Annotated in this window: 54 protein-coding genes and 3 pseudogenes (1 of these 57 running past the window's edge); 47 read left to right on the forward strand and 10 right to left on the reverse strand. The window is 45.0% G+C overall.

The window, feature by feature from the left end:
* The 3 genes and pseudogenes from FYJ39_RS02180 to FYJ39_RS02195 form a co-directional block, all read right to left on the reverse strand.
* Positions 1–157, reverse strand: a pseudogene (locus tag FYJ39_RS02180) (IS256 family transposase); the annotation flags it as partial.
* A gap of 518 nt (positions 158–675) precedes the next feature.
* Positions 676–1,944 (reverse strand): hypothetical protein, encoded by a 1,269-nt coding sequence (locus FYJ39_RS02185; protein WP_154470841.1) that lies wholly within the window; start codon positions 1,942–1,944, stop codon positions 676–678.
* Positions 1,945–2,457: 513 nt separating this feature from the next.
* The gene (locus FYJ39_RS02195) at positions 2,458–2,892 is read right to left on the reverse strand and encodes a hypothetical protein (RefSeq protein ID WP_207708687.1); all 435 of its coding nucleotides are present in this window, start codon (positions 2,890–2,892) and stop codon (positions 2,458–2,460) included.
* A 788-nt stretch (positions 2,893–3,680) separates the two neighbouring features.
* On the opposite strand from FYJ39_RS02195, the gene FYJ39_RS02200 reads away from it, so the two are divergent.
* Complete coding sequence (locus tag FYJ39_RS02200) at positions 3,681–4,127, forward strand: MarR family winged helix-turn-helix transcriptional regulator (protein ID WP_154470843.1); 447 nt, start codon at positions 3,681–3,683, stop codon at positions 4,125–4,127.
* Positions 4,124–5,185: an FUSC family protein gene (locus tag FYJ39_RS02205; RefSeq protein ID WP_154470844.1), complete on the forward strand. Its 1,062-nt coding sequence runs from the start codon at positions 4,124–4,126 to the stop codon at positions 5,183–5,185. The genes FYJ39_RS02200 and FYJ39_RS02205 overlap by 4 nt, the downstream gene beginning before the upstream one ends.
* Here FYJ39_RS02205 and FYJ39_RS02210 read toward each other — a convergent pair.
* The 4 genes and pseudogenes from FYJ39_RS02210 to FYJ39_RS02225 all read right to left on the reverse strand — a co-directional run.
* Positions 5,139–5,480, reverse strand: coding sequence for a hypothetical protein (locus FYJ39_RS02210; protein WP_178258639.1), 342 nt, complete (start codon positions 5,478–5,480; stop codon positions 5,139–5,141). The two genes, FYJ39_RS02205 and FYJ39_RS02210, sit on opposite strands and share 47 nt — an antisense overlap.
* A 114-nt stretch (positions 5,481–5,594) precedes the next feature.
* Positions 5,595–5,726 (reverse strand): hypothetical protein, encoded by a 132-nt coding sequence (locus FYJ39_RS20775; RefSeq protein WP_353847248.1) that lies wholly within the window; start codon positions 5,724–5,726, stop codon positions 5,595–5,597.
* Positions 5,723–6,291, reverse strand: a pseudogene (locus FYJ39_RS02220) (thiamine phosphate synthase). Before FYJ39_RS02220 ends, FYJ39_RS20775 begins: the two are co-directional and overlap by 4 nt.
* Positions 6,278–6,895 (reverse strand): annotated as a pseudogene (locus FYJ39_RS02225) (hydroxyethylthiazole kinase); the annotation flags it as partial. The pseudogenes FYJ39_RS02220 and FYJ39_RS02225, both read right to left, overlap by 14 nt.
* Positions 6,896–7,412: 517 nt before the next feature.
* Between FYJ39_RS02225 and FYJ39_RS02230 the strand changes: the two are divergent.
* Together FYJ39_RS02230 and FYJ39_RS02235 are read left to right on the forward strand one after the other, a co-directional pair.
* Complete coding sequence (locus tag FYJ39_RS02230; RefSeq protein ID WP_195840356.1) at positions 7,413–9,140, forward strand: DUF4037 domain-containing protein; 1,728 nt, start codon at positions 7,413–7,415, stop codon at positions 9,138–9,140.
* A gap of 12 nt (positions 9,141–9,152) precedes the next feature.
* Entirely contained in the window at positions 9,153–9,779 is a 627-nt protein-coding gene (locus FYJ39_RS02235) for a DUF4125 family protein (RefSeq protein WP_154470847.1), read from the forward strand.
* Positions 9,780–9,803: 24 nt separating this feature from the next.
* On the opposite strand, the gene FYJ39_RS02240 is transcribed toward FYJ39_RS02235, so the two are convergent.
* Complete coding sequence (locus FYJ39_RS02240; RefSeq protein ID WP_154470848.1) at positions 9,804–10,589, reverse strand: DUF305 domain-containing protein; 786 nt, start codon at positions 10,587–10,589, stop codon at positions 9,804–9,806.
* Positions 10,590–11,177: 588 nt separating this feature from the next.
* On the opposite strand from FYJ39_RS02240, the gene FYJ39_RS02245 reads away from it, so the two are divergent.
* The 5 genes from FYJ39_RS02245 to thiI all read left to right on the forward strand — a co-directional run bounded on the left by FYJ39_RS02245 (position 11,178) and on the right by thiI (position 16,285).
* Positions 11,178–11,933, forward strand: a complete 756-nt coding sequence (locus FYJ39_RS02245) for a sulfite exporter TauE/SafE family protein (protein ID WP_154470849.1) — start codon at positions 11,178–11,180, stop codon at positions 11,931–11,933.
* A gap of 48 nt (positions 11,934–11,981) precedes the next feature.
* Positions 11,982–12,938, forward strand: coding sequence for a 50S ribosomal protein L11 methyltransferase (gene prmA, locus FYJ39_RS02250; RefSeq protein ID WP_154470850.1), 957 nt, complete (start codon positions 11,982–11,984; stop codon positions 12,936–12,938).
* An 11-nt stretch (positions 12,939–12,949) separates the two neighbouring features.
* A complete protein-coding gene (locus FYJ39_RS02255) occupies positions 12,950–13,699 on the forward strand; it encodes a 16S rRNA (uracil(1498)-N(3))-methyltransferase (RefSeq protein ID WP_154470851.1) in 750 nt (249 codons plus the stop codon).
* Between the two features lie 145 nt (positions 13,700–13,844).
* Positions 13,845–14,999, forward strand: a complete 1,155-nt coding sequence (locus FYJ39_RS02260; protein ID WP_154470852.1) for a cysteine desulfurase family protein — start codon at positions 13,845–13,847, stop codon at positions 14,997–14,999.
* A 101-nt stretch (positions 15,000–15,100) separates the two neighbouring features.
* On the forward strand, positions 15,101–16,285 hold the full coding sequence (gene thiI, locus FYJ39_RS02265) for a tRNA uracil 4-sulfurtransferase ThiI (RefSeq protein ID WP_154470853.1): 1,185 nt from the start codon (positions 15,101–15,103) through the stop codon (positions 16,283–16,285).
* A 239-nt stretch (positions 16,286–16,524) separates the two neighbouring features.
* Here thiI and FYJ39_RS02270 read toward each other — a convergent pair whose 3' ends face one another.
* Positions 16,525–16,758, reverse strand: coding sequence for an HPr family phosphocarrier protein (locus tag FYJ39_RS02270; RefSeq protein ID WP_154470854.1), 234 nt, complete (start codon positions 16,756–16,758; stop codon positions 16,525–16,527).
* A 156-nt stretch (positions 16,759–16,914) separates the two neighbouring features.
* Between FYJ39_RS02270 and mtaB the strand changes: the two genes are divergently transcribed.
* The 33 genes from mtaB (at position 16,915) to FYJ39_RS02420 (ending at position 52,977) form a co-directional block, all read left to right on the forward strand.
* Positions 16,915–18,285, forward strand: coding sequence for a tRNA (N(6)-L-threonylcarbamoyladenosine(37)-C(2))-methylthiotransferase MtaB (gene mtaB / locus FYJ39_RS02275; RefSeq protein ID WP_154470855.1), 1,371 nt, complete (start codon positions 16,915–16,917; stop codon positions 18,283–18,285).
* A gap of 143 nt (positions 18,286–18,428) precedes the next feature.
* Complete coding sequence (locus tag FYJ39_RS02280) at positions 18,429–18,689, forward strand: IreB family regulatory phosphoprotein (RefSeq protein WP_154470856.1); 261 nt, start codon at positions 18,429–18,431, stop codon at positions 18,687–18,689.
* Positions 18,690–19,073: 384 nt separating this feature from the next.
* On the forward strand, positions 19,074–19,514 hold the full coding sequence (ruvX, locus tag FYJ39_RS02285) for a Holliday junction resolvase RuvX (protein WP_154470857.1): 441 nt from the start codon (positions 19,074–19,076) through the stop codon (positions 19,512–19,514).
* A gap of 56 nt (positions 19,515–19,570) precedes the next feature.
* A complete protein-coding gene (locus tag FYJ39_RS02290; protein WP_154470858.1) occupies positions 19,571–19,852 on the forward strand; it encodes a DUF1292 domain-containing protein in 282 nt (93 codons plus the stop codon).
* A gap of 141 nt (positions 19,853–19,993) precedes the next feature.
* Positions 19,994–21,883 (forward strand): ribonuclease J, encoded by a 1,890-nt coding sequence (locus FYJ39_RS02295; RefSeq protein ID WP_353847269.1) that lies wholly within the window; start codon positions 19,994–19,996, stop codon positions 21,881–21,883.
* 52 nt (positions 21,884–21,935) lie between these two features.
* Positions 21,936–22,577, forward strand: a complete 642-nt coding sequence (locus FYJ39_RS02300; RefSeq protein ID WP_235919719.1) for an endolytic transglycosylase MltG — start codon at positions 21,936–21,938, stop codon at positions 22,575–22,577.
* Complete coding sequence (locus FYJ39_RS02305) at positions 22,574–23,221, forward strand: O-methyltransferase (protein ID WP_154470859.1); 648 nt, start codon at positions 22,574–22,576, stop codon at positions 23,219–23,221. Before FYJ39_RS02300 ends, FYJ39_RS02305 begins: the two co-directional genes overlap by 4 nt.
* Before the next feature lie 21 nt (positions 23,222–23,242).
* On the forward strand, positions 23,243–24,502 hold the full coding sequence (locus FYJ39_RS02310; protein ID WP_154470860.1) for a peptidase U32 family protein: 1,260 nt from the start codon (positions 23,243–23,245) through the stop codon (positions 24,500–24,502).
* Between the two features lie 55 nt (positions 24,503–24,557).
* Positions 24,558–25,385 (forward strand): YdcF family protein, encoded by an 828-nt coding sequence (locus tag FYJ39_RS02315; protein ID WP_154470861.1) that lies wholly within the window; start codon positions 24,558–24,560, stop codon positions 25,383–25,385.
* Positions 25,386–25,534: 149 nt separating this feature from the next.
* Positions 25,535–28,507 carry an insulinase family protein gene (locus FYJ39_RS02320; protein WP_154470862.1) on the forward strand — a complete coding sequence of 991 codons (2,973 nt, stop codon included), beginning with the start codon at positions 25,535–25,537 and terminating at the stop codon, positions 28,505–28,507.
* Positions 28,508–28,582: 75 nt separating this feature from the next.
* On the forward strand, positions 28,583–29,494 hold the full coding sequence (gene era, locus FYJ39_RS02325) for a GTPase Era (protein ID WP_154470863.1): 912 nt from the start codon (positions 28,583–28,585) through the stop codon (positions 29,492–29,494).
* A 135-nt stretch (positions 29,495–29,629) separates the two neighbouring features.
* On the forward strand, positions 29,630–30,280 hold the full coding sequence (gene recO / locus FYJ39_RS02330) for a DNA repair protein RecO (RefSeq protein ID WP_154470864.1): 651 nt from the start codon (positions 29,630–29,632) through the stop codon (positions 30,278–30,280).
* Between the two features lie 366 nt (positions 30,281–30,646).
* The gene (locus FYJ39_RS02335; protein WP_154470865.1) at positions 30,647–33,172 is read left to right on the forward strand and encodes a ribonucleoside-diphosphate reductase subunit alpha; all 2,526 of its coding nucleotides are present in this window, start codon (positions 30,647–30,649) and stop codon (positions 33,170–33,172) included.
* 132 nt (positions 33,173–33,304) lie between these two features.
* The gene (locus FYJ39_RS02340) at positions 33,305–34,345 is read left to right on the forward strand and encodes a ribonucleotide-diphosphate reductase subunit beta (protein ID WP_154471115.1); all 1,041 of its coding nucleotides are present in this window, start codon (positions 33,305–33,307) and stop codon (positions 34,343–34,345) included.
* Between the two features lie 619 nt (positions 34,346–34,964).
* Positions 34,965–35,717, forward strand: coding sequence for a hypothetical protein (locus FYJ39_RS02345; RefSeq protein WP_154470866.1), 753 nt, complete (start codon positions 34,965–34,967; stop codon positions 35,715–35,717).
* A gap of 84 nt (positions 35,718–35,801) precedes the next feature.
* The gene (locus FYJ39_RS02350; RefSeq protein WP_154470867.1) at positions 35,802–37,931 is read left to right on the forward strand and encodes a right-handed parallel beta-helix repeat-containing protein; all 2,130 of its coding nucleotides are present in this window, start codon (positions 35,802–35,804) and stop codon (positions 37,929–37,931) included.
* 251 nt (positions 37,932–38,182) lie between these two features.
* Positions 38,183–38,833 (forward strand): hypothetical protein, encoded by a 651-nt coding sequence (locus tag FYJ39_RS02355; protein WP_195840357.1) that lies wholly within the window; start codon positions 38,183–38,185, stop codon positions 38,831–38,833.
* A 38-nt stretch (positions 38,834–38,871) separates the two neighbouring features.
* A complete protein-coding gene (locus tag FYJ39_RS02360) occupies positions 38,872–40,260 on the forward strand; it encodes a glycine--tRNA ligase (protein ID WP_154470869.1) in 1,389 nt (462 codons plus the stop codon).
* A 301-nt stretch (positions 40,261–40,561) separates the two neighbouring features.
* Entirely contained in the window at positions 40,562–42,082 is a 1,521-nt protein-coding gene (locus FYJ39_RS02365; protein ID WP_154470870.1) for a sensor histidine kinase, read from the forward strand.
* Positions 42,054–42,743 (forward strand): response regulator transcription factor, encoded by a 690-nt coding sequence (locus FYJ39_RS02370; RefSeq protein WP_154470871.1) that lies wholly within the window; start codon positions 42,054–42,056, stop codon positions 42,741–42,743. The genes FYJ39_RS02365 and FYJ39_RS02370 overlap by 29 nt, the downstream gene beginning before the upstream one ends.
* A gap of 599 nt (positions 42,744–43,342) precedes the next feature.
* Positions 43,343–45,970 (forward strand): pyruvate, phosphate dikinase, encoded by a 2,628-nt coding sequence (ppdK, locus tag FYJ39_RS02375; RefSeq protein WP_154470872.1) that lies wholly within the window; start codon positions 43,343–43,345, stop codon positions 45,968–45,970.
* Positions 45,971–46,206: 236 nt separating this feature from the next.
* Positions 46,207–46,422 (forward strand): DUF6075 family protein, encoded by a 216-nt coding sequence (locus tag FYJ39_RS02380; protein ID WP_353847266.1) that lies wholly within the window; start codon positions 46,207–46,209, stop codon positions 46,420–46,422.
* Positions 46,416–46,583, forward strand: coding sequence for a hypothetical protein (locus tag FYJ39_RS20685; RefSeq protein ID WP_207708688.1), 168 nt, complete (start codon positions 46,416–46,418; stop codon positions 46,581–46,583). Before FYJ39_RS02380 ends, FYJ39_RS20685 begins: the two co-directional genes overlap by 7 nt.
* A 16-nt stretch (positions 46,584–46,599) precedes the next feature.
* A complete protein-coding gene (locus FYJ39_RS02385) occupies positions 46,600–47,337 on the forward strand; it encodes a ParA family protein (RefSeq protein WP_154470873.1) in 738 nt (245 codons plus the stop codon).
* A 163-nt stretch (positions 47,338–47,500) separates the two neighbouring features.
* Positions 47,501–47,734, forward strand: coding sequence for a ParB/RepB/Spo0J family partition protein (locus FYJ39_RS21305; RefSeq protein WP_328597510.1), 234 nt, complete (start codon positions 47,501–47,503; stop codon positions 47,732–47,734).
* Between the two features lie 78 nt (positions 47,735–47,812).
* Complete coding sequence (locus tag FYJ39_RS21310; protein ID WP_328597511.1) at positions 47,813–48,184, forward strand: hypothetical protein; 372 nt, start codon at positions 47,813–47,815, stop codon at positions 48,182–48,184.
* A gap of 6 nt (positions 48,185–48,190) precedes the next feature.
* A complete protein-coding gene (locus FYJ39_RS20780; RefSeq protein WP_235919720.1) occupies positions 48,191–48,760 on the forward strand; it encodes a replication initiator protein A in 570 nt (189 codons plus the stop codon).
* 97 nt (positions 48,761–48,857) lie between these two features.
* Positions 48,858–49,232, forward strand: a complete 375-nt coding sequence (locus tag FYJ39_RS20785; protein WP_407923820.1) for a DUF6017 domain-containing protein — start codon at positions 48,858–48,860, stop codon at positions 49,230–49,232.
* A 138-nt stretch (positions 49,233–49,370) separates the two neighbouring features.
* Complete coding sequence (locus FYJ39_RS02400; protein ID WP_154470874.1) at positions 49,371–49,883, forward strand: GntR family transcriptional regulator; 513 nt, start codon at positions 49,371–49,373, stop codon at positions 49,881–49,883.
* On the forward strand, positions 49,880–50,626 hold the full coding sequence (locus tag FYJ39_RS02405; protein ID WP_154470875.1) for a GntR family transcriptional regulator: 747 nt from the start codon (positions 49,880–49,882) through the stop codon (positions 50,624–50,626). The genes FYJ39_RS02400 and FYJ39_RS02405 overlap by 4 nt, the downstream gene beginning before the upstream one ends.
* Positions 50,627–50,856: 230 nt before the next feature.
* Positions 50,857–51,642: a PTS mannose/fructose/sorbose/N-acetylgalactosamine transporter subunit IIC gene (locus FYJ39_RS02410; protein ID WP_154470876.1), complete on the forward strand. Its 786-nt coding sequence runs from the start codon at positions 50,857–50,859 to the stop codon at positions 51,640–51,642.
* Between the two features lie 3 nt (positions 51,643–51,645).
* Positions 51,646–52,482, forward strand: coding sequence for a PTS system mannose/fructose/sorbose family transporter subunit IID (locus FYJ39_RS02415; protein ID WP_154470877.1), 837 nt, complete (start codon positions 51,646–51,648; stop codon positions 52,480–52,482).
* A gap of 12 nt (positions 52,483–52,494) precedes the next feature.
* Positions 52,495–52,977, forward strand: a complete 483-nt coding sequence (locus FYJ39_RS02420; protein ID WP_154470878.1) for a PTS system mannose/fructose/N-acetylgalactosamine-transporter subunit IIB — start codon at positions 52,495–52,497, stop codon at positions 52,975–52,977.
* Positions 52,978–53,147: 170 nt separating this feature from the next.
* On the opposite strand, the gene FYJ39_RS02425 is transcribed toward FYJ39_RS02420, so the two are convergent.
* On the reverse strand, positions 53,148–54,470 hold the full coding sequence (locus tag FYJ39_RS02425; protein WP_154470879.1) for a transposase: 1,323 nt from the start codon (positions 54,468–54,470) through the stop codon (positions 53,148–53,150).
* Positions 54,471–54,631: 161 nt separating this feature from the next.
* On the opposite strand from FYJ39_RS02425, the gene FYJ39_RS02430 reads away from it, so the two are divergent.
* The 5 genes from FYJ39_RS02430 to ptsP form a co-directional block, all read left to right on the forward strand.
* Entirely contained in the window at positions 54,632–55,726 is a 1,095-nt protein-coding gene (locus FYJ39_RS02430) for an SIS domain-containing protein (RefSeq protein WP_154470880.1), read from the forward strand.
* A gap of 11 nt (positions 55,727–55,737) precedes the next feature.
* On the forward strand, positions 55,738–56,169 hold the full coding sequence (agaF, locus tag FYJ39_RS02435; protein WP_154470881.1) for a PTS galactosamine/N-acetylgalactosamine transporter subunit IIA: 432 nt from the start codon (positions 55,738–55,740) through the stop codon (positions 56,167–56,169).
* Between the two features lie 28 nt (positions 56,170–56,197).
* Positions 56,198–56,839 carry an HAD family hydrolase gene (locus FYJ39_RS02440; RefSeq protein WP_154470882.1) on the forward strand — a complete coding sequence of 214 codons (642 nt, stop codon included), beginning with the start codon at positions 56,198–56,200 and terminating at the stop codon, positions 56,837–56,839.
* A 169-nt stretch (positions 56,840–57,008) separates the two neighbouring features.
* Positions 57,009–57,266: an HPr family phosphocarrier protein gene (locus tag FYJ39_RS02445; RefSeq protein WP_154470883.1), complete on the forward strand. Its 258-nt coding sequence runs from the start codon at positions 57,009–57,011 to the stop codon at positions 57,264–57,266.
* 16 nt (positions 57,267–57,282) lie between these two features.
* Positions 57,283–57,671, forward strand: the 5' portion of a protein-coding gene (gene ptsP / locus FYJ39_RS02450) for a phosphoenolpyruvate--protein phosphotransferase (protein WP_287847230.1). It continues 1,225 nt past the right edge of the window; only the first 389 of its 1,614 coding nucleotides appear in the window; the start codon lies at positions 57,283–57,285; its stop codon lies off the right edge, out of view.

The raw sequence follows: 57,671 nt of genomic DNA on the forward strand, positions 1-57,671 counted from the left end.
CCATCATCTCTTTGATTGTGCCGCCAAGCAGATCCTTGAGAGCATCCTGAATATCCTCTGCGGACTGGATATCATACTCCTGAAGGAGCTGCTGGATGATGTTCCTTTTCCCATCTGTCATTTGTACTTTGTGTACGGGTTTCTTTTCTCTTGCCATAATAAAAGGCCTCCTATGATTTTTATTTTACCATAGAAGACCTTATAAAACCTTATTTACAGAAAAACTTTCACATACACGGCAGCCCCGCTTGACATACCCAGAATCCGTATTATAATACAAACAAAGGGCAAGGCCCAGAAAGATGGCTTTGCCCTTCGTAACTATCAACTTATCTTATTTCAGTTTTTTGAGTTTACACAAACATTGAAACGGTCTCTACAGCAAGGGCTGAAAGCCCCAAAAGGAGCTTTCAGCCCAGCTAATATCATAGAAGATCGTATTTACAGACTTTTCTTCACACACTCGCATCCTCCACTCCTATATTCATAACCTATAACTAAAATTGTAAATTTACTTTTTCAAGCAATTCTTTATATGCTGTTGTTTTATGAACTTTACTCAAAGGTTCGCTGCAGTTTGCTATGTATTCTAGCGTATTATTTAGAAAATCATTTTTACATATTGTCTGTAAATAAGAACACATTTTTTTATATCTTCTTGTAGCTTTAGCCATATCAATGTCCATTAATAAAGTGGAATCTTCCATAAGATTTAACAATATTAAGATTTAACAATATTGATATGGCTCTGTTGTCAAAATTTTTAATAAACTTCTTGTAATATCTCTCAGCTCCTTCGTCAACACCTTCTCTATACCCTAACCCATTCCCTGTATAACAAATGGCTATAGTCCTAACCCAATCATTTAATACGCTATTTGGAATATTGCCAGAAGGAGGAAGCATAGTATCTAATTGTCTAGCCCAAGGTTCTTCGTTATAAAAATTGTTTGCACTGTTATGAGTGCTTAACAGGTTTGCTAAAGTTTCTCTAAGTTCTTGAGATATACTATCTTCATCTTTGTATGATAGACCATCTACGAGTGTTAGAAAAGCATTGGCCTTGTCTTTGCGTGCCACATCCCCATTTTTACGAAAATATCCATATTTATCTCCTATAGAGTGCTTTTTGTTTTCACTACTTAGGTTCCAAACATATTTAGCAATGGATTTAATATTACTAGATATAGTTTGAGTTATTTGGGGATCGGTGAACATACCAAATAAGGTAGATAATAAATCTTCTACCATTATTTGTGGTAAATCTTTAACATTTTCACCAATATAATGTAAATCAGATTCAGGTATTTCTGTGGTACGAATATTATATAATAGCTGTTTTAGTTTAACGGCTTCTTCATTTGGGGTTGCATTAATAGCATATTTTATACAGTTGTTGAGCCAACTAAGCAAATCATATGCACTTATTTGATTTTCTGTGGGATGTGCCGCACTAGAATGATTTCGCATATAATTTATAAATTTGAATACCTCAAATACGTGGTCACTTATTAATCCCATTCTATTACATGCAGTAAGAAGGTCAAAATCTCCGACACTAGCTAATTCATCTTCTGTTTTCATATTTTTATAACGAGTATTTAGCTGTTCACAAACTTTATAAAAATAATCCAAATCGAATGATATTATCATCTGTCTAAGACTTTTAATAGTCTCATTCCATAAATACGTCACCGCACCATCAAATAATCCAGCAGCAACAGAAGATAGAAAGCGTGTTAGATATACTGCCATTTGTCTATTTTCAACGGGTATTTTTTTGATTTCGTTTTCTATAGAATTTATTACTATTTGTCTTTCTTCAATAGGAGATAAAACGCCATCAATTGGTAGTCCCAGATTTGTCAAGTATTCTGTAAAAGGTTGATTGAAGTCACTAATAGAAGTTTCAATATTATTTTTAATTACAGATAATTCGTTCATTATTACCCCTCCAATTTTTCTTTGGCTTATATTTTCCACAATCATCACAGGTTTCCGGCCAGTTCAATTTCCACTCCCAATATTCCTCTCTGGTAATCTCCCCAACTTTCAGCTCATTTTTCCTAACCAGCTATTCCCGTATAAAATCATCCACAACGCCATACTTAAACCACAAACCTACAGGCGGGTGAGCAGGCCAGTCATCACTCTCATTATAATGTACAGCGGTATCATCCGAAGCGTTACATTTCCCCGGATTCCTTACAAGCTGAAAAAGGTTGATTTGCACCCGGATTATCTTCATCCAGCCAGAAGAAAGTCTGCCCTTTTCCCTTATTATAATGGATAATCTGAAAATAGCAAATAGAAGCATTAATATTTTTTGCGAAATGAATACTTGGCATTAATATATAAGCGAACATAGGATGTAGATATGATATTAGGAAATGGAAATGAATATATAAAAAATTCCTTTAAATCATGAACGATCAGGTTTAAAGAAATTTGTATTAATTATTTATTTATGGCAAATACAAGCGTACTTCCAAATCCAACAAATTTCAATGGCTCATTACTATCTGTACTATGTAAAAAAGCCACCGATCCTGTAACTGTGCTTCTCTTTTTAAACGATAAATTGTAAATGTTATCCGGTAAAAGAGTGGTTAATTGCTCAGCATTGCTGCCTCCATTAGAAAGATAGAAAAACAATTTAGCTGCGTCTAAAGCAGCATTGCTTTCTTCGAACACCAGCATATCTGCCTCACCGGATTCAGATGTGATATTAAATGTTATGACAATATATTCCACTCCCGGTTCTGGTGCTGGCAAATTGGGATTATTTGTTGATAAAGCCGTATAGGCAGTTTCTCCTCGCTGAATATTGTTTAATTGGAGGATTATCTGCACTGGAGTAGCTATGCCATCTAACATCTTATAGCCGTTCAAAATCTGTGTACTGTTCATCCCTGTTTGGCCGGAGCTTTTGTCGATTGGAATGCTCTCTTCATGTTTTCATAATTAATTTACCACACTGATGGTAACGCTTTGAGTATAGCGGTATCGGGGCTTACATTTTGGGAACCTTCCGATATTGTGTATAAATCTGGTAAAGCGATTTCTTTTAAGGATTGTAAATCGATGTTTAGGGTATATAAGTTAGTAGTTGGAAATTGACTCACTTCGATGTTACAACAGTGCCACTTTTATGTTGTGTGTAGAAAAATAGCAGGAATTGGTGTTTATTGTAAAAAAGGAGAGGAATATATTAAGGAAAAGATGACAGAAGTACGATTGAAAAGATTGCTGCGCCAGCTGCGCGCAGAGCAAATACAGAATTCACTTTTAGAAGAATGCTTGATTTTAAGGGAAAGCCCTCATGAAATATTGCAATATAGTGATCGCTTTTAATCCAAAATCATTGAACAGACATTAAATATTTTAAGCCCGAATAAGAAATTTGTGATAGAAACCCACTTAGTTAATTATCAAACATGGACAGAAACCACCAAACTTTTCACCGAAGAAAATGGTGAACGGTCTGAGAAAACCTTAAAGCGGATCCAGAGCAGAGCATTAAAGAAAATGGTAGATCCATAAAACGGTTGGTAAACTCGCATTGTAATCCTATACAAAATTGAGGAAACGCAGGAATTATGTGCTTGACAAAAAGCTGGTAATGCAGTATTATCTCATATAGTTCATAAAGTAAACTATATGTCATAGGAGAAGCCCACATGGAACAGGAAGCCTGGATTCAAACCATGAAAAATCTGGAATCCATTCGTCTCTTTAGCAGCCTCTTGATCAGGAAAACCAGAAAAGGGGCTCTGGCCTCGGCGCAGGAGGTGGACGCACTGTTTCGAATTGCGCTGAAAAGTGGTTCTACGCCGTTGGAGCTCAGCCGGGAGATGGGAATTAGCAAGACCATTGTCAGCCGGCTTATAGAGCAGCTGACTTTAAAAATGCTGATAACCAAGCATTACGATCGGCAGGACAGGCGGAGCTGCTCTCTCAGGATTACGAAGGAGGGCAGACAGGAGCTGGACAATTTGTGCCGCTATTATCTGGAACCGGTTTGCAGGCTGGAGAGGGAGATGGATGAGGAGTCCCTTCGGATGCTTTTCAGCCTTATCCACAGAGCGAATCAAATTATGACAAAGAAAAAGGAGGAGGTTTTTTGACTTTATATCAGGAATTACAGCTGAATGCAGCGGGCTCCAAAGCCCTTATAAGAAATGCAAAGACAAAGAAGGAGAAGCAGCGGCACCTGTTTATTTATGTTATGAAGGTTTTTATAACCTTGGCCTTTTGTATGGCTGTGGTGACAGCCTATTCAATCATATTCGGACCGAAGAACAGCATTGCCGGAGTGGTTATCCTGTTGTCCCTTTTAGTGCTGAGAGCAGCTGATTTTGGAATTAAAACTACCCATGGAATCGGAGTGATTGGGCTGATTTTCGGTATTCTGGCAGCAGGACCCAGGCTTTCCAATATGCTTCCCTCAAGCTGGGCCTTTATCGTGAATGGGATCTGTATGTTCAGCATTCTTATACTTAGCTGCCACAATATAATTATGTCAAACCACTTCACCTTTGTGCTGGGATATCTTCTGCTTTTGGGCTATGATGTTACCGGCAAGGACTATCTGATGAGAGTAGCAGCCCTAGCAAGCGGCGCTTTGATTTCTGCCATGATTTTCTATAAAAATCAGAAAAACAGAGTTCATAAGCGCTGCTTTTCCCATCTGTTTTCAGAGTTTCATCTCCAGGGAGCCCGCTCTCAGTGGTACATAAAATTTGCGCTGGGCGTCTCTTCGGTATTGCTGATAGCTTCCCTGCTGGGGCTTCCAAGAGCAATGTGGGCCGGAATTGCAACTATGTCCACCTTGCTTCCCTTTGAGAAGGATTCTGTCTATCGAATCAAACGGCGACTTCCCTTTAATGTTGTGGGAGGATTGTTGTTTTTAGGGCTATATTATATCCTTCCGGAAGGCATCTATGCTAATTTGGGTTTGGTAGGAGGCATAGGCGTGGGCTTTTCAGCGGGATATTCCTGTCAGACCATGTTCAATACCTTCGGAGCTCTGGTGGCAGGCGCCAATCTTTTTGGGCCGGCAGGAGCAGTGGCTTTAAGGATTGTCTGCAACGGACTGGGGGCTAGTTACAGCTATATCTTTGATAAAGGCTTTCGTTTCATTTTTGGCTGGCTTTCCTGCCGGCTGTGCCCTGACGCCAATTAAGAACCCAGCCTGCTGCGAGACAGAGCATGGTGGTGAACACCATATCAGGAAGCGTATTTCCAAGAGGCGTATCGATCCTCATAAGAATCCGGTAGGCTGCAAAGCCGATTGCCCATATAATTAGGTTACTGGCATTGACAGATTCCCGTCCATGCCCCTTTTTTAGAAGAAAGAAATCTGCTATTTGAATGGCAATCATAGGGGCAAACACAGAGCCGATGAAATACAGAAAGCTGGTAATGTTATCCATAGGATACAGAATGGCTCCAGCAATGCCAGCCAGCGTTACTGCCACAGCTACCCATTTCTCATTGAGTCTGGGGGGGGGGGGAGGATGCGCTGGAAACACCTGCGGAATAGGCATCCAGGAAGGTGGTTGTAACTGTGGAGAATACTACAATCAACAGCCCTAATACACCCAGTCCAGCTTTGGCTCTGGCTGTATGCCCAGTGATTCTAGATATAATTCCCCTGTATGCTCCCAGGCAGGCATGGAATCCAGAAGGATTCCGTCCATGTCAAATATGGCTCCCTCTATCATGTTCTAATGATTTCCTTTAACTTGTCCTTTAAAATCCTGGCACCCTTTTCAATATTCTTTGCGGCAAATATTGCACTGACCACAGCTGCACCTGCAATGCCTGAGCCCTTAAGCTCCCCTGCATTTTCCTGGGAAATGCCTCCGATGGCAATGACAGGTATGGAAACTGCCTGACAGATCGCCTTTAAGGTGTCAAGGCTTACCTCTGCTGCGTCTGGCTTCGTGTTGGTACTGAAAACAGCTCCTACCCCCAGGTAATCAGCTTCCTGCGAACCAGGCCGGCCTCCATATCCTGCTGCCCCACATGGACTCCGTCTGCGCCTGAGGCAAGGGCAATGTCCACACGGTCGTTAATAACAAAGGGAACCTGGTATCGGGCGCACAATTCCTTGATAGCCTTGGCCTCCCTTAGGAAGGCAGACTCCATAAGTTCCTTTTCTCTTAGCTGAATAAAGGTCGCTCCGACCTTTAAGGCTTTTTCTACCTGGCTGTACAGGGTTTTTCCATCCATCCAGCTCCGGTCTGTAACTGCACATAGCAGAAGCTCTTTTTTATCGAACTTCATAGTTTGCGCCTTTCTCCAGAGTATCGCCGTCCATGTGGTAGATGGCGTCAATCATCCGGTTCCGGTAGGTAGAATTGCCGTCACTTGGAGCCATACTGCGCCAGCCGATCTCCCCGGCCAGTCCCATAGCGCAGACGGCGGCGGCTGTAGCTTTCAGCGTCTGGCCTGGATTGGCGGTGATAAAGGCAGCGATAACTGCGGAAAGCTGGCAGCCGGTTCCTGTGATTTTCCCCATCTCTGCCCGGCCGTTCCGTATTATATAGCAGGTGGCAGCATCGCTTACAAGGTCAATGGCTCCTGTAATAGCGATAACAGACCTGGATTTGGCAGCAAATTCCTTGACAAATGCAATAGAGCTGTCCAGGGCTTCCTCTGTAACTGCATCCGTCCCATCTGCATCTACACCCCTGGTACTTCCGCTGCCGTAGGCCAGTATTTTGATTTCTGAGATATTTCCCTTGATTACGTCGAATTTCACTTCCTTCATTAAGTTCAGAGCCGTTTCTGTGCGGAGCCTGCTGGCCCCTGCCCCCACCGGATCTAGAACCACCTTGTGTCCAAGCTCATTGGCTTTTTTTCCTGCCAGAAGTATGGATGGAATGGTGGAGCGGCTTTTCTGACATTGTCAATTATTTGCTTCATCATGCGTCTCCTCTGTTATTAAGCTTTGATTTTGTAATACCAATGTGAGCCCTCCTAGGAAGATACATGTATAGCCATGCTGCAACAGGCGAACCCTATTTGGACAGCTTGTCTGTTTCGTCCGGAGCTTTGATGCTGATGTAAGTTTCCTAAAAGATAAAAGCCGACGGCACCACAAATAGGTACCACCGGCATATACACGGAAATGAAGTATCGTATATTTCCCTACGTTAGCATTACCTAAATCAGGTTATCGGTCGGAGCAGCGTCAGCTCCCTCTCAGCCCACTGCTGTGAGCTCCCTGTTTTCTGTTTTATTGTATCACAATTTGCGTAGATTGCAAGAGAGAAATAATAAGAGGCTGCAGACTGTTCTTAAGATGCTCAGAAAACGCACATAGGATTGCGCATGAAAAGAGGTAATGTTATAATTAGTAAAGGCGGCAGGGGGGCGTAGCGTACGTAAAGGAGATGGAAATTATGTTTGATTTGGATAGCTATCTGAAAGAATTGGATTTATTTTATGGGTCAGGAAGGATAGCGGAAGTGGAAGGGTATTTGAAGAAGGGACTGAAAGACGCGGCGTCGTCAGGAGATGACGGGGCTGTATTCGGTATCCTGAATGAACTAATGGGATATTACCGAGGCTCCAGCCGCTATGAGGAATGCATTATCTGTATGAAGGAAGCGTTTAAAATGGCGGATTCCATGGGGATTGTTGGCTCTCTTAGCTATGGCACGCTGCTGCTTAATGGGGCTACCGGTTATCGGGCAGCGGGCAGATACCAGGAGGCGGAGCGGCTTTACAAGGAGGCATATGAGGTATTGCTGCGGTGGATTCCAAAAACAGATTACCGTATGGCAGCTCTGCACAATAATCTAAGCCTGCTTTATGGGGAAACGGGACGTTTGGAGAAGGCAAAGGATGAGCTGGTTCGGGCTATGCATATAATAAAGGAGATTGATGGGGCAGGTGCAGAGGTTGCGATTACCCATACGAATCTGGGCAATATCTGCTTTCAGCTAAAACAGATTCAGGAAGGTACGGAACATATGAAGGAAGCGGTCAGGCGGTTTGAAGCTGAGCCGGATCAGAAGGATTCCCATTATGCGTCGGCTCTTGCTGGTTTAGGGGAGGCTTATTTTCATAGCGGAAACCTTGAGGAATCTATAAAATATTATGAAAAGGCCTTAAAGGAGATAGAAGGAACCTATGGGGAGAATGATTATTACCGCGTGACATTGGGAAATCTGGAAACTGTGAAGGATCTCCAAAAACGAAGATGCTCTGTCAGAATACAGAGAATAAGCGGTTTGGACATAGCGCGGGAATATTTTACCGCATATGGAAAGCCGATGCTTCAGAATAAATATAGGGAATATGCGGAGCGGATAGCGGCTGGACTGGTGGGGGAGGGATCAGAATGTCTGGGGTTTGATGATGCCTATTCTTCTGACCACGACTATGGGCCGGGGTTTTGCCTTTGGCTTGAGAAACGGGATTATGAAGCGATAGGAGCGCAGCTTTCCGAGGATTACAAGAGCCTTCCTGGAGAATTTATGGGCTTTCCGGCAAGAAATGCTACGGATTACGGTCAGAATCGGGTGGGGGTATTTGAAATAGGGGACTTTTATCAGCGGTTGGCGGGCTGTAGGAACGCTCCGGCTTTAGAAAGCCAGTGGCTGAATATTCCTCAGGAGGCCCTTTGTGCGGCGACAAACGGAGAAGTGTTTGTGGATAGGTTGGGAGAGTTTACAAAACGGAGAGAAGCGTTCCTGTCCTGCCCTGAGAGGGTACGTTTAAAATGGCTGGCTGAGGCCCTTGGAAGAACGGCCCAGGCCGGACAGTATAATTACGGCCGATCCAGGCTGAGGGGGGATAAGGGCGCCATGTATTTTTCTCTATCGGAGTTTATCAAGGGCGCTGTGGAAATAGCCTACCTGCTAAATAACATTTATATGCCCTTTTATAAATGGCGCATGCGGGGAATGGAAGCCTTCACCTGCCTTTTGGAATTAAAGCCGGCCTTAACGGAGCTGATGGAGCTGGAGCCTGGAGATGCATCGATGGAGGAACGGATGGAGGCCATATGCAGGATGCTTGTAAAGGAGCTGAACCGGCAGGGAATCAGTAGCAGCAGGGACAGCTTTTTGGAATCACAGCAGCAGGAAATATGCAAGATTATAAGAGAGATGAACAGGAAATAAGGAGGCAACTGAATGGAAGAAAAAGAAATGGAGATCGAAGCAATCATAAGACTGGAATGGAAGCAATTTCAGGGAGTCCATAATGAGGGGGGAAGGGCCTCTTGCCAGGATGACCCTAAAACCTTTGAAATTATGAGGAAAAGCCAGTTCCTTACATGGGATTTAGAGGCGCTTGAAAGCTATCATGAGGATTTAAAAAAGGCGGAGGAGCAGAAGTGGAACCTGATGACAGAAAAGTATGCCCGTATGATGGAGAGCACGGTTCCAGAGCAGTTTGCCGGCTTTGCGAAGACGCTTCCGGCGCGGGGAAAAGAGCGGATAAAGCTCCAAGAGGCGATCATTTCCCAGGAGATGAAATGGGCGGAGGAGTTTTTGGAACGGTATCCGAAGATAGGGGCAAGAGGAAGGAAGATTCGCACACAGGAGGATACGCCTTGGGATACATCAATGGAAACTTACCTGAGGGGGGAGCTGGGAACCTATTCAGACCGGACTCTGGATCTTTACTATAAAATGATATGCCGCTTAAAAAAGGAGGGGAAAAATCTTACGGAATTGAATCTTTTCTACATGGCAAAGCTTTCTGGTTATCAATCGTTGGAGCAGGCTGAGGCTGCCCTCACAGAAGGGATGCCATGACCTTGCATTACCGGGCTTTGCGGCTTATTGGATCAGCTTTTCCATCTGGGAAATTTCCTTTTCCTGGAGTTCAATGATAGTTTGAGCCAGTTCCCTCACTTCCTTCTGATCCGTATAATCCAGAATATCCTTAGCCATATCCACAGCCATTTGATGATGCATCATCATTCCCTCTGCAAAGGCCTGATCCAAATGTTCCGCTCCATCAGGGTTGATGTGATGAGACATAGAATCGTCAGAGAACATCTCGCTGTATTTTTCAAGATAAGCGTCCTCGTTGGCATCGTCCTTAGGTCCGTTTTTTTCATATTCGCTTACCATACCCTTCATCTGCGTTAGCTCGTCCTTTTGAGTTTTAATGATATTTTGGGCCAGCGTTTTTAATTCTTCTGAAGCTCCACCATAGTTCAAATAGCTTTCCGACATCTTAATGGCAGCCTCATGATGGGGAATCATCCCCTTTAAGAAGTCTACGGCGGCGCTGCCTGACCGCTCTCTGATCAGCATTTCTTCCTTCATTGTCATCATAATAGAAGCCTGTTCTGTCAGATAGCGGTTTAAAGCATCTGTCCCCTCTGCCACAGAGCCCTGGGAATTGCCGGGATCGGTTTCATTGCCCTTGGAGGCTTTGCCAGATTCTGCATTTCCGGAGCCAGCCGTCAGGGGACTGCCGGATGTCTCTTGAACCAGCGAGGATGGCTCAGTCCCGGATTTACCGCCTTTTTTGTTGCTGGCGATGCCGGCGATCAGTAAAATAATAACCAGTGCAGCAATGATTCCGATTAACCACATACGTGCTTGTTTGCTCATAATCTCATTCTCCTCACTTTAATATTTGGTAAATAAAGTAAGATTAGTATTTGTCAAAATCCGCAAATTATTCCTGTTCGTTAAGAAACTGGAGAGATAAGTGGTTCTTGAATACAGCCTTTGGCATCCGGGGGCATTTTTGGAGCTTCCTGAGCCGCAGTTAAAAGGCAGGAGAAAAAATGCTCCGAAGGCTGTCAGATCAGAGCCAACAAACGCTAAAAAGAGGAGCCGCAATGGATTTTTCATTTTACGGCTCCCTTTTTGAAAGACTGTCTGTTGTACCTTAAAGATCCGGTTATCATTTGTGGATCAAAGAAAATCATTTGTAGCTTCCTTAAGCTGCCTGTACCGAATGATCCGGGTGTGTGATGGAGCTGTAATGCAATCAGGAAGTTTCCCGCAGCGAAATCTGCTGCAAAGCTTGTGCCAGACCTTTGGCTCCTGGCAGCTTACTTTCATCCGTTCATAAGGTTAATGCGCAGCGTCTGAGTTTTATTGCAAAAAAAAATTGCCGCTTATTGCCAGTCCCTATAATCTATGTTAATATAAAGATTGTTTTGCGCGTTTTACGGAAATGAGGATAAAATCATGCTACAATATTTGATTGTCTGTCCGCTGGTGTTTGCGGCAGGGCTGGTAGATTCCATTGCAGGAGGAGGAGGTCTTATTTCTCTGCCTGCCTACCTGATTGCAGGGGTTCCGGCCCATATAGCGCTGGGAACCAATAAAATGAGCTCATCTATGGGAACTGCCGTATCCGCGGCCCGTTTAGCCATGAACGGCTATCTGAAAGGGAAAATGCTCATGGCTGCATGCTCCGCTGCTGCCGCGCTTACAGGCTCAGCGCTGGGAGCCCATCTGGCCCTGTTGGTGCCTGAGAGCGTCATTAAGAATATGATGCTTGCGGTGCTGCCGGTTGCAGCCTTTTACGTGCTCCGCAGCAGGGATATGGGAGATAATGAAAGAACAGGAAGGATTCCTGAAAAGCAGGTCTTTGCTATCTCTCTGGCAGCCGCTTTTTTTATCGGCGGATATGATGGCTTTTACGGGCCGGGAACAGGCACCTTTCTAATTCTTCTGCTTACAGGCGCAGCTGCATTGGATATACGCAGCGCTTCCGCCCAGACCAAGGTGATCAACCTTGCCTCTAATATAGCGGCTCTTGTAACCTTTATAGCAACTGGAAATGTTCTTTATCCCCTGGGCCTGGCAGCCGGCCTCTGCTCAATCGCGGGCCATTATATAGGGGCGGGTCTGGTGGTTCAGGATGGAAAAAAGGTAGTTCGTCCTGTGGTTTTAGCAGTGCTGGCCATTCTGTTTGTAACGATTATAAGCGGCAGATGATAGAAAAGAGGGAATAGTCGTCCCAGGCTGTGGATAGGAGAAAAATATATGAAGTGGAAAAAATTTACATTAACAACTACAACAGAGGCGGTGGATCTGATCGGCAGCATGCTGGATGATATGGGGATTCAGGGGATTGAGATTCAGGACAATGTTCCTTTGACAGAGAGGGAGACTAAGGGGATGTTTATTGATATTCTCCCGGAGCTTCCTCCAGATGAGGGAATTGCCAGAATAAACTTTTATCTGGAGGAGGATGCGGATGTGTCCAAAATGTTGGAAAAGGTTAAGGAGGGGCTGGACGGTCTGAGCCTTTACACAGACCTGGGAGCCAGAACCATTTCTTCTTCTGAAACGGAGGATAAGGATTGGATTAATAACTGGAAGCAATATTTCAAGCCCTTTACAGTGGACGATATTCTAATAAAGCCTACCTGGGAGCCTATTCCTGAGGAGCATAAGGACAAGCTGCTGGTACAGATTGATCCGGGAACTGCTTTTGGAACCGGAATGCACGAGACCACACAGCTTTGCATCCGACAACTAAAGAGGTGGATGGATCAGGAGACCTTGGTATTAGATGTAGGAACTGGAAGCGGCATTTTGGGAATTACGGCCCTTAAGCTGGGGGCGAAAGAGGTCTGGGGTACCGATTTGGATGAGAATGCCATTACAGCGGTTGGGGAGAATCTGGAGGCCAACGGAATTTCTACAGGCAGGTTTCACGTGCTCCAGGGGAATATCATTGATGATCCTTCTGTAAAGGCCTGGGCTGGATATGAAAAATATGACGTAGTGGTTGCCAATATTCTTGCGGATGTAATTATTAAGCTGGTGGATGTGGCTCCGGTTCATCTGAAGCGGGGAGGACTTTTCATAGCTTCTGGTATAATTAATATGAAGGAAGAGGCGGTAAAGACTGCATTTGAAGGCTGTAGCCAGTTAGAGATTTTGGAGATTACCAGACAGGGAGAATGGGTGTCTGTGACAGCCAGAAGAAAATAAGGGGAAAAAGAATGCATCATTTTTTTGTAACGCCGGATCAGATCGTAGAGGGCCGTATCAGAATTGTGGGGCCGGATGTGCACCATATGAGGAATGCTCTGCGGATTCGTGAGGGTGAGAAGGTGCTGATCAGTGATGGAGCAGGGCAGGATTACCTGTGCAGGGTTTTGCGCTTGGAACGGGATGAGGCCCTGACGGCCGTCGAGTCAGCCTGCAAAGAATCCAGGGAGCTGCCTGCCAGAATCTGGCTCTTTCAGGGACTGCCTAAATCTGATAAAATGGAATGGATTATTCAAAAGGCGGTGGAGCTGGGAGCGGCTGGAATTGTGCCTGTGGCTACAAAGCATGTGGTCGTGAAGCTGGATGCCAGAAAGGAGGAGTCCAGGCTAAGGCGGTGGCAGGCGATTGCGGAAGGCGCGGCCAAGCAGTCCAAACGGAGCGTGGTGCCGAAGGTATTGGGAATTATGACTCTGAAAGAGGCATTTGCTTATACAGAGAAGGAAGGCTTTCACCTGCGAGTGATTCCCTATGAGCTTACGGAAGGGATGGAGTCCACCAAAAAGGCATTGAGTCAGGTAGAGCCGGGAAGAAAGATGGCTGTGTTTATAGGGCCTGAGGGAGGCTTTGATGAAAGTGAGATTGAGCTGGCGATGGATATGGGCGTGGAGCCTGTAAGCCTGGGGCGGCGGATTCTCAGAACGGAGACGGCAGGGCTTGTGGCATTGTCGGCTCTGATGCTGCGGCTGGAGGGGGGAATATAAACTGGACTGCTGCCGGGAAACCCGCAATCAACGTTAAAGGATTGGGGGAAGGGCTGCTGCCCTGGTATCGTATGGCTTCTGCCGTATAAAGAGGCTTCACAAACATATCAGGCGGCTTTGCTAAGTAACGTGTAAGGAGTAATAAATGGAAGTATATTTTGATAATTCTGCTACCACCCGTGTGCTGGACAGCGTAAAGGATGTTGTTGTGAAGGTGATGACAGAAGATTATGGGAACCCTTCGTCCAGGCATAGAAAAGGCATGGAGGCAGAGGGATATGTGCGCCAGGCAGCGGCAGAGATTGCCAGGACGTTGAGGGTGAAGGACAGGGAGATACTGTTTACCTCCGGCGGTACAGAGTCCAACAATATGGCCCTGATTGGCTGCGCCATGGCCAATCACAGGGCAGGAAAACATATTATCAGCACAGGCATTGAGCATGCCTCTGTGTACAATCCCCTGGCGTTTTTGGAGCGGCAGGGCTTTGAGGTAACATATCTTTCTGTGGATAGGGAGGGTCATATTTCCTTAGAGGAGCTTAAGAAGGCTGTCCGCCCGGATACCATTTTAGTATCTGTGATGTATGTAAACAATGAAGTGGGGGCCATTGAGCCGGTGGAGGAAATTGCCGCCCTGGTTCATAAGGAGAACCCGGCGATTCTATTCCATGTGGACGCCATACAGGCCTATGGAAAGCTGGTTATCCGGCCTAAGAAGCAGGGGATTGATTTGCTGTCAGTCAGCGCCCATAAGATTCATGGCCCAAAGGGAGCAGGCTTTCTATATATTGATGAGCGTGTAAAAATCAATCCCCTCCTCTATGGAGGAGGCCAGCAGAGGGATATGCGTTCCGGCACGGAAAATGTTCCGGGCATTGCAGGGCTGGGTGTGGCGGCAAAGGAAATGTATAGGGATCATGAGGAAAAGATAGCCTATATAGCGGATCTTAAAAATTACCTCATTGAAAAGCTGGAAGCCCTGGAGGGGGTTACTGTTAACAGCCTCAGGGGAATGGAAAGCGCTCCTCATATAGTGAGCGCAAGCTTTGAGGGGATTCGCGGCGAGGTTCTTCTTCATGCTCTGGAGGATAAGGGGATCTATGTGTCCTCAGGCTCTGCCTGCTCCTCCAACCATCCTGCCATCAGCGGAACCCTAAGGGCTATGGGCGTAAAGAAGGAGCTTTTGGATTCCACGCTGAGGTTCAGCCTGGGTGTTTTTAATAAAAAAGAGGAAGTGGATTATTGTGCAGAAGCTCTGAAAGGACTTCTGCCGGCTCTTCGGCGGTATCGCAGAGGCTAAAGGCTCCCTGGATACCCATCCGGACAGAGCTTTTCCAAATGTAGGATAAAGGCAGCAGGTAAAAGAGCCTGGATGCCAGATAGGAAGAAAAGAGGTAAAGCATGCAGTATCAGTCATTTTTAATTAAGTACGCGGAAATCGGCACGAAGGGCAAGAACCGCTATATGTTTGAGGACGCCTTGATGAAGCAGATTCGCTATGCCTTAAAGGATGTAGAGGGGAGCTTTGAGGTAACAAAGGAGTCGGGACGCATCTATGTAAAGGCAGATGGCGCTTACGATTATGATGATACAATAGAGGCCTTAAAGCGTGTGTTTGGAATTGCAGATATCTGCCCTATGGTTCAGTTTGATGACAAGGATTACGAGAATCTGAAAAAACGTGTGGTAGAGTACATGGATCAGATGTATCCTGACAAGAATCTCACCTTTAAGGTGGTTACCAGGAGAGGTGACAAGCAATATCCAGTAAATTCCGAACAGATGAACCGGGATCTGGGAGAGGCTGTTTTGGAGGCCTTCCCCCAGATGAAAGTGGATGTCCATAATCCAAGCGTGCTGCTGCGGGTGGAGGTGCGCCAGAAGGTAAATCTCTTTTCTGTGATCATTCCCGGACCTGGGGGCATGCCGGTGGGAACCAACGGAAGGGCTATGCTGCTTCTTTCCGGCGGCATTGACAGTCCGGTAGCAGGCTATATGATTGCAAAAAGAGGCGTTAAGATTGACGCGGTGTATTTTCATGCGCCGCCCTATACCAGCGACAGGGCTAAGCAGAAGGTAGTGGATTTGGCCAATCTGGTGGCCAGATATGCAGGGCCAATAACGCTCCATGTGGTGAATTTTACGGATATACAGCTTTATATCTATGATAAATGCCCCCATGAAGAGCTTACAATCCTTATGCGCCGGTATATGATGCGGATAGCTCAAACCATCGCGAAGCGCACAGGCTCTATTGGACTGATTACAGGAGAGAGCATCGGCCAGGTGGCTTCTCAGACCCTCCAGTCTCTGGCTGCTACTAATGAGGTATGCACCATGCCTGTGTTTCGCCCGGTCATTGGCTTTGACAAGCAGGAGATTGTGGATGTATCAGAAAAAATCGGAACATATGAAACCTCTATCCTGCCTTATGAAGACTGCTGCACCATTTTCGTGGCAAAGCATCCGGTGACAAAGCCTAATATCAATGTAATCCACAGCTCAGAGCGCCATCTGTCTGAGAAGATAGACGCTCTGGTGGAGACGGCTCTTGTGACCGTAGAGGAAATTCTGTGCCAGGGATAAGCTCAGGAACTACCTCTAAGCCGAGGGCGTTCCAAAAGCCACGAATGACTTTTGGGACTCCCAATTACCAGGGAGGCTTGTCAGAGCGTTACAAATCGAGACAGAGGGGGCCGGATGAACCACATACCCTCTGTCTGCCAGAGGTAAATCAGCAGGTACGCTTTGGTAGATACAAAAAATATAAAAAGCTGCCTGCAATCACTGGCAGACAGCTAAATGGCTATAAGTATGAATCTGTATTAATCAATCATATATGGAGACAGGGCTGCTAAAACTTCATCCACGTCCTGGTTTGCATGGATATTCAGGTCAATAGGTTTGGACAGATCCAGACTGAAGATTCCCATGATGGACTTGGCGTCAATAACATATCTGCCGGAAACTAAATCAAAATCATAATCAAACTTTGACAAATCATTTACAAATGATTTTACCTTGTCAATAGAATTTAACGAAATACGAACTGTTTTCATACGAAGAACCCTCCTTGTGATGTGTGTTAAAGCGGAGTAGCCATCAGCAGACTCCATGGCTTTAATACTACAGACAGGAAGGGCAAAAGTCAATAGTGAGATTGCATGAAAAACACAGTAGGAAACTGTGACACATTGTGAACAGGAGGTTATGCCATGCCGAAAGCAGCCCTTCATAATCTGGGATGCAAAGTAAATGCATATGAAACTGAGTCTATGCAGCAGCAGCTTGAAGCCAGAGGCTATGAGATTGTGCCGTTTGATCAACAGGCTGACGTATATATTATAAACACCTGCTCTGTTACCAACATTGCAGATCGCAAATCCCGGCAGATGCTTCACCGGGCAAAAAAGCTGAACCCGCAGGCTGTGGTGGTGGCGGCGGGCTGCTACGTTCAGGTTGCTGCCGATTCCTTAAAAAAGGACGATGCAGTTGATATAATCATCGGAAATAATAAAAAGGGAGAGCTGGCCGATATTCTGGATTCATATCTGAAAGAGGGGGGAAGGCAGGAGGCGGATCTCCATCTGATGGATATAGCCCATGAGCGGGAGTACGAAGCGCTCCGTTTGAGCCGGATGTCAGGCTATACGAGGGCTTTTATCAAGGTTCAGGACGGTTGTAATCAGTTTTGCAGCTATTGTATCATCCCCTATGCCAGAGGCCGGGTACGAAGCAGGCAGCCGGAGTCTGTAATCCGGGAAGTGAAGGAATTGGTGTCCAGAGGATACAAAGAGGTGGTTATAACCGGAATCCACTTAAGCTCCTACGGTATGGAGCATAAGCAGGAGGGCCCGGTTCAGGGAGGAAACTGGGACCATGGCCCTCTGCTGGATCTGATAAAGAGAATGAACGGGATACAGGAACTGGAGCGTATTCGCTTAGGCTCCCTGGAGCCAAGAATCATCACGGAGAAATTTGCCGGGGAGATGGCTGCCATGCCAAAGCTCTGCCCACATTTTCATCTGTCCCTCCAGAGCGGCTGCGATGAGACCTTGAGGCGGATGAACCGACGTTATACTACAGAGGATTACTTAAGACGGTGCGGGATTTTAAGAAGCTGCTTTCAGGAGCCCGCCATTACTACAGATGTAATTGTTGGCTTTCCAGGTGAGACGGATCAGGAGTTTGAGCAGACTAGGGAGTTTTTGGAACAGGTTCGTTTCTATGAGCTGCATGTCTTTAAATATTCTAAGAGAGCAGGAACCAGGGCGGCTGTAATGCCGGATCAGGTGCCGGAGCCGGTAAAGAGAGAGCGGAGTGATAGTTTGCTTCGTCTGGGGGAAGAGATGTCAAGGGAGTACCGCAGCCGTTTTGCAGGCAGGGAGATTTCCGTGCTGTTTGAGGAAGCGGAGGAGATTAAGGGCAGACGATATATGACCGGTTTTACGCCTCAATATGTGAAGGCGGCGCTTTTGCTTGGGTCTGATGCTTCAGAAAAGGCGCTGTCAGGGCAAATATGCAGGGTCAGAGCTGGAAGGCTTTTGGATGATCAGCTTCTGGCGGTTGAGCTTGAGGGAAAATAGGAACAGAAGAAGGGAAGGACAAGATGATTGTGCGACATTTTGCAAATATGGTATAATTATGATCAAAAATTAAGAAAATAGTCTATTGCCCAATGGGCAAAGATAAGGTAGAATAAAAAGGAATACTTAAAGGACGTGATGACATGGGCAATATAACTGAAACACAATATTTTCAAGCTGTTCAGGATAAGAAGATGGAAGTCAGTGAGGTTCTGGAGCAGGTATATATTGCCTTGACCGAGAAAGGATATAACCCTATTAACCAGATTGTGGGCTATATCATGTCTGGGGACCCGACTTATATTACCAGCCATAAGGGCGCCAGAAGCCTGATTATGAAGGTTGAACGTGATGAGATTCTGGAGGAGCTGATGGCCGTGTATATTGACGCTTGTTTCCGATAGATTGAAGCATGTGTAAAAAGCCGGTGTTCTGTCTGGACACAGGTGTTTTTGGGCATGTTTTTCGGGACAGGCAGTGTGCAGGCTTCGTGAGAAAAGGAAGATCCGCCGGATCTTCGGGCAATGTACGGATATGAGAGGGACGCATCAGTTGGTGGATAGCCAGCTGGTTTTGTCGTGCGTTCGTTTATTTGTGCATGCAGCGGGCCATGGGCGAGCTTCTGAGGTGGCAAATGTCTGGCAGCTTTTTGCCGCTTAAGGGTTTATGCTCTTTTAAGCTAGTAGGGGATATTTGACATGATCTGCAGCAGACGTGATTTGCAGTATATGTAAGGGAATGCCGGATTGTGTATTTTTGAAGATAGAGACAGTTGGAGGGAACTGGATATGAGGATCATGGGGCTTGATTACGGATCGAAAACAGTAGGGGTCGCAGTCTGCGATTCTTTAGGTATTACAGCACAGTCGGTGGAGACCATAACCAGGAAGGATGAACATAAGCTTCGCCGTACTCTGGCGAGAATTGAAGCTTTAATCGAAGAATATGCGATTGAACGAATTGTTCTTGGGTATCCTAAGAATATGAACAACACAATCGGAGAGCGGTGCAAAAAGACAGAGGAGTTAAAGGCGGTTCTGGAACGGCGCACCGGACTTCCTGTTATTTTGTGGGATGAGAGGCTGACTACAGTGTCTGCAGAGCGGATTCTTATGGAGAGCGGCGTACGCAGGGAGCGCAGGAAGGAGCACGTAGATCAAATTGCGGCTGTCATCATACTTCAGGGTTATCTGGACTCTCTGAGCCTGAGAGCGGAAGATGAATACTAAGGAACGGCCCGGTGCGGTGTGTTGGAATAAAAAGGGCCGGAGCACAGGAGAGAACCATGGGAGAGAAGAAGGACAATTTAATAACAATGATAACAGATTCAGGGGAATCTGTGAATTTTTATGTACTGGAAGAAACAAGAATAAATGCCAGGGGATACCTGCTTGTGACAGACGCTCCTGAAGGTCAGGACGGTGAATGTTATATACTTCGGGATGTGTCCGGCTGTCAGGATGCCGAGGCTGTATATGAGTTTGTAGAAGATGATCAGGAATTGGACAGTCTGATGGGTATCTTTGAGGAGCTTTTAAGCGATGCAGACGTAGAACTTAAAAAATAGAAAATTGGAGGAACAAAATTGAATTTAGAAGAAAAACAGAATACAACAGAGGCAAAAGCGAAGACGCCAGGAGAGCAGCAGCCGGCAAAACAGATTCAGAGAAGGAGGCCAGCTCCCAGAAGGGCAGTATCTAAGGAGCAGATGCAGAAGGAGCAGGCTGGGAAGAGCCAGAATGTCCAGGGGGAGGGAGGCAGACGCAGGCTTTCTTCTGGCGCCAGACAGAACCAAGGACAGTCCAGGGGCCGCAGCGAACAGAAAGCAGGACGGGCTATTGACGCGGAGAACGCCAGGAGCACAGGCGTATCTAGGCAGACAGAGGCAAAGCGTTCTAAAGAAGCGTCTCTGACTGCTCCGGTTAGGCGGCCTGGTAAAAAGGATGGAAAAGGAAAGCTGAAGATTATTCCTTTGGGCGGCCTGGAACAGATAGGAATGAATATCACGGCCTTTGAATATGAGGACAGCATTATTGTTGTGGATTGCGGTCTGGCATTTCCGGGGGATGACATGCTGGGGATCGATCTGGTTATTCCAGATGTGACCTACCTAAAGCAGAATTTTGACAAGGTAAAGGGCTTTGTTATTACTCATGGGCATGAGGATCACATTGGCGCTCTTCCTTATATTCTTCAGCAGCTGAATGTGCCGGTATACGGAACGAAGCTTACCATCGCTTTGATTGAGCATAAGCTGAAGGAACATAATTTGATGAAGAATACCAAGCGAAAGGTGATGAAGCACGGTCAGTCCGTGAGCCTTGGAAGCTTTCGGGTAGAGTTTATCAAGACCAATCACAGCATTCAGGACGCAGCGGCCCTGGCTATTTTTTCTCCAGTAGGAACAGTTATTCACACAGGAGATTTTAAGATTGACTATACGCCGGTATTCGGAGACTCCATTGATTTGCAGCGGTTTGCGGAGCTGGGTAAAAAGGGAGTGCTGGCTCTTTTGGCAGATAGTACCAATGCTACCCGTCCCGGCTTTACCATGTCGGAGCGGACGGTAGGCAAAACCTTTGACTCTATTTTCTCAGAGCATGTAAACCAGAGAATTATAGTGGCTACCTTTGCCTCCAATGTGGATCGCGTGCAGCAGATTGTAAATACCGCTTACAAGTATGGCCGGAAGGTGGTTGTGGAAGGCCGCAGTATGGTAACGGTTATGGAGATTGCCAGTGAGCACGGATATATTAAGGTGCCTGAGGGAACATTGATTGATATAGAGAATCTAAAGAACTATCCGCCTGAAAAAACGGTTCTGATTACCACAGGAAGCCAGGGGGAGTCAATGGCGGCTTTATCGCGTATGGCAGCCAGCATTCACAAAAAAGTTTCCATCATGCCTGGGGATGTGGTAATCCTAAGCTCCACCCCTATACCAGGTAATGAGAAAGCGGTTTCCAATGTAGTAAACGAACTTTCCATGAAAGGCGCTCAGGTTATCTGTCAGGATACCCATGTATCGGGACATGCCTGCCAGGAGGATTTGAAGTTGATATACTCTTTGATTCATCCCAAATTTGCTATACCGGTGCATGGGGAGTACCGCCACCGCATGGCTCAGAAGGAACTGGCTGAATTTATGGGTGTACCAAAGGACAATGCCATTCTTGTAAGCTCCGGTGATGTGGTGGCTCTGGATGAGGACAGCTGTGAAGTCATTGACCATGTAGCCTGCGGAGGAATCCTTGTGGATGGCCTTGGCGTAGGGGATGTAGGCAATATTGTACTGCGGGATAGACAAAACCTGGCTCAGAATGGTATTATAGTAGTTGTTCTTACGTTGGAAAAGCACAGCAACCAGCTGCTTGCAGGACCGGATATTGTATCCAGAGGCTTTGTGTATGTGCGTGAATCTGAGGATCTTCTGGAGGAGGCTCATGGGGTTGTATCAGACGCGCTTCAAGACTGCCTGGATCGTCATGTCAGCGACTGGGGAAAGATTAAGAACATTATGAAAGACAGCCTGAGTGACTTTTTGTGGAAGCGAATGAAGCGCAACCCGGTGATTCTGCCGATTATTATGGAAGTGTAGCCTTAGAAACCGTGTTCCCAATGAAAAGCGGCCGACAGGACAAGAGGATTGGATGATGAGTAACAGAACGAAAGAAATTAATAAAATTACAACAACCATTATCAGTGTTTCAGTGAAGCTGATTGTATATGCGCTGATTGTCCTGCTGCTGTATGAAGCAGTGGCCAAAGGCTATGCCTTTGGCCATGAAGTGTTTTATGCGGAGGCCGTGGAGGAAGCGCCGGGCAGAGATGTGACGATTGAGATTGATAAGGAGGAGACGGTTTCGGAGGCAGCTGGACTGCTGTCTAAAAAAGGCCTTATTAAGAACGAGTTCGCTTTTATCTTCCAGGGGAAATTCTATGATTATGATACGGTATATCCAGGCACCTACGTGCTGAATACCTCCATGACCTCCAAAGAGATCCTCCAGGTGCTGAATGAAAAGCCGAAAGGGGAAGCAAGCCCTGTCCAGTCCGGCAGCGCTAAGGCAAAAACCACAGCCGAGTCTTTCTCTGCTGCAGCGGAGCCTAAGTCTGACTTAGAGGCGGAAAGCGCTAAAGCAGCCTCGGAGAAAACGCAGGATCTTCCCAAGGCTTCAACCCAGGCTTTCCAGAGCTTTGAGGAAAATGAGAATGGAGCTTATTACGGGGATGAGGATCAGGAGATGGAAGGCGGCTGGATTGAGGAAGCGCCAGAGGATGAACCGCAATGATTGTAAATGACAGAATTACAGACTATCTTCACTCTCTGGAGTCCAGTCAGGGCGAGCTTCTGGATTCGATAGAAAAAGAGGCGGTAGATGGCTATGTACCTATAATCCGCAGAGAGACGGCTTCCCTTTTGAGGACGCTGACTGCGTCCTTAAAACCAGAGCGTATTCTGGAAATTGGCACTGCCGTAGGATATTCGGCGCTGCTGATGTGTCAGGTTATGCCTGAAGCCTGCCATATTACCACCATAGAAAAGTATGAAAAGAGGATTCCTGTAGCTAGGGAGAATATTTGCAAAGCCGGGGAGGAAGGGCGAATTACCCTTTTGGAAGGGGATGCTAACGAGCTTTTAAAGGAATTGGAGGGAGAGGCCTTTGATTTGGTGTTTATGGATGCTGCCAAGGGGCAGTATCTTCATTGGCTCCCTTTGATTTTAAAACTGATGCCTGTGGGAGGCGTCCTGATATCCGACAACGTGCTCCAGAACGGAGATATTGTGGAATCACGGTTTGCGGTGAAGCGGAGGAACCGCACCATTCACAGCCGTATGCGCCAGTATCTTTATACCTTAAAGCATATGGAGGAGCTGGAGACTGCTGTTATCCCGATTGGAGACGGGATTACTATCAGTACGAAAATAAAGTAATCAGGGATAGAGAGGATTGCAATGAGAAAGACAGAATTATTGATACCGGCAGGAAGTCTGGAGGTTCTTAAGACAGCAGTTATATATGGGGCGGATGCGGTATATATAGGAGGAGAAGCCTTTGGCCTCAGGGCTAAGGCCCACAATTTTTCCGGAAAAGAGATGAAAGAAGGGATTGCCTTTGCTCATGAGCGCGGTGTCAAGGTTTATGTGACAGCCAATATTCTGGCTCACAACGATGACCTGCCGGGGGTAGAGGCTTATTTTGAAGAGATGAAGCTGATAAGCCCGGATGCTCTGATTATATCAGATCCGGGCGTATTTTCCATTGCCAGACGGGTGCTTCCTGATATGGAGATACATATCAGCACCCAGGCAAACAACACCAACTACGGAACCTTTCTGTTCTGGCGACAGCTGGGAGCAAAGCGGGTAGTGACAGCCAGGGAGCTGTCCCTAAGAGAGATTAAGGAAATACGCGCCAATATACCGGAGGATATGGAAATTGAAAGCTTTATTCATGGCGCGATGTGCATTTCCTATTCAGGTAGGTGTCTTCTTAGCAATTATTTTGTGGGAAGAGATGCCAACAGGGGGGCGTGTACCCATCCCTGCCGTTGGAAATACTCCATTGTGGAGGAGACACGTCCGGGAGAATATATGCCGGTATATGAAAATGAGCGGGGAACATATATTTTTAATTCCAGGGATTTGTGCATGATTGAGCATATTCCTGAAATGATAGACGCCGGAATCGATAGCTTTAAGATTGAGGGAAGGATGAAAACGGCCCTTTATGTGGCTACTGTGGCCCGCACCTACCGCAGGGCGCTCGATGATTATAAGAAGGATCCTGTCCTCTATGCAGCCAATCTGGAATGGTATAAGGAAGAAATTGGGAAATGCACCTATAGGGAGTTTACCACAGGCTTTTACTTCGGCCCTCCCACAGAGGAGGCTCAGATTTATGACAATAACACCTATGTTAAAAATTATACGTACCTGGGGACTGTAAAGGAGGGCGACGGGAAGGGACGCTGCAGAATTCAGCAGAAGAATAAGTTCGCGCTGGGGGAGACCATTGAGGTGATGAAGCCAGACGGAAGAAATCTGGAGGCAGTTGTTACGAAGATCCAGGATCTGGAGGGAAATTCTCAGGAGAGCGCTCCTCATCCAAAGCAGGAACTGTGGGTGTCTCTTGGTGTGGATGTAAAGGCCGGTGATATATTACGTAAAAAGGAAGATGGGGAAACCGGGCAGGCCCTCGTGTGCCGGATATGATGAATACGGTACATAGAGGCTGCTCTGGGGTTGGCCGGACAGGAGGCGGCTGGGGATGCTTGATATCATACTGATTGGATTGGCGGCACTTTGCGCCGGATATTTTGTGGTCATCACGGTCTATGGAGGCATTGGGACGTCTTTTGCCTTTATTTGGCTGTTTCTTGCTGCCCTTTGCCTATTTTTGACCTATGGAAAATGGTATTATGCCAGAAATACGGAAAGGATTCCCCGGTGGATTCCTGTGGCTGTAGTTACTACCTGTGTGGCTGGAATGGCTGTATTTGCGGTTGTATGCATCCAGGTATTTCTGGGAGCTGCCACCTTAAACCGGCCAGGCCTGGATTATGTAATCGTACTGGGAGCCAGGGTCAATGAAAATACGGCTAGCAATTCCCTCAAGAAGCGTTTGGATAAGGCGATAGAGTATGTTCAGGAGAATCCTGACACCATTCTGGTGGTGTCAGGCGGAAATGGAGGGGATGGGCAGGAAAGCGAGGCTAAGGTAATGTATGATTACTTGATCTACAATGGCATCAGATCAGAGCAGCTTCTGATGGAGGATCGTTCTGTGAGCACTGTGGAGAATATCGCTTTCAGCCGGGTGGTGATTGAAAACCACAGGAGACAGGAGAAGGAAAAGAGGATGCCTCTTATGGAGAGGGCTGATTCTGCGTCCTATACCATTGCTCCGGATAGGCCGCTGGAGGTGGGAGTGTTAACCAGCAATTACCATATTTACAGGGCCAGACTTATAGCTGAAAAGTGGGGGATTGAAAATGTTTACGGTATATCCACCTCCTCAGATCCCATACTGTTTGTTCATTTCTGTGTGAGGGAGTGCGCTTCTATTATAAAGGATCGACTGATGGGGAATATGTGATGGCTGCAAATAAGCCTGCAGCTTAAGTACAGCCATAAAGCTTCGGGAGCATAAACGCTGGGAATGAATGTTTGGGCGGGAGCTGAGGAAGAATAAGAAAAAGCGCTTAGCTGCGCGAAATAAATAGTCAGAATTGAGAGGTATAAGGGATGACAGATAAGGGTAATCTGGAAAACGTTAAAAAATTAACTGCCTACCGTGTGACAGAGGAAGCTTTTTTAAAGGAGATGGATTCCAGGGCTGTAGTGCTGGAACATGTGCGAAGCGGGGCAAAGGTATTTCTTTTGTCCAATGAGGACGAAAACAAGGTGTTTTCCATCGGGTTTCGTACTCCGCCTGAGGACAGCACGGGGCTGCCCCATATTCTGGAGCACAGCGTGCTCTGCGGATCTGAAAAATTCCCGGTAAAGGACCCCTTTGTGGAGCTGGCGAAGGGCTCTTTAAATACTTTTTTAAATGCCATGACTTATCCTGATAAGACCGTATATCCGGTAGCTAGCTGCAATGATAAGGATTTCCAGAACCTGATGGATGTATATTTAGACGGTGTGCTTCATCCTGCCATTTACCAGGAGCCGAAGATATTTTATCAGGAGGGCTGGCACTATGAGCTGGAATCGTTGGAAGATGAGCTGACGATTAACGGAGTGGTGTATAATGAGATGAAGGGAGCGTTTTCCTCGCCGGAAAGCGTTTTGGATCGGTATACGAGAGCTGTACTTTTTCCAGATAGCTGTTATTCCAATGAATCAGGAGGAGATCCGGCGCAGATTCCAAACCTGACCTACGAGCAATTTATCGAATTTCACAAGAATTATTACCATCCGGCTAACAGCTATATCTATCTTTACGGAAACATGGATATGGCGGAAAAGCTTTCCTGGATGGACGATGCATATCTAAGTAAGTATGATAGAGCGGATTGCAGGGTGGATTCCTCCATTAAGCTTCAGAAGGCATTTGAGGAACCTGTAAACCGGGAGATCACCTATTCCGTCACAGAGGAGGAAGGGCTGGAGGACAGAACCTACCTTTCGGTGAATACGGTTGTGGGAACTGTGCTGGACCCAAAGCTGTACGTAGCGTTTCGGATTTTAGAGTACACGCTCATAAGCGCTCCGGGTGCGCCATTAAAGCAGGCCCTTATTGATGCGAAGATCGGCCAGGATATTCTGGGAGGTGATGAGAGCGGTATTTTACAGCCCTATTTTTCGGTAGTTGCAAAAAACGCCAACAGGGAACAGAGGGGGGAATTTCTGGCAGTAGTAAAGGGAACGCTGAGAAAGCTGGCAGATCAGGGGATCGGAAGAAAGAGCCTTCTAGCAGGCCTGAATTACTATGAGTTTCAGTACAGGGAGGCAGACTATGGTTCAGCTCCAAAGGGACTGATGTATGGCTTATGGTGTATGGACAGCTGGCTTTATGGGGGGGATCCTATGCTTCATCTCCGGTATATGCCTACCTTTGAGTTCCTTAAGAATGCTGTGGATGAAGGGTATTTTGAGAAATTGATTCAGAAATATCTGCTGGATAATCCGCATGAGGCAGTCATTACTGTCAGTCCGAAGATAAACCAGACGGCTGAGGAAGATAGGAAGCTGGCGGCTAAGCTTAAGGTCTACAAGGAAGCCTTAAGCCTTAAGGAGCAGGAAGCATTGGCTGCTCAAACAAAAGCCCTGAGGGAATATCAGGAGACTCCTTCTTCCGGCCAGGAGCTTGAAACGATTCCCATGCTTCAGCGGGAGGATATTGGCAGGGAGGTTGCCGGCTTCTCCTATAAGATTAAAATAGAGGACGGAGTCAGAGTAATTCACAGCAATCTTTTTACTTCTGGGATTGGGTATCTCAGCGTGTTGTTCAATACAGACCGGATTTTGCCGGAGGATTTGCCCTATGTAGGGCTTTTAAAGACGGTTTTGGGGTATGTGGACACGGAGCATTACAGCTACAGTGACCTTACCAGTGAGATTCATCTGAATAGCGGAGGGATTAGCTTTGGGATTCGCTCTTATCCTAAAATGGACAATCCAGACTCCTTTACAGGTGGGTTTGAGGCAAGCGCAAAGGTACTCTACGGGAAGCTGGAATTTGCCTTCTCTATGTTTACAGAAATTCTGACCCGCTCCAAGCTTGAAAATGAGAAGCGGTTAGGTGAGCTTCTGGATGAAAACCGTTCAAAGGCCAGAATGAAGCTGGAGAACTCCTCCCACGGGGCAGCGGTAGGAAGGGCAGCTTCCTATTATTCTTCGATGGCTGCCTTTAATGACTGTCTTGGAGGTATTGGATATTATCAGTTTCTGGAGGATGTAAGTCTTAAGTATGCTAGAGATCCGAAATATAGAAAGGCTCTCATCAGGAAACTCAGAAGTACGGCTGAGAAGCTGTTTACAGAGGACAATCTTGTGGTGGCATATACGGCTGATGAGGAAGGCTATAGTTATCTTCCAGTAGAGCTTAAAACCTTTAAAAGCAGTTTGTTTAAAGGAGATGGAACGAAGTATCCTTATGCTTTTGAACGTAAGAACCGCAATGAAGGCTTTAAAACTTCATCTCAGGTAAATTATGTTGCACGCTGCGGCACCTTTGCGGGTAAGCAAGGAAAGGATGGGAAGGAGTTAACATACACGGGCGCTTTGAAGGTGCTTTCGGTTATTTTAAATTACGATTACCTTTGGACGAACCTTCGTGTAAAGGGAGGCGCCTACGGATGCATGAGCAGCTTTGGTCAGAACGGCTCCGGCTATTTGGTATCCTACCGTGATCCTAATCTGGCGGCCACCAATGGAATCTATGAGGGGATTCCCGAATATCTGAGAAATTTTATAATCAGCCAAAGGGATATGACGAAATATGTAATCGGAACCATCAGCAATGTGGATACCCCTCTCACCCCATTCCTGAAGGGAATGAGAAATGTGTCGGCTTATCTGTCAGGAATGACAGAGGAGATGGTTCAAAAGGAACGGAACGAAATACTGGAGGTAACTCAGGAGGATATACGGGCATTGGCGGATATTGTCCAGGCCATATTGGATACGAATGCTCTTTGCGTTATTGGAAATGAAGGGCAGATCAAGGAGGAAAGCCAGATGTTTAAAGAGGTGAAGCCTCTGTTTCATTAATAGCGCAAAAGCAGCGTTACGGAAGCCTTGCCCCAGGCATTTTGTCTTTGGGCCGGGCTTGAGAAGGAGGGTTAGATGGAAGAAAATATACAGAAGAAATCAGGCTTTGCAGCCTTAATAGGACGGCCTAATGTGGGAAAGTCCACGTTGATGAATCATTTAATCGGTCAGAAGATTGCAATTACATCGGATAAGCCCCAGACTACCAGGAACCGGATTCAGACGGTATATACAGACCAGAGGGGACAGATTGTATTTTTAGATACGCCGGGGATTCACAAGGCCAAGAACAAATTGGGCGAATATATGGTGAGCGTGGCAGAGCATACCTTGAAAGAGGTTGATGTAATATTGTGGCTGGTAGAGCCTACCACCTTTATCGGAGCAGGCGAGCGCCATATTGTGGAGCAGCTGAACAAGGTGAAGACGCCGGTGATTCTGGTAATCAATAAAATTGATACAGTAAAGAACCAGAATGAAATTCTTCTTTTTATTGATGCATATAAGGATATGTGCAGGTTTGCGGAGATTGTGCCGCTGTCTGCCCTTAAAAATATTAATACGTCTTTGCTGACGGATCTGATCTTCAAATACCTCACCTGGGGTCCGCAGTTTTATGATGAGGATACGGTGACAGACCAGCCCATGCGGCAGATTGCGGCAGAATTAATACGTGAAAAGGCGCTCCGGCTGCTGAATGACGAAATTCCCCACGGCATTGCGGTGACCATAGAGAAGATGAAGGAGAGGCCAAACGGCATCATCGACATTGAGGCCAGCCTTGTGTGTGAAAGGGAGTCCCATAAGGGGATTATCATTGGTAAAGGCGGAGCCATGCTTAAGCGTATTGGTACTGAAGCCAGAAGGTCCATTGAGCATATGATGGACGGGAAGGTAAATTTGCAGCTATGGGTAAAGGTGCGGAAAGAATGGCGGGATAGTGAGCTGTATATGAAAAACTATGGGTATAACAGCAAGGATATATAAGTTTTAAGTGGGAAATATATGGAAGGATTTTGGTAAGCCACATATATTTCTGTTGTATTTACAACTTATTTAAAGTAAATACAACAGAATGTTTGGGAATGACAGTGGAAAATGATGAAGGGAGGGGAGAATGGCATGAGAGACACAGTAACCTTGACAGGTATGGTTCTTATATCTGCTCCTTCTGGAGATTTTGATCGGCGTCTGGTACTGCTTACAAGAGAGAGGGGGAGGATCACTGCCTTCTCTCATGGCTCCAGAAAGCCGGGCAATTCTCTGATGGCGGCCAGCCGTCCGTTTTCTTTTGGAAGCTTTACTCTTTATGAGGGAAAATCCGCCTACAACCTTCAATCGGTTCAGATTATGAATTATTTTGACGAGCTGTCAGGGGATGTGGAGCGTGCCTGCTATGGCTCATACTTTCTAGAGATGGCAGATTACTTTGCTCAGGAGAATATGGATGAGACAGAGCTTTTAAAGCTGGTGTACCAGTCTCTGAGGGCGCTGATGAACAGAGCTATACCTAATAAGCTGGTTCGCAGAATCTTCGAACTGAAGGCAATGGTCATAAATGGGGAATATACGGAGCTGCCTCCTGTGGAAGTATCCGATTCCTGCCGGTATGGCTGGGAATATGTAGTGTGTTCGCCTGTGGAGTCCCTTTATAAGTTTATACTGAAAGAGGAAGTGCTCAGGGAGTTTGAGAGAGCAGTGGAACACAGCAGAAGAACATATATACGCCACGAGTTCAGGTCGTTGGAGATATTAGATATGATGGTATCCTAAAGCTTGGATGATGGCCCAAGCTGCTCTGCGATGTGGAGCTGACCGTGAGATTGTGCCATTTGACTAAGCAAAAACAGGCTGTATACAGGAAAGATATAGATGTTAAATTCAAAATAACCACAAGATATAGTAAATCTTATTGACATTAAGAATAAAGTTAGGCATAATGATAGCAGTTAAGAAGAAATTAGCGCAGCAAGAAGCAACTGCTGACAGAAGCCGCGGATTGCGGATGACCAGGATGTAAGGTCATGAAGCTCCGCGGGTTTTTGCTGTAAAAGGCTTATGATAAAAGCCTGGATAAAAGGATAATCAGGCAAGACGGCAGTAAGAGGCATATGGAGTGCGGCAGGATGGAGAAAAAGGATGAAAATAAATAGGATTATTAAGCGTTCCGGCAATACGGAAGCATATCACCCGGAAAAGATTGTGAATGCAATGAAAAAGAGCTTTTTGTCCTGTGGGACAAGGGTAAATGACGAGGTGCTTTATGGCTTGCTGCAGGCTGTGGAGAAGCAGCTGGACGGAGTGGAAAGCAGGACGGTTGAAGCGATTCAGGATCAGGTGGAGACGGCTCTGATGGAAAAGGGCTACTATAAGGAAGCTAAGGCTTATATTCTGTACCGCCAGAAACGGGCTGAGCTTCGCGGGGTGAGAATGGCCTTGGCAGACGGAATCGGCGCGGAGGGCTTTCGCTCTGTGCTGGCGAAAATCCAGAGGGACTTTCCTCAGGAGGAATATGCGCTGTCAGTTTTGCAGGTGAAATTTGCAGGATTCATGAAAAAGGGCATGCATACGGATGAAAAGCTGGCCGCTCTGATCAAAGCAGCGACGGAGCTGACCAGTCAGGAAGCTCCTAAGTGGGAGAATATTGCAGCCAGGCTTTTGTCTTTCCGTTTTCACAGGAATCTGAATAAGGAGTTAAGGAAGCGCGGCATCCATAATTTATATGAGAAAATCAGCTGGCTAGCAGAACAGAAGCTTTACGGGGACTATATTCTGAAGCATTACAGCAAGGCGGAGATTGAGGAAGCAGAAACCTTTCTGGTGAATGAACGGGATGAACTGTTTAATTTTTCGGGATTGGATTTGCTGATCAAGCGATATGTTATCTCCACGCATCAGCATGAGCCCCTGGAATCGCCACAGGAGATGTATTTGGGAATTGCTCTTCATCTGGCAATGGAGGAAAAGCATGAACGTATGCAGTGGGTTAAGAAATTCTACAATATGCTTTCAAAGCTGGAGGTGACTATGGCTACACCAACGCTGGCAAATGCCAGAAAGCCCTACCATCAGCTATCCTCCTGCTTTATTGACCTCGTTCCTGACAGCCTAAAGGGCATCTTCCGTTCGATAGACAATTTTGCGCAGGTTTCCAAATATGGCGGAGGCATGGGGCTGTACTTTGGCAAGGTCAGGGCTGCTGGCAGCGCCATCCGCGGGTTTGAAGGAGCCGCAGGCGGTGTGATCCGCTGGATCAGAATCGTGAATGACACAGCGGTTGCCGTTGATCAGCTAGGTGTACGTCAAGGGGCAGTGGCGGTTTATCTGGATGCATGGCACAGAGATCTTCCAGAATTTCTTCAGCTGAGGACAAACAATGGAGACGAGCGCATGAAAGCCCATGATGTGTTTCCCGCCATCTGTTATCCAGATTTATTCTGGAGAATGGCTCAGGAGAGCCTGGAGCAGGACTGGTATCTGATGTGTCCCCATGAAATTCTGGTTACAAAGGGCTATGCCTTGGAGGATTATTACGGTGAAGAGTGGGAAAAACGCTATTTTGATTGTGTAAGAGACGCACGCATACAAAAGAGGACGGTATCCTTAAAGGAAATCGTGCGTCTGATTCTGAAATCAGCAGTTGAGACAGGAACTCCCTTTACATTTAACAGAGACATTGTAAACCGCGCGAATCCAAACGGGCATGAGGGAATGATTTACTGCTCCAATCTTTGTACGGAAATCGCACAGAATATGGCGCCTATCGCTTCGGTGCAGACAGAGATTAAGAACGAAAACGGAGATACAGTGGTGGTAAATACTACCAGGCCAGGTGAGTTTGTTGTCTGCAATTTGGCATCCCTGTCTCTGGGAAATATTCCGGTTGAGAATCAGGAATACCTGACAGAGGTGGTAAAAACAGCGGTGAGAGCGCTGGATAATGTAATTGATCTGAACTATTATCCGCTGCCCTATGCGAAGCTTACCAACAGAACATACAGAGCCGTAGGCTTAGGAGTAAGCGGCTACCATCACATGCTGGCAAAGCACAAGATACGCTGGGAAACGGAAGAACATCTGAAATTTGCAGATAAGGTATTTGAACAAATCAACTATGCTGCGATTGAGGCCAGCACGGAGCTTGCAGAGGAAAAGGGCTGTTATGCAAGATTTGAAGGCTCAGACTGGCAGACAGGGGCTTATTTTGACAAGAGGAATTACAGTTCGGAAAGGTGGCAGAAGCTTAAAAAAAGGGTTAGCAGACAGGGGATGCGCAATGCATATCTGCTGGCAGTGGCGCCTACAGGCTCTACTTCGATCCTGGCCGGGACCACAGCCGGTATTGATCCGGTTATGAACAAGTACTTTCTGGAGGAAAAGAAAGGCTCTATGCTTCCGCGTGTTGCGCCGGAGCTGTCGGCGGAAACCTACTGGTATTATAAAAACGCACATTTGCTCGATCAAAGCTGGTCCGTCAAAGCCTGTGGAGTCAGACAGAGGCACATTGATCAGGCTCAGTCCATGAATTTATATATAACCAATGATTTCACCTTAAGACAGGTGCTTAACCTGTATATTCTGGCATGGAAGTGGGGCGTAAAAACGGTTTACTATGTTCGCTCCAAGTCCTTGGAGGTAGAAGAATGTGAGAGCTGTTCTTCTTAACATATAGCTGAAACTGTTTAGCCCGGCGCCTGGCCTTTCCTTCCGCCTGTTGTTTTGCGAAAACCGGCCAGGCCTGAAACAGTGATCTACAAGAAAGGGAGGAGAAATTCGATGAGCGAGTTTAAGACGGAGATGGCGCTGCCTCACAAGCCTTTGTTTAACCCGGCAGGTGATACAGAGGTGGTGAAAAGAAGAATGATCGGCGGCAATACAACAAACCTCAATGATTTTAATAATTTGAAATATCCATGGGTATCAGACTGGTACCGTCAGGCTATGAATAATTTTTGGATTCCGGAGGAAATCAATCTGTCCCAGGATGTAAAGGACTATCCGAAGCTGAGCAGGCCGGAGCGTACAGCATACGATAAAATACTGTCATTTTTGGTATTTCTGGATTCAATCCAGACTGCCAACCTGCCATGCGTAGGTGAGTATATTACAGCGAATGAAGTGAATCTTTGCTTAAATATTCAAACCTTTCAGGAATGCGTGCATTCCCAGTCTTACTCCTACATGCTGGATACCATTTGCTCCCCGGATGAGAGAATGGACATCCTGTACCAGTGGAAAACAGATGAGCGGCTGCTTAAGCGCAACACCTTTATTGGAGACTGCTATAACCTGTTTCAGGAAAAGAAGGACCCAGGAACGCTTTTAAAGGTAATGATGGCCAACTATATTCTGGAAGGTATATATTTCTATTCCGGCTTTATGTTCTTTTATAATCTTGCCCGTAACGGAAGGATGCCGGGATCGGCACAGGAAATCCGTTACATTAACAGAGATGAGAATACCCATCTGTGGCTGTTTCGAAGCATCATCCTGGAGCTTCAGAAGGAGTGCCCGGAGCTGTTCGATGAAAAAATGGTAAAAGAGCTCAGGGAGCTTTTGATGGAAGGCGTTCGTCAAGAAATTGCCTGGGGCCATTATGTAATAGGGGACAATATTCCGGGACTTACAAGGGATATGGTATCTGATTATATTCAGTATCTTGGCAATCTGCGATGGACCAGTCTTGGATATGAAGTGATTTATCCTGGGCATGAAAGTGAACCGGAGTCTATGGAGTGGGTATCCCAGTATTCCAATGCCAATATGGTAAAAACAGATTTTTTTGAGGCTAAGTCAACAGCATACGCGAAATCCACTGCACTGGTGGATGATTTGTAAAAGCAGAAGCAATGCGGCAATGGAGACAGAGCGGGAGAAAGAAGGTTTGAAGAAAACGTGAATGAGCTTATGGGTTTAGATAGGCGCAGATGACGGGCGGTATACAGAGTAAGGACGTTCTGGAATTTAGGTCATGAAAGGGAGCTTGGGCTGCTTGAGCGGTAGCGCCGGTTTTAAGCGTTATGTATATATCCGATGTGGTGTTTGAGGTTATGAACATCATGTCGGATTTTTTGTGAGCAAAACCGATAATGCCTGGTTAATTTGCAGATTACCTGAATTTCAGGAAATTGTAATGCTTTATCCTCTTCTTTTTTTAGGGGTCTGCCGGACGCTGCTATATCAATCCTTAATCATTTTAATTCGATTCTTATGCCGGAAAATACGGAATTAATAAACCATGAAATTAATTATAAAAAATAAATAGTAATAAAAAAAGGAAAAAAACTGTTTAGAACAACTAAAAAGCAAAATAAAATATTATATAATTTATGGATGTTTTTCTTTTTGCAATTTATGTATAATAATAAAACGGGGAATAATTATAATAAATAATTAAACATGTCAGCAGAAAGTGGTTTAAAATGCACGGGGTTAGACACAGACAGGAGGGATTGTTTTGCTTATAAAAAGAATATGTCTGATAGCTATAGCCGCAGTTGCTATAGCTGCGGTTGTTATAAAAACAGGTATGGAAAGAGAGGCTTTATCTGGAGTGGAAGGCGAGCTGGTATCTGAGGAAGGGCTTGCTCTTAATGGGGGAGATCTGGAACGTGCGGTCAGGGCGCGGGAAATCTGGAGCTGGGCTGCGGAGTGTGGCTTGACAGATGTGTTTTCTTATGATGATTTCATGAACGCATTGAAAGCTGAGAATCAGAATAGAAAAAGACTGCAGGAGGAAGGGGGTGTTATATATGGTCCTGTAGAATATACGCCGCTTCAATACTATCGCAGGCTTTTGGGTGAGTACGAGAGGCTGCTGCGTGCCCGTATTCTGGAAGAAACGGAACCTTCGGAACTCTTTCGCTTCTACGAAACCCATCAGGAAAATTACATGGATGCGGATACAATTGAAGCAGAGTATACAATACGGCAAAATGGCCAGATTCTGTACGAAGGAAAGGTGGCTTTGGAAGCAGATAATATACGGTTTTTGTCAGAATCAGATGAAGAGCTGGTGAATCATTTGATACGACTGAATGAGGGAGAGCAGATCAGCTGGAAAGGCAGGAATGATGAGGAGAAGCTGTTAAATTGCACCAGAAGAGAAAAAGGAAGGTTAATTCCCTATGAGGAAGTGAAAGGCGCTGTGGCAGATCAGTATTCGGCAGAGTGCTTTGAACGAGAGCTGAGGCAAAGGCTTGAGAGCTAGAGAAGCTATATTAATAGTAGTAGATGGAAGGATAAAATAAAAATAATGCAGGTATGAATCATGACTTAAAAAGGAGGATGGTAAATGAAATATACAGGGAAAAAGATTCTTCTGGTATTGTTTGGCACAATGCTTTTATATGGTGGAACATCCTATAGCCCTGGTTTTACGAAAATGCCCGGTTATCTGACGGCTGAGGCAGGGGTAAAGCCTGTGGTGCCGGCGGGGATAATAGAGTCCAAAAAGCCGGTGGAGGTGGTTTCCTTCTATAACGGAGAACCAGATGCCGGGCATAGAGCAGGAGCCGCTTGCGCAAATATAGGCAACGGGGCAGAAGGAGAAAGAATTACACTCAATTCCGTAGCTAAGGCGGGCTATCGGCTAAAGGAATACCAGATTGAAGGCTATCCAGGGCTTAGGGTTACAGATGGAACCTTTGCTATGCCCTCCGGAAATTACCAGACATTAAAAGTGATGGCGGTATTTGAAGAAAACGAGTTGAGGCAGCCTATGACATTTTATGTTGATTCAGCTCAAGGCAATGATGCTTCATCTGGAAATTCAGAGAAAACAGCTTGGAAAACTCTGAATCGGGTAAAGCAGCATGAATTGTTTGTTCCTGGTGATCGAATCCTGCTGAAACGGGGGAGTGTGTTTCAAGGGCAGCAGCTTGCCTTCTCCGGCATGGGGAATCAGAAGGCTCCCATTGTGATCGGCGCATATGGGGAGGGAGAACTGCCTCGCCTTGACGGTGAGGGCAAGGTGGAAAATGTAATTTCCCTTTATAATCAGGAGTATATAACCATTTCCGATCTGGAAATAACGAATCTAGCTTCTGAATATCGTTCTGATTTTGGCCTGAACACCAGTGATAATAAGCAGAAGCCGTTAAGAGCCATCAATGTATCTATCAAAGATTTTGGGACAGCCTCTGGCATTTCCATCCGTAATTGCTATATTCATGATATAAATGGAAATATTGGACTAAAGTGGAATGGAGGAATCTTTTTTGATGTAAAAGCGGATATCGTAGATGGTAAGCTGTCGGGCGTTCCCAGCAAATACGATCATGTGATTATATCAGGCTGTACCTTTGAGAGAGTGGACCGATCGGGAATTAAGCTTGTTAACTCTTCATGGTGCAACCAGTGGGAGCAGAATGCGCCTGGCGTTCCTGTCAACTGGTATCCATCCACCAACGTAGTGGTAAAAGAAAACTATATGGAAAAGATTGGCGGCGACGGAATTACCGTACGTGATACGGACGGTGCGCTGATTGAGAGAAATCTGGTGCGTGACTGCCGCTATCAGGAAACTGGCTATAACGTTGGAATCTGGCCTTTTGAGGCATCCAATACAGTGATACAATACAATGAGGCATACGATACCCACAGTGTACAGGATGGTCAGGGCTTTGACTGCGATCATGCCTCATCCAATTCCATTATGCAGTATAATTACAGTCATAACAATGAAGGCGGCTTTATGCTGATCATGGGAGGGTATCCACACACAGGTGCCACGATTCGTTATAACATCAGCCAGAATGACAGGGATAAGACCTTTGAATTTGCCCAGGGCTGCCCCAAAGGAGTTATGATTTATAACAATACGATTTATTCTGATTGCACCATTCCAAAGGGGATCTTTTATTTATCAAATGCAAAAAAAGGAGTAGGTGTAAATGAGGCATATGTATTTAATAACCTGTTCTATTATCCAGAGGGCCAGATTCTTTATGGAGAAAGCGAAGATAAGGCAAAGCTGCAGGAAAATATAAAGCTGTACAATAATGCGTATCTTGGAGGCGTGAGCAGCTTGAGAGCAGATCCCAACGCGGTTGAGGCCGGGGAAGCCGGGCTGGTTTCTCCGGGCTTGGCGCCAAGGATTAATGACACCCATAAGCCAGTGGTAGGAGATTCCGGGAGATTTGAGGGATATAAATTGGCAGAGGGTTCTAAGCTGATTGACGCCGGTGTGACGCTGGAGGAGGCAGTTTCATATTTTGGCGGTAAAGAGCCCTTTGATGGAAGAACTCTTTCGCCTAGGGAGCTTTACGAATTAGCCAGAAAAGGAACCAGTATAAAGCATGTGGTAGGAAGAAATTTTCCGGCAATAGAAGGTGTAAACTATAATCAGGATTTCTTGGGGAATAAGAATCGGTATGGTGAAAAGCCTGATATTGGAGCGGTGGAATTTATGCCAGAAAAATAATCAGGATGCTCGGTCAGAGAACCGTCATTCTACATCCTAGCCCCCCGAAGCCGCGGATAGCACCTAGGCTTTTGGGGGCTTCCTTGCAGCCCGGCATGGCGTCAGTAATGCTTATAGATGGTTGTTTGAATTAAAATAAGGATATAGCTTGAAAATATAGGCGGTTGTGGGTATAATAACCAGGTGGGCAATGAACTATGCAGTTCCTCCGCCCATTCGCCCCAGAACCATTTGTGAGGAAAGGAAATATTATGAAAAAGCGAACAATACTGACTATGGTCTTAGCTGCCGCCATTTCCACTGCCGCCTGCTCTGCCATGGGCAAATCAGGGGAAAAGCTCCCCGCAGAAAACAGCGTTATGATAGATAAGGGGGGTAATGTCAGCTGGGCTTCGGTAGAGCCCTATGATTCCTCGGATGGAACAGAGGAAGAGCTGAAGACCTGGGCAGAGAATAAGATTGCGGCTTTTAACAGCTCCCTTGGCAAACCGGCCCAGGCTGTTAACTCAAGCGGATCAGAAAGGCTCCCGGTAGCAATCGGATCGGTCGCCGTTGGAAATGGTACAGCCACTTTAATTACAGAATATGACACCCCGTCCCGCTTGGTAGAATTTGCCGGTGAGATCGGTGATTATAACGTTCCGTTTACTGCCCTGGAGGTAGGCCGCGTCGCGTCTGCCGGCCAGAGCTTTGAGGGAATTACCTTCAAGGATGAGAAGGGAAACACAGTAGACGCCCAGACCGTCCGGGCCGGTAACGAAAAACTGGCGGTAAAAGCGGAAGGGCAGGGTATTATAAAAACTGAAAATGCCATTCTCTATATAAGCGACGGCTGTACGCTCCAGGACAGCAAAACCGTTCAGACCGCCCAGGAGGGAACAAGTTATATCGTATTAAAATAATTTATTATTTTCAAAGAACATAAAGAGAGGATGCAGATATGGAAAAGACGATGGAAAAAATTGTGGCGCTCGCCAAAAACAGAGGCTTTGTTTATCCAGGCTCTGAAATCTATGGAGGTCTGGCAAACACCTGGGATTACGGCAATTTGGGCGTAGAGCTTAAAAATAACGTTAAGAAAGCATGGTGGCAGAAGTTTGTTATGGAAAGTCCCTATAACGTAGGTGTAGACTGCGCGATTTTGATGAATCCTCAAACCTGGGTAGCCAGCGGCCATTTGGGAGGATTCTCCGATCCTCTGATGGACTGTAAGCAGTGTAAGGAGCGATTCCGGGCCGATAAGCTGATTGAGGATTATAATGAGGCTCACGGCATTCACAGCGAAGGCTCTGTAGACGCATGGTCTCAGGAGCAGATGAAGCAGTATGTGGATGACAAGCATATCTGCTGTCCAAGCTGCGGCGCTCATGATTTTACTGAAATCCGTCAGTTTAACCTGATGTTTAAGACCTTCCAGGGTGTAACTGAGGATGCAAAGAACGTGGTATACCTTCGGCCTGAAACGGCTCAGGGTATTTTTGTCAACTTTAAAAATGTACAGAGAACCTCCAGAAAGAAGGTTCCTTTCGGTATCGCTCAGATTGGAAAATCCTTCCGCAACGAGATTACCCCTGGCAATTTTACCTTCCGTACCAGAGAGTTTGAGCAGATGGAGCTGGAGTTCTTCTGCAAGCCCGACACCGACCTGGAGTGGTTTGCGTACTGGAAGCAGTTTTGCATTGACTGGCTGAAGGCCCTTGGCATGAAAGAGGAAGAAATGCGGGCAAGAGACCACGAAAAGGAGGAGCTTTCCTTCTACAGTAAGGCTACGACAGATATTGAGTTTCTGTTCCCCTTTGGCTGGGGCGAGCTTTGGGGCATCGCAGACAGAACGGATTATGACCTGACCCAGCATCAGAACGTATCGGGCCAGGATATGTCCTACTTTGACGATGAGAGCAAGGAGAAGTATATTCCGTATGTGATTGAGCCGTCGCTGGGGGCAGACCGTGTAACGTTGGCGTTTCTGTGCTCGGCTTATGATGAGGAAGAGCTCGGAGAAGGAGATATAAGAACTGTACTGCACTTCCATCCAGCCATTGCTCCTGTAAAGGTGGGGGTTCTGCCTTTGTCCAAGAAGCTGAATGAGGGCGCGGAGAAGATTTATGCAGAGCTTTCCAAATACTACAACTGTGAGTTTGATGACAGAGGCAACATCGGTAAAAGATACAGACGGCAGGATGAAATCGGCACTCCTTTCTGTATTACCTACGATTTTGATTCTGAGGAGGATCATGCCGTGACTGTTCGTGACCGGGATACAATGGAGCAGGTAAGGGTTCCCATTGCAGAGCTGAAAGAGTACCTTTCGGACAAATTCATTTTTTAGCCAGAGGCTTTCACAAGCTTCATAATAAGGTAATTGCTAATTATAAAGAGCTGCTTGTATCCTTCCAGGGAAACAGGCAGTTTTTCTATGAGCCGGGGTAGCTCTGGCATCTGTCCGAAGTTAGAAAGACAGGCGGGCTAACAGTGTAAAATCCCTTATGGAATAAGGACCTTTCATAAAGTTTATAATAGTTTTATAAACGGAAAAAACGAATTGTGCTATACTGATAGCAACGGGTAACACTCTGTCTTGCTTAAGAGACAGTTTATGCTCCCAGAACCAACAAAGGAGGATGGGACTTATGAAATTAAAGACCCGTCTGGCGATCGCGTTTTTGACTATAACATTTGTTCCAATGCTGCTGTTTTATCTGACGGTTTTGGCTCTGAGCAGCTATCAGGCCAGATCCTTTTCAAAAGAGTATGGTCTTACGGAGCAGGTGGATCTGTTCTCGGGCAACTCCATGCAGATATTTAACCGCCTTACCAAGCGTTCCCAGGAGGAGATTCGAAAAACTCTGGATTCCAACCCGGATAAGTACAATGACAGAACCTATCTGGATTCTGTTAATGACGAGTTAAAGAGCCATTATGCGTACCTGATACTGCGCAAGGGAGACAGTATCGTGTATTGCGGTGATGATAACAAGGAAGCCAATGAAACCTTGTGCGATCAGCTGCCCCGGTTTGATACCATACGGGGGGAGCTGGAGGGCGGCATTTATCTGGACGGGGAAAGTCAGCATCTAATTAAGCAGATGGATTTTAAGTATCCCGACGGCAGCCTAGGCAGCGCTTTTATCATCTCGAATGTGGACGATCTGGTTCCTGAGGTGAAATCCCTGCTGAGAGAAATGATGATTATGGGGGCTTCCATTCTTATTACAGCCGGAATTATTCTGACTCTGTGGGTATACCGATCGATCTTAAGTCCCTTGAATAAGCTTCAGATAGCAACAAAGAAGATAAGGGATGGAAACCTGGATTATGTTCTGGACGTAGACGCGGATGATGAAATAGGGCAGCTGTGTCAGGATTTTGAGGAGATGCGGATTCGTTTAAAGGAGAATGCAGAGGAGAAGGTACAGGATGACAGGGAAAATAAGGAGCTTATCAGCAACATTTCCCATGATTTAAAAACCCCTATTACAGCGATCAAAGGCTATGTGGAGGGAATTATGGATGGAGTGGCTTCTTCGCCGGAAAGGCTGGACAAATACATCCGAACCATTTACAATAAGGCTAATGACATGGATCGGCTCATTGATGAGCTGACCTTTTATTCCAAGATTGATACCAATAAGATCCCCTATGCGTTTTCCAAGATTAATGTAGCCCAGTATTTTAAGGACTGTGTGGAGGAGGTTGGCCTGGATATGGAGGCCAGAGGTATTGAGCTGGGATATTTTAATTATGTGGATGAAGATGTGGTGGTAATTGCTGATGCAGAGCAGATGAAACGAGTGATCAATAATATAATCAGTAATTCAGTGAAATATCTGGATAAGAAAAAAGGAATTATCAATATTCGGATAAAGGATGTGGGGGATTTTATCCAGGTGGAAATTGAAGATAATGGCAAAGGGATTGCGGCGAAGGATCTGCCTAATATTTTTGACCGGTTTTACCGCACCGATTCTTCCCGGAATTCCTCTCAAGGGGGAAGCGGTATCGGGCTTTCCATTGTCCGAAAGATCATTGAGGATCACGGAGGCCGCATTTGGGCTACCAGTAAGGAAGGGATTGGAACGGAGATTCATTTTGTTCTAAGAAAATATCAGGAGGTTGTACAGGATGAGCAAAATACTGATTGTGGAAGATGAGGAGAGCATAGCGGAGCTTGAGAAGGATTATCTGGAGCTGTCCGGTTTTGAAGTGGAAATGGAGAATGACGGGACGGAGGGACTTCAAAAGGCGCTGAAGGAGGACTATGATCTTCTGATTTTGGATTTAATGCTACCTGGAATAGATGGATTTGAGATTTGCAGGCGGGTAAGAGAGATTAAGAATACGCCCATTATCATGGTTTCGGCCAAGAAAGAGGATATTGACAAGATCCGGGGACTGGGACTGGGAGCGGATGACTACATTACAAAACCCTTCAGCCCCAGTGAGCTGGTAGCAAGAGTGAAGGCTCATCTGGCCCGGTATGAGCGCTTAATTGGAAGCGGACAGCCGGCTAACGAGATGATAGAGATCCGCGGCCTTAAGATTGACAAAACGGCCCGCCGCGTGTGGATAAACGGAGAAGAAAAAACCTTTACAACCAAGGAATTCGACCTCCTGGCTTTTCTGGCCCAGAATCCCAATCACGTATTTACAAAGGAAGAGCTGTTCAGCAGAATATGGGATATGGAGTCTATTGGAGATATAGCAACCGTTACGGTGCATATTAAGAAGATTCGTGAGAAAATTGAATTTAATACGGCCAAGCCCCAATATATAGAAACAATCTGGGGGGTTGGATACCGGTTTAAGGTTTAACTTTGACATTGCATTAGATTTGGTGTAAAATAATCTCAGCTAGGAAGGTATGTCTATTTGGACAAAGTGAAATCCCGTGTATGCAAGTACACGGGATTTCTTTTTGGCTAGCCGTCTGTATGGTTCCGGTCTATCCATTTGCAGATATAGCAGCCAGCTACACCTGCATGACCGAAAGAAGGGAGTTAAGTATGTAATCCATTTGCACACCCTCTCTATGCTGGATAGAGTCGACAGAAAATCTATTATATACCATAAATACTGCCGAACGCTAGGCTGGAAATAATTGAGGGGGAAAGAAAAGGTAAGATGCAAAAAGCTCCTGGAGACAGCAAGAGAAATAAAGCATAGCAGATTTTTTGCCGTATATACGAACTCATAACGGATATGTGAGAATGGCGGAAAATAAAAAGGATTATACCGGTTTTTGCGCTAAATTAACAAATTTTCACGGAAAAACTCTTTACTCGGGGCATGTTTGTGATATAATGGACGAGATGGACGGATTATGGAAGCTGTATTTGCTCCGTTCAAAAAGAAGGACTAAATATTCAGAGAGTAGAATGCCAGTCTACAAGAACATGAGGAGGAAATAATTGATGGCAAAATGGGTTTATTTATTCAAAGAAGGCAAAGCCGACATGAAGAACCTGTTGGGCGGCAAGGGCGCTAATCTGGCTGAGATGACTAATCTGGGTCTTCCCATTCCACAGGGCTTTACCGTTACAACTGAGGCTTGCACCGATTACTATGCAAGCGGCAAGAAGATTACAGATGAGATTCAGGGGCAGATTTTTGACGCGCTGAAGGAATTAGAGAAGATTCAGGGAAAGACATTTGGAGATACTGAGGATCCGTTGCTGGTTTCTGTTCGCTCCGGCGCAAGAGCATCTATGCCTGGCATGATGGACACCATTCTGAACTTAGGTCTGAATGACGTTGCGGTAGAAGGCTTTGCCAAGAAGACTGGTAATCCGAGATTTGCATATGATTCTTACAGAAGATTTATTCAGATGTTCTCCGACGTTGTTATGGAGATGAGCAAGACCTTCTTTGAGGGTATTCTGGATGAGGTTAAGGAGGAGAAGGGCGCTAAGTTTGATACTGACCTGACTGCTGAGGACCTAAAGGAAGTCATTGCTAAGTACAAAGCGATATACAAGGAAAAGATGGGTGAAGAGTTCCCGCAGGATCCGAAGGTACAGCTTATGGAGGCTGTAAAGGCTGTATTCCGCTCCTGGGATAATCCGCGCGCAATCGTTTACAGGCGTATGAACGACATCCCTGGCGACTGGGGCACTGCGGTTAACGTCCAGGCCATGGTATTTGGCAACATGGGCAATACCTCTGGTACAGGTGTTGCATTTACACGTAATCCTTCTACCGGCGAGAACGGTATTTATGGTGAGTACCTAATCAATGCTCAGGGAGAGGACGTTGTGGCTGGTATCCGCACACCGCAGCCAATCACCAAATTGCAGGAGGATCTGCCGGAGTGCTATAAGGAGTTTATGGAGATTGCTCATAAACTGGAGGATCATTACCGCGATATGCAGGATATGGAGTTTACAATTCAGGAAGGGAAATTATACTTCCTGCAAACACGTAACGGTAAGAGAACTGCTCCTGCGGCTTTACAGATTGCCTGCGATTTAGTTGATGAAGGAAAGATTACTCCTGAGGAGGCTGTTTGCAGAATTGAGGCTAAGTCCTTAGATCAGCTGCTGCATCCTACCTTTGACGCCGCTGCGTTAAAGGCCGGAAAGGTAATTGGCTCCGCGCTTCCTGCATCTCCCGGCGCTGCGGCTGGTAAGGTTTACTTTACGGCAGACGAGGCTAAGGCACATCATGAGGCTGGTGAAAGAGTTATTTTGGTGCGTCTTGAGACTTCACCAGAGGACATTGAGGGTATGCATGCGGCTGAGGGTATTTTAACGGTACGCGGCGGTATGACCAGCCATGCGGCAGTTGTTGCCCGTGGTATGGGTACAGCTTGTGTGTCCGGCTGCGGTGAGATTAAGATCAACGAGGCTGAGAAGCGTTTTGAGCTTGGCGGACACAGCGTTAAGGAAGGCGATTATATTTCCTTAGACGGTTCCACAGGTAAGATTTATCTTGGAGATATTCAGACGGTAGAGGCTACCGTAAGCGGAAATTTTGGAAGACTGATGGATTGGGCTGACCAGTTTAGAACTTTGAAGGTAAGAACGAATGCAGATACTCCTGCAGATACGAAGAATGCCATTAAGCTGGGTGCAGAGGGTATTGGTCTTTGCCGTACAGAGCACATGTTCTTCGAGCCGGAGAGGATTCCAAAGATCCGTAAGATGATTCTGTCTGACTCTGTTGAGGCCAGAGAGCAAGCGTTAAATGAGCTGATTCCTTTCCAGAAGAGTGACTTTAAGGCAATGTACGAAGTTCTGGAAGGCAAGCCAATGACTGTGCGTTACTTAGATCCGCCGCTCCATGAGTTCGTTCCAACATCACCGGAGGATATCAAGGCTCTGGCAGCTGACATGGGCTTGACGCCAGAGAAAGTAAAGGCGAAGTGCGACGAGCTTCATGAGTTCAATCCTATGATGGGACATAGAGGCTGCCGTCTGGCTGTGACATATCCGGAAATTGCTAAGATGCAGACCAGAGCTGTTATGGAGGCAGCTATTGAGGTTAAGAATGAAAAAGGCTACGATATCGTTCCTGAGATTATGATTCCCCTTGTTGGTGAGAAGAAAGAGCTTAAGTTTGTTAAGGATATTGTTGTTGAGGTAGCTGAACAGGTTAAGAAGGAAATGGGCTCCGATATTCAGTATCATATCGGTACAATGATCGAGATTCCGAGAGCCGCTTTAACTGCTGACGCTATTGCTGAGGAGGCTGAGTTCTTTTCCTTTGGTACCAATGATTTAACTCAGATGTCCTTTGGCTTTTCTCGTGATGATGCGGGCAAGTTCTTAGAATCCTACTATAAGGCTAAGATTTATGAGTCTGACCCATTTGCAAGACTTGATCAGACAGGCGTAGGCCAGCTGGTTCAGATGGCAGCTGAGAAGGGAAGAAAGACAAGACCTGACATCAAACTGGGTATTTGCGGTGAGCACGGCGGAGATCCTTCCTCTATTGAGTTCTGCCACAAAATTGGCTTAAACTATGTATCCTGCTCTCCATTTAGAGTTCCCATTGCCCGCTTAGCGGCAGCACAGGCAGCTATTAACGAAAAGAGGAATTAGACAACAATATATTTACTTCTGTACCTTAACGGTGACAAGAGAGGATGTAAGAGCATTTATGGCTGAACGTTCAGAGTACACAAAGACCAACAGATTTAAAGATATTGTAGTAAAAGTCTATATATGAGTTTTGCGAGGGAAAGTGTTAATACTTTCCCTCGTTTGATGTTTGGGAATAGACCTTATTTAAGGTTTGTTCCCTTTTTTTATATCTTTAAAGAAGGAGGTCATAAAGAATGACAAACACAGCGTTAAGAGCAGGAGAGAAGAAAGATTCTCGCACAATTACTTTCAAGAACAAGGAACACGAAAAGTTTTACAGGGAGTATCTTCCCAGATGTAGGTATCAGGACGTGTACCATAAAGCATTGGTATATTGTCTTGGGATTGATCGGGATACGAGAGAACATGTAGATCGGATTTATGATTTTAGGACAGGATATGTATGCTGAAGATTAGGCTGCAAGGGACTTTGAAAGACATCAAAAGGTTTAAAAGGCTTATGGAACGAAATAAGGAAATCGAGGTACTGCAGGTTTCAGAGCCATTTTCCAACAAAGGGACAAATAAATATTTTCGTGTTTACGCAGAAAAAGAAAAAGAGAAGAAATAGAGCAGGAGGAAAGTATATGTGCAGAGTAATCGCAATCGCAAACCAAAAAGGTGGAGTCGGTAAAACGACAACAAGCGTCAATTTAGGAATCGGTCTCGCAAGGGCAGGAAAAAAGGTACTGCTGGTGGAAGCAGATGCACAGGGAAGTATGGCGGTCAGCTTAGGAATCCGTGAACCGGACGAGCTGGATGCTACACTGGTCAACATTATGGAAAAGGTAATCAATGATGAAGATATAGAGCCGGGTGAGGGCATTATTCACCATGAGGAAGGTGTTGGTTTTATCCCTGCCAATATTGAGTTGGCGGGATTGGAAACGGCACTTGTCAATGTCATGAGCCGGGAAATGGTGCTTCGACAATTTATAAATAATATTAGAGTGGATTATGATTTTATTCTGATTGATTGTATGCCCTCTTTAGGAATGATCACCATCAATGCGCTTGTAGCGGCTGACAGTGTACTAATTCCGGTAGAGGCGGCATATCTGCCCGTTAAAGGACTACAACAGCTTATAAAGACGATTGGACGGGTACACAGAAAACTGAACCCAATGCTTTCCATTATGGGCATTTTATTTACGAAAGTAGGCCGTAGGACAAATTTTGCAAGGGATATTGCAGAGCAGATCAGAGAGGCTTATGGGAACCAGGTACATATTTTTGATAACTGTATTCCGCTTTCTGTGAGGGCGGCAGAGACTTCCGCAGAGGGAAAAAGCATTTATTTACGTGCTCCTAAAGGAATTAACTGACTTCTTATGATGATCTGTTTGGAACGAGTGAACAGCAATCTGGCGAGGTAGTTACTTCCGTTCCCATTACACAGTTCCGTCCGTTCAGGAATCATCCTTTTCGGGTATTGGACGATGAAAAAATGCAGGAAACGGTTGAGAGCGTAAAACGTATGGTGTACTCATGCCGGGAATTGTTCGTCCTCATCCAGAGAATGGCTATGAGGTTATTGCAGGACATAGAAGATGGCGAGCCTGTGAGCTGGCAGGTTTGGAGGAAATGCCTGTTATTATCCGTGACATGGACGATGACACCGCCACCGTGATCATGGTCGATACGAATATCCAGAGAGAGGATATTCTGCCTAGTGAAAAGGCGAGAGCATATCAGATGAAATATGAGGCATTAAGACATTAGGGGAGCAAGGGAGACAAGAATACGGCGGATATCGTAGGCGAAGCTGCCGGGTACAGCGAAAGGACGGTTCAGTGGTACATGCGCCTTGCAGAATTAGCCCAGGAATTATTGGATTATGTAGATGCTGGTAAAATCCCTATGGTGGTCGGAGAAAAACTGTCATATCTTCAAATAAATGAGCAGATGTGGCTTGTGGAAGCGATTGCGAATAGTGGTTTATTCCCATCAAAAGTGCAGGCAGAACAGTTGAAAGAAAGCAGCAGTGCAGGGATATTAACAGAGGGTGATATTTATGCAATCCTAGTAAAAAAAGGAAGTGGAACTGTTAATGTTACGATTTCTGCAAAGAAAATACGCAATTATTTACCGCCTGCTTATACGAAAGATCAGATAGAGGAAGTTATTTATACACTTTTAGATAGATGGAAACAAAATGAAGGGAAGGAGTGATAGCGGATGCAGGAGTTACAGTTTGCATATTTCCGTGGACTGGAAGCAGAACAATACAGCTTTTACCGTGTTCCAAAGGTGTTGTTCATTGCAGAATGCTTTAAGTCTCTTTCCTGTGAAGCAAAGGTTTTATGCGGTTTAATGCTAGGCCGTATGAGCCTTAGCATTAAAAATCGTTGGCTTGATGATGACGACAAAGTATATATTATCTTTGCTGTGGAAGAGATCATGGAATTGATGAACTGTAAGACACAGAAAGCAACAAAGCTATTAAAAGAATTGGATACGGAGGAAGGAATTAGGTTGATTGAGAAGAAGCGATTGGGCTTGGGAAAACCTAATGTAATCTATGTGAAAAATTTCATGATTAAGGAAATATCACATGAACTGGAGGAGGGAAATCCAGATGATACACGGGTACAAGTTGTTACTGGATCAGAGGATTCCTGCGCTGTTTCACAGAATTTTGAAAATCACAATTTAAGAGTTTCGGGAATCAAAAATCTAGAATTTCCAGAATCAAAAATCCAGAATTTTGAAAATCACAAGTCCAGAGTTTCCCAAATCAAAATCTAATAAGACTAATATTATCAAGACTGATTATAGTGAAACTGATAATATCCAATCTTATCCTATCAGCAAGCAGGCACAAGAAGTTGAGAGGGAAGTGGATGTGATGGAGCAGATGGATAATTACCGTGAATTTATCCGGGAAAGAATATTCTACTACGAATGTTATGGAAATGAACGATCCCGTGAACGTGAGGACGTAGACGAGTTAGTGGAGTTGATTGTAGAAGTTATGTTACAGCCGGATAACAGCACGGTAAGAATTGCAGGAATGGACAAGCCTGCAGCAGTTGTGAAAAGCCGTTTTATGAAGTTGGAGCAATCCCACATAGAGTATGTATTGTTCTGCTTGCACAGGAACACTACGAAAGTTGGAAATATAAAGGCGTATCTTTTAACGACGATTTACAATGTAACTATGACGATAAGCAATTATTATCAGGCAGAGGTAAACCATGACATGTATGGGGGCGGTTAAATGAGTAAAAAAGATTGACAAAAAGCAATGTAAATTGCAACAATAGAAAAAACTTGAAAAAAATTATAATCTGGAATATAATGATGCGTGAAACTTTAGATGGTATGGTGTAATTAGTTGTGTATAGGAACAAATGTAATGAAGTCAATTCAAGTATCAATTTTAAGAGATTTGGGAGAATTTCAGTCGGTTGCAGAAATTTTACAAGAACGGAAGTTACCTTTTCAATATCGGATTCTCGAAAAACGAGTGATTGAATCCAATCGTTTTATTAGCCGAATGCTACAAATTCCCTTGGCAACAAAAGTCTTTTATTTGAATAAGCTCTGTGTGGTTGACGGTGTTCCCAAGTCAATAGAAAAAATATATCTCCTATATGATCGGGTGAAGGGAATTGAAGAGGCGGACTTGACTCATAAATCTTTTTACCAGGAGATTAAGGAGCGCTTTGGGTATGTAACAAAGAGGAATGAGGAAGAAATTCTGATTGTTTCCGCTAGCGAAGAAGAACGACGGCTGTTGGCATGTGAGGAGGATGAATTTTTAATGATTAAGGGAACTACTTACTTGGATGAGGAACAGCCTTTTGAGTATTTTGAGATTATCTCAGTCAGTGATTTTTATATGTTTAGGAGTGTAGTAGAAGAATGATGGATTATGATGCACTCTATATTCAGTTGTTAAAGAGTATTAAGGAGAAAATGATACGAGGTGAGTATCAAATTGGGGACCGTCTAGAGTCAGAGCGCTCTATGGCCGAGCAATATGGCATCAATCGGATGACAGTGAGACGAGCATTAAAGAGCTTGGAAGAAGAAGGCTATCTGCAGGCACGACGGGGAAGCGGAACTTATGTGGTAAACCTACCGGCGATTGAGCCCCAGATTGAACAGGGTACAGTGGCACATTTTAGCTTAAGTGAGCAAATTCGTTTGGCAGGTTATGAATCTTCTCGTGATGTGCTTTCTATGAGGAAAATTTCTTGCGAGGGAAAGATAAAGGAAAAATTTCCTCAAAGTGAAATGGTTTTTGAACTTGTTCGCTTATCGAGAGTGAACAATGCGCCTTATGCGGTACAGAAGACCCATATCCCTGCGGATATTTTTTGGGATGCGGAACGGTATGATTTTGCCGAGGGTTCCTTGTATGAGTATATGGATATCCATGGACATTATCCTAAAAAGGTAGAGTCCATTTTAAAAATTGTCAGGCCACCGAAGGAATATGCAGAATATTTGGAACTTCCTGTTGGGAAAATGGTATATTTTCTTGAGTATTTTGGTTATGACAAGCAGAATACATTGATGGAGTATACGATTTCTTACCACTCTCCACAGAATACGTCCTTTAAATATGTGGTGAGAAAAAATTGTATGGAGTCTCCCCCAGTTTGAAGAGCCAAATAAGAAAATAATGCATATGAGGTAAAGAGATTACAGAAGTTCTGAAGTAAGTGAATGCTGTAATCTTTTTTTATTTTTTAAATTTTTAAAAAAGCTAAACAATTTTGTGTTTTCCTATTGAATTATGCCGTAAAACATGGTATAAATGTATTAGTGGTATATATAGTATACCAATTATACCAATTTTAAAAACATTACAATGAAAGAAGGAGGATGATCTTATGAGTGTCATGCAGGCGCTATTGATCGCTTTGATTGCAGCGATAGCAAGATGTGAGGGTGACTGGTTGGGAGAGTGCAAAATACGAGAACCCATCGTCACTGGTTTTCTGGTTGGTTTAGTTTTGGGAGATGTAAAGAGTGGTTTGATGATAGGTGCAACTCTCCAGTTAATGTGGATGGGAGCTGTTGGTATCGGCCCCACGGCTCAGTTGGACATCGGTATCGGAGGCACCATTGGTACAGCGGTTGCCATTACAACGGGAACCGGTGCAGAGACGGCAGTTTTGTTTGCGGTTCCTGTAGCTGTTATAATGCAGTTCCTAAACACATTACTGATGTCTTCTTATTCCGGCGTTATGCTGATTGCTGACCGGAAGATTGACAAGCTGGATTTCAGAGGAATTAATCGTTGCCACTATTTCTGCGGTCTGTGTACGTTTCTAGCATATTTCATTCCCACCTTTCTGGTAATGTTTTTTGGAAACAATGCCATTGAGAGCGTTGTAAACAATATGCCGGAATGGGTAAATACAGGTCTTGGCGGTGTGGCTGCGCTTCTGCCTTGCCTTGGCTTTGCTCTGTTGTTGAACATCATTATGGAAAAGAGATTAATCCCTTATTTCATTCTTGGATTTATCCCTGCTGCGTATGTAGGGTTTGATCTTACAATGATTGCAATCGCAGCAATCGCAATTGCACTTGCATGGATTGTTTTCATGCTGAGGCAAAACGAGGGCACAACGGTTGTAGCTGTATCAGCTGCTGATGATGAATGGGAGGATTGAGTTATGGCGAAAAATGAAGTTATCAGTGCGGAAAATAATATTACAAAGAAAGATTTTCGTGGCGTATTCTGGAGAAGTTGGACTTTAATGGGTTCCTTTAACTATGAGAGAATGCAAGGTCTTGGTTTCTTGTATGCGATTATGCCGGTTCTGAGAAAGATTTATAAAGGTGACGACGAAGGCTTGAAAGCTGCTATGCATCGTCATATCGCTGCCTTTAATATGACGGTTGCTCCTTCACCTTTCATAATGGGAACTACCATTGCCATGGAGGAAAAGGTAAAAAAGGATCCGAATTTTGATCCGGCTTCCATCAATGCCTTAAAAGTTTCCTTGATGGGTCCATTGTCAGGTATTGGTGACACATTTTTCTGGGGCATCATCCGTATTCTGGCTTGTGCATTGGCTGTTGGCTTTGCTACAGAAGGAAATCCGATTGCCCCTTTCATTTTGCTTCTAATATTTAATATTCCTAACTATCTGACCCGTCAGACAACATTGAATGTGGGTTACAAACAGGGTTCCACCCTTTTGAGGGATATGCAGTCAACCGGCAAGATGGCTCTGTTTACCCATTGTGCGGGTATAATCGGCGCTATGTCTATTGGTTGTATGATTGCCATGTGGGTAAGTATTGCCTGTCCGTTGCAGTTTACCATTGCTGGTAGTGAGGTTATCTTGCAGGAATATTTGGACCAGTTAATGCCAAAGCTGCTGCCGCTGTGCTTTACGTTGGGTGTTTATACATGTCTGCGGAAACGTATTAAGGTAGTTTACATTATTGGAGGAATTGTTGCTATCGGTTTCATTCTGGGTATCTTTGGTTTGATAAGTATGTAAGGAGGATGTAAAATGGCTATTTTAGATGTGAGAATTGATGATCGCCTGATTCACGGTCAGGTGTGCGGTGCTTGGATTCCTCAGTTTCAGCTTCAGCGTATTGCTATTGTTGATGATGAAATTGTAAATGATGAGCAGAGGAAGATGGCTTTGAAGTTTGGGTGTCCGGAACATTGCAAATTATCTATTTTTAATACAGAAAAAGCGGCGGATAAATTTATCCGTAAGATTGACGAAGGGATTCGTGTAATGATTCTTTGCAATAGTCCTGTGCCGATTTTGAAAATGGCAGAATATGGATATGAGGTACCGTTTATTACAGTTGGCAATATTTCCAACAGACTTGGTGCGGTGCAAATTGCTAGGAATACCTTCATTTCTCCAGAAGAGAGGGACGCTTTTGTGAAACTGATTGATCGAGGCGTAAAGGTTTATATTCAGAATGTTCCGAATGATCCGAGAGAAGATGTTACAAGTAAACTTAAGAATTTATAAAATAGTAGGTAATTGTTAAATGATTTTTTCGTTTCTGTGGATAGATATCCACAGAAACGGGCAGAGAGCCGAGGTCATTATTCAGATAAATTTCTGAAGTGACATAAAACATACGATTTTGGGCTTACACAAATAAGCCCAACGAAGTAGTATGACAATTAAATACTTTTTCAGGCAGCTAAGGGTTTTAGGCTTCTGATGTATTGTGGACAATTCATACGGTATGCGACGATCACAGTAAGCTGGCTGGCGATCCCGGCCAGAAATACATCTGCCTTTGTAGTGATGTGATTACGCGTCCTGCGTCCGGCAACACACATATTGATTTTAAAGTGGTTGATTGCCCGTTCCACAATCGTCCTGATTTTATAAAGGGATTCCCATTCGTCCGTATCCCTCTGGATTCCCGGAAAGATGCGGAAATCCATGTTTTCGTAGGTATAGGTGGTCCTGCCCTTCGCGGTGCTACAAGGTTCCGTACAGTCGCAGACCCACTGTCCTTTTACCATGTGAACCTTGGGGCAGCCCCATTTATCACGGTCAGCACGTCCTTTTTCATGACAATGTCCGAGGTACTTCATATCTAAAGGGGGGTCTTTCGGACAAGTGGGATAGCCATAAAGATTGTAACCAACTTTATCAAGGCTGCTTTCGTTCCGGGTGTTATAGGGAATCAGTGCCCTGGAAATATGGAATTTATTTTTAAGGAATCCATAGGTATCAATGGTATCAAAGGCGGAATCCCCCAAGAACGTATTTGGCTGGAAGTGGGGATGCAGCTGTTTGAAATCATCATCCAAAAAAGTAATGTGCCGGATAATGCCAAGTCCATTAGTAAGGATGGCAAACTCGTTCGCATGACAGAAATGGCCATTAATGTACAGCTGTTTCGCATGAGGAGAAGATGCGGCCTGTGAAGGCATGAGACCGTAAGCCATCATGTAAGGGTCAACCTCCGGATTATCTTTATAATAGGCCTTTAATCTGCGGATGAGGGCATTGAGGGTCTTGGGATTGTTTTCGGTGACGTAGAGTTCAATCCCAGCAGTATCAAAGGTGAGCATCTGAGCCAGTGAAGAATCAATGGCCAGACAGATGGGCTCAGTAAAATCGACAAGCTGATGGAACATTTCTTCAATAAACGGAAGAAAATCCTGTTTGAAGCGTGTAAACAGCGGAGCATCCGGAACCTTATGGAAGCCGCAAAAATCGCGAAGTTCCTTACAGAGATTAAGAAAAAGGATAAGCAAGGAATCTGTAGGAATGGAAAGAATCTTCTGAAGGATGAGGGCTGCCAAAAAGACGGAAAGAGGGTAAAGCCGTTTACGGCCTAAAGAGCGGTAAAAGGCATTGAAAAAAGAGTCAGGAATGAATGATTCGAGATCGAGGTGCTCATCAAGAAGCTGAAAAAAGGAAGGTGCATCATCGATAAATAAGTCCTGGCATTCAGAAAAGGTTTCCTTCAAAGAAATCTGATGGAATTTAGCAGACATAAATTTTCTCCTCCTTTTGTGTAAAGTGGTTGGTGGTACTTCTATTTTACTACAAGTGGAGAGAAAATTTATATAGAAGAAGCAAGAAAACCCAGTGGAATCAATGGGTTTGGCAATTTAACAATTGCCTATTTATAAAATAGAAAAAGGAGAGAAGTAAAATGAAGCAAACAGTAATTGGAAATATTAAATCTCAGCCGGAAGTGCTGAAAGGTACTCTGGAGAGACAGTCTGTCTTTGTGGATCCTTTTGTGGAAATTTTTAAGAAGCATGATATTCGCAAAGTGTTCTTCTTTGGCTCAGGAACATCTTACAACGTATCTCATATTGCAGCTTATTATTTTAAGCAAATCGTTGACATTGATGCTAGTGCACAATATCCGACTGTATACAAGAACTATGAGAAGGCAGATTGGACCGGAATGTTACAGAAAGAACAAATTTTGTTTGTCGGAATCAGTCAGTCCGGCACTAGCGTATCTACTTGTGAAGTAATGAAGCATGCAAGGGAAAATGGTTATCTAACACTGGCAATCACAAGCAATTTGAACAGTAAGATTACAGAACTGGCAGAAACCTCCGTGTTATTGACTGTAGGAGATGAGTTGACACCTCCTGAGACCAAAGGTTACACGGTGTCTGTTCTGAGTGTTTACCTTTGGGCCATTGCAGTAGCAAAGGAAAAAGGTATTTACAGTGAAATCCAGTATGAAAAGGCTCTGGCAGAGACAAAAGCCCTAATAGATAATTTCCAGACTGTTGTGGAAGAAAGCGAAGCTTGGTATGACAGGAATAAGGTTTCAATTGCAAACAGTAACCGTCTGTATGTAATGGGATATGGTATTGACTATGGTTCCATGTTGGAAGGTGTGCTGAAGATTGGTGAAATGTTACGCCTTCCGATTGCAGGCTATGAAATCGAGGAATTTACACATGGACCGACAATGGCTTTGAACGGAACTCATACGTTGTTTATGATTGGGTCAGATGAAGCTGAATATAGGCGGATGCTTCAGTTCCGCAGTGTATTTATGAAATATACATCCCGTATTCATGTGATTACTTGCAAAGATATGGAAGACACAGACGATAGGGATGTGGTATTCAGTATAAAGACCAACAAATATTTGGCACCGCTGATGTATACTGTTCCGTTTCAGTTTGTAGCAGCCAAGGGTGCAAAGGAAATCCATATTGATACTGGAATTGATCCGTTTCAGGAACCTTTAGCTCACTATCCGAAGGAAGCAAAATAAGGAGGCAGCATATGATTGGGATTCTTGTAGCAGGTCATGGGCATTTTGCAACTGGTATCAGAAGTGCGGTTGAACTGATTTTGGGCGAACAGGAAAATTTTGTCGCCGTAGATTTTCCGGAAGGGGATACGAAAACAGAATTGGAAGTCAATATTAACGAGGCGCTTCAGGAGCTTTCCGAAATGGAACATATACTGATTTTCTGCGATATTATCAGTGGGTCTCCCTTTAACGTATCTCTGATGAAGACTATGGATGATAGCCGTGTGAAGATTTTTTACGGAACCAATTTGGGAATGTTAGTCAATACAGCGATGAATCGTAATATGGGAGATTCCTGGGAGGAATTGATTTCTGACATCATAGAAACGGGTCAGTCCGGAGTGGGGACATTCGAGTCTCCTGAGAATGCAAAAGAACAGGAGGATGAGGACTGGGATTGAGAGGCCATAGAAGGAGAGCAGAATAGTAATGCAATATCGTGCAGTGATTTTTGACATGGATGGTGTATTGATAGACAGCGAAATACTATATCTAACACGAACATGGAAAGAAATGGTAAAGAAATGGCCATGGATCGCAATAGAGGAGTTATATCCAAGTGTAGGCATGGACGCGGAGCGAACCCGCGTCCTGCTTCATCAGGTGGCGAGAAAACCCATGAGTGATACAGTGTTTGATGAAGAAATGGATAAAATCTTTGATAAAACTGTTATTGATCATTTCACGGATGTTTTATACCCAGAGGTTCCAGAGGTTCTTTCAGCACTGAAAGCAAAAGGATATATTCTGGCACTTGCTTCTTCTTCCCCCATGGATACGATTCAGCGGGTTTTAGAAGAATGCCAACTGGCTAAATATTTTGAATCTGTCATTAGCGGACATCAATTTAAGGCCAGTAAACCAGATCCGGAGATATATCGAACTACCATGTGGGCGATTGATTGCCAACCGCAGGAATGTCTGGTGGTAGAGGATTCTACATATGGGGTAGCTGCTGGAGTAGCCGCAGGTGCAAAAGTAGCAGCCAGACTGGATTTGAGATTCAATTTTGACCAGTCAAATGCAGCATATTTTATTCACGATTTAAGAGAGTTATTGGCAATATTGTAATTTTCAGGATGTTATGAAACGAGATAGCTTTAGAAAAAGGACAGTTTTTTATTTTGAGAGTAGTATTCTTGTGGAAATTTTTGGAATTGTTACAAAATAAGCAGTGTGTGTCGAAAATTGTAAATCTATATTTTCTAAAGTCAAGAATATAATAATTGGAGGAGAAAAAATGAAATCATTTAGTTACACAATCACAGACCCGGTAGGTATCCATGCAAGACCAGCAGGATTGCTTGTGAAAGAAGCAAAATCTTATGACGCTGTTATTACGATCACGAAGGACGGAAAAAGCGCAGATGCAAAAAAATTAATGGCGTTAATGGGACTTGGCGTAAAGCAGGGCGATACGATCACTGTAGCCGTAGAAGAGGGCGATGAAGAAGTGATTGTAGAAAAAATGGAAGATTTCTTCAAAAACAATTTGTGATTGGAGGTGGATTCCTGTGGAAGTTAAAGTCGGAAAAAAGATCTTTAACGGCATTGCCATCGGCAAAATCAAATTTTATGCTAAGGCTGAAAACAAGGTAGTCCGCACAAAAATCAGTGATACAGATGCTGAGTATGCAAGATACGAGGCTGCTAGGGATAAAGCGATTGAACAACTGAACATGCTGTACGAGAAAGCGCTGATTGAGGTCGGCGAAGCCAATGCGGAAATATTCAATGTACATGTGATGCTATTGGAAGATGACGATTACAATGAGTCTGTACAGAATATCATCACGACTCAGTGGGTTAATGCGGAATACGCCACAGCGGCCACCGGGGATAATTTTGCGGAGATGTTTGCAAATATGGATGATGAGTATTTTAGAGCCCGTTCAGCAGATAT

Origin of the sequence: Clostridium porci (assembly GCF_009696375.1) — a bacterium.
GTDB classification, from domain to species: Bacteria; Bacillota; Clostridia; order Lachnospirales; family Lachnospiraceae; genus Enterocloster; species Enterocloster porci.

Bases quoted from the DNA above. Each gene is read 5' to 3' on its own strand.
- FYJ39_RS02185 (WP_154470841.1), bottom strand. From the start codon at position 1,944: ATGAACGAATTATCTGTAATTAAAAATAATATTGAAACTTCTATTAGT.
- FYJ39_RS02200 (WP_154470843.1), top strand. From the start codon at position 3,681: ATGGAACAGGAAGCCTGGATTCAAACCATGAAAAATCTGGAATCCATT.
- FYJ39_RS20775 (WP_353847248.1), bottom strand. From the start codon at position 5,726: ATGATAGAGGGAGCCATATTTGACATGGACGGAATCCTTCTGGATTCC.
- FYJ39_RS02230 (WP_195840356.1), top strand. From the start codon at position 7,413: ATGTTTGATTTGGATAGCTATCTGAAAGAATTGGATTTATTTTATGGG.
- FYJ39_RS02235 (WP_154470847.1), top strand. From the start codon at position 9,153: ATGGAAGAAAAAGAAATGGAGATCGAAGCAATCATAAGACTGGAATGG.
- FYJ39_RS02240 (WP_154470848.1), bottom strand. From the start codon at position 10,589: ATGAGCAAACAAGCACGTATGTGGTTAATCGGAATCATTGCTGCACTG.
- FYJ39_RS02245 (WP_154470849.1), top strand. From the start codon at position 11,178: ATGCTACAATATTTGATTGTCTGTCCGCTGGTGTTTGCGGCAGGGCTG.
- prmA (WP_154470850.1), top strand. From the start codon at position 11,982: ATGAAGTGGAAAAAATTTACATTAACAACTACAACAGAGGCGGTGGAT.
- FYJ39_RS02255 (WP_154470851.1), top strand. From the start codon at position 12,950: ATGCATCATTTTTTTGTAACGCCGGATCAGATCGTAGAGGGCCGTATC.
- FYJ39_RS02260 (WP_154470852.1), top strand. From the start codon at position 13,845: ATGGAAGTATATTTTGATAATTCTGCTACCACCCGTGTGCTGGACAGC.
- thiI (WP_154470853.1), top strand. From the start codon at position 15,101: ATGCAGTATCAGTCATTTTTAATTAAGTACGCGGAAATCGGCACGAAG.
- FYJ39_RS02270 (WP_154470854.1), bottom strand. From the start codon at position 16,758: ATGAAAACAGTTCGTATTTCGTTAAATTCTATTGACAAGGTAAAATCA.
- mtaB (WP_154470855.1), top strand. From the start codon at position 16,915: ATGCCGAAAGCAGCCCTTCATAATCTGGGATGCAAAGTAAATGCATAT.
- FYJ39_RS02280 (WP_154470856.1), top strand. From the start codon at position 18,429: ATGGGCAATATAACTGAAACACAATATTTTCAAGCTGTTCAGGATAAG.
- ruvX (WP_154470857.1), top strand. From the start codon at position 19,074: ATGAGGATCATGGGGCTTGATTACGGATCGAAAACAGTAGGGGTCGCA.
- FYJ39_RS02290 (WP_154470858.1), top strand. From the start codon at position 19,571: ATGGGAGAGAAGAAGGACAATTTAATAACAATGATAACAGATTCAGGG.
- FYJ39_RS02295 (WP_353847269.1), top strand. From the start codon at position 19,994: ATGCAGAAGGAGCAGGCTGGGAAGAGCCAGAATGTCCAGGGGGAGGGA.
- FYJ39_RS02300 (WP_235919719.1), top strand. From the start codon at position 21,936: ATGATGAGTAACAGAACGAAAGAAATTAATAAAATTACAACAACCATT.
- FYJ39_RS02305 (WP_154470859.1), top strand. From the start codon at position 22,574: ATGATTGTAAATGACAGAATTACAGACTATCTTCACTCTCTGGAGTCC.
- FYJ39_RS02310 (WP_154470860.1), top strand. From the start codon at position 23,243: ATGAGAAAGACAGAATTATTGATACCGGCAGGAAGTCTGGAGGTTCTT.
- FYJ39_RS02315 (WP_154470861.1), top strand. From the start codon at position 24,558: ATGCTTGATATCATACTGATTGGATTGGCGGCACTTTGCGCCGGATAT.
- FYJ39_RS02320 (WP_154470862.1), top strand. From the start codon at position 25,535: ATGACAGATAAGGGTAATCTGGAAAACGTTAAAAAATTAACTGCCTAC.
- era (WP_154470863.1), top strand. From the start codon at position 28,583: ATGGAAGAAAATATACAGAAGAAATCAGGCTTTGCAGCCTTAATAGGA.
- recO (WP_154470864.1), top strand. From the start codon at position 29,630: ATGAGAGACACAGTAACCTTGACAGGTATGGTTCTTATATCTGCTCCT.
- FYJ39_RS02335 (WP_154470865.1), top strand. From the start codon at position 30,647: ATGAAAATAAATAGGATTATTAAGCGTTCCGGCAATACGGAAGCATAT.
- FYJ39_RS02340 (WP_154471115.1), top strand. From the start codon at position 33,305: ATGGCGCTGCCTCACAAGCCTTTGTTTAACCCGGCAGGTGATACAGAG.
- FYJ39_RS02350 (WP_154470867.1), top strand. From the start codon at position 35,802: ATGAAATATACAGGGAAAAAGATTCTTCTGGTATTGTTTGGCACAATG.
- FYJ39_RS02355 (WP_195840357.1), top strand. From the start codon at position 38,183: ATGAAAAAGCGAACAATACTGACTATGGTCTTAGCTGCCGCCATTTCC.
- FYJ39_RS02360 (WP_154470869.1), top strand. From the start codon at position 38,872: ATGGAAAAGACGATGGAAAAAATTGTGGCGCTCGCCAAAAACAGAGGC.
- FYJ39_RS02365 (WP_154470870.1), top strand. From the start codon at position 40,562: ATGAAATTAAAGACCCGTCTGGCGATCGCGTTTTTGACTATAACATTT.
- FYJ39_RS02370 (WP_154470871.1), top strand. From the start codon at position 42,054: ATGAGCAAAATACTGATTGTGGAAGATGAGGAGAGCATAGCGGAGCTT.
- ppdK (WP_154470872.1), top strand. From the start codon at position 43,343: ATGGCAAAATGGGTTTATTTATTCAAAGAAGGCAAAGCCGACATGAAG.
- FYJ39_RS02380 (WP_353847266.1), top strand. From the start codon at position 46,207: ATGACAAACACAGCGTTAAGAGCAGGAGAGAAGAAAGATTCTCGCACA.
- FYJ39_RS20685 (WP_207708688.1), top strand. From the start codon at position 46,416: ATGCTGAAGATTAGGCTGCAAGGGACTTTGAAAGACATCAAAAGGTTT.
- FYJ39_RS02385 (WP_154470873.1), top strand. From the start codon at position 46,600: ATGTGCAGAGTAATCGCAATCGCAAACCAAAAAGGTGGAGTCGGTAAA.
- FYJ39_RS21305 (WP_328597510.1), top strand. From the start codon at position 47,501: ATGCCGGGAATTGTTCGTCCTCATCCAGAGAATGGCTATGAGGTTATT.
- FYJ39_RS21310 (WP_328597511.1), top strand. From the start codon at position 47,813: ATGCGCCTTGCAGAATTAGCCCAGGAATTATTGGATTATGTAGATGCT.
- FYJ39_RS20780 (WP_235919720.1), top strand. From the start codon at position 48,191: ATGCAGGAGTTACAGTTTGCATATTTCCGTGGACTGGAAGCAGAACAA.
- FYJ39_RS02400 (WP_154470874.1), top strand. From the start codon at position 49,371: ATGAAGTCAATTCAAGTATCAATTTTAAGAGATTTGGGAGAATTTCAG.
- FYJ39_RS02405 (WP_154470875.1), top strand. From the start codon at position 49,880: ATGATGGATTATGATGCACTCTATATTCAGTTGTTAAAGAGTATTAAG.
- FYJ39_RS02410 (WP_154470876.1), top strand. From the start codon at position 50,857: ATGAGTGTCATGCAGGCGCTATTGATCGCTTTGATTGCAGCGATAGCA.
- FYJ39_RS02415 (WP_154470877.1), top strand. From the start codon at position 51,646: ATGGCGAAAAATGAAGTTATCAGTGCGGAAAATAATATTACAAAGAAA.
- FYJ39_RS02420 (WP_154470878.1), top strand. From the start codon at position 52,495: ATGGCTATTTTAGATGTGAGAATTGATGATCGCCTGATTCACGGTCAG.
- FYJ39_RS02425 (WP_154470879.1), bottom strand. From the start codon at position 54,470: ATGTCTGCTAAATTCCATCAGATTTCTTTGAAGGAAACCTTTTCTGAA.
- FYJ39_RS02430 (WP_154470880.1), top strand. From the start codon at position 54,632: ATGAAGCAAACAGTAATTGGAAATATTAAATCTCAGCCGGAAGTGCTG.
- agaF (WP_154470881.1), top strand. From the start codon at position 55,738: ATGATTGGGATTCTTGTAGCAGGTCATGGGCATTTTGCAACTGGTATC.
- FYJ39_RS02440 (WP_154470882.1), top strand. From the start codon at position 56,198: ATGCAATATCGTGCAGTGATTTTTGACATGGATGGTGTATTGATAGAC.
- FYJ39_RS02445 (WP_154470883.1), top strand. From the start codon at position 57,009: ATGAAATCATTTAGTTACACAATCACAGACCCGGTAGGTATCCATGCA.